The sequence below is a fragment of the Streptomyces sp. NPDC001941 genome, from assembly GCF_040296945.1.
Taxonomy (GTDB): domain Bacteria; phylum Actinomycetota; class Actinomycetes; order Streptomycetales; family Streptomycetaceae; genus Streptomyces.
The window spans coordinates 1-57671 of sequence record NZ_JBEOYE010000060.1; the positions used below are offsets into that span (position 1 = coordinate 1).

Annotated in this window: 41 protein-coding genes and 1 pseudogene; 28 read left to right on the forward strand and 14 right to left on the reverse strand. The window is 74.7% G+C overall.

Annotation, left to right across the window (positions count from 1 at the left end; genetic code table 11):
• The 6 genes from ABT160_RS31535 to ABT160_RS31560 form a co-directional block, all read left to right on the forward strand.
• Positions 1–2255, forward strand: a 2255-nt coding sequence (locus ABT160_RS31535; RefSeq protein ID WP_351651343.1) for a serine/threonine kinase C-terminal domain-containing protein, incomplete at its 5' end; no start/stop codon positions are given.
• Positions 2256–2347: 92 nt separating this feature from the next.
• Positions 2348–3985 carry a serine/threonine-protein kinase gene (locus tag ABT160_RS31540; protein WP_351651344.1) on the forward strand — a complete coding sequence of 546 codons (1638 nt, stop codon included), beginning with the start codon at positions 2348–2350 and terminating at the stop codon, positions 3983–3985.
• Between the two features lie 37 nt (positions 3986–4022).
• A complete protein-coding gene (locus ABT160_RS31545) occupies positions 4023–5900 on the forward strand; it encodes a serine/threonine-protein kinase (RefSeq protein ID WP_351651345.1) in 1878 nt (625 codons plus the stop codon).
• 94 nt (positions 5901–5994) lie between these two features.
• Positions 5995–7626, forward strand: a complete 1632-nt coding sequence (locus ABT160_RS31550; RefSeq protein ID WP_351651346.1) for a serine/threonine-protein kinase — start codon at positions 5995–5997, stop codon at positions 7624–7626.
• 166 nt (positions 7627–7792) lie between these two features.
• Positions 7793–9406, forward strand: coding sequence for a succinic semialdehyde dehydrogenase (locus ABT160_RS31555; RefSeq protein ID WP_351651347.1), 1614 nt, complete (start codon positions 7793–7795; stop codon positions 9404–9406).
• Between the two features lie 71 nt (positions 9407–9477).
• Positions 9478–11280 carry a GMC oxidoreductase gene (locus tag ABT160_RS31560; protein WP_351651348.1) on the forward strand — a complete coding sequence of 601 codons (1803 nt, stop codon included), beginning with the start codon at positions 9478–9480 and terminating at the stop codon, positions 11278–11280.
• Between the two features lie 91 nt (positions 11281–11371).
• Here the strand turns inward: ABT160_RS31560 and ABT160_RS31565 are convergent, their stop codons facing one another.
• Positions 11372–12418 (reverse strand): LPXTG cell wall anchor domain-containing protein, encoded by a 1047-nt coding sequence (locus ABT160_RS31565; RefSeq protein WP_351651349.1) that lies wholly within the window; start codon positions 12416–12418, stop codon positions 11372–11374.
• Between the two features lie 350 nt (positions 12419–12768).
• Between ABT160_RS31565 and ABT160_RS31570 the strand changes: the two genes are divergently transcribed.
• Positions 12769–14301: a peptidase gene (locus ABT160_RS31570; protein ID WP_351651350.1), complete on the forward strand. Its 1533-nt coding sequence runs from the start codon at positions 12769–12771 to the stop codon at positions 14299–14301.
• Between the two features lie 20 nt (positions 14302–14321).
• On the forward strand, positions 14322–15440 hold the full coding sequence (locus tag ABT160_RS31575) for a hypothetical protein (RefSeq protein WP_351651351.1): 1119 nt from the start codon (positions 14322–14324) through the stop codon (positions 15438–15440).
• Between the two features lie 574 nt (positions 15441–16014).
• On the opposite strand, the gene ABT160_RS31580 is transcribed toward ABT160_RS31575, so the two are convergent.
• Positions 16015–16341: a chorismate mutase gene (locus ABT160_RS31580; RefSeq protein WP_351651352.1), complete on the reverse strand. Its 327-nt coding sequence runs from the start codon at positions 16339–16341 to the stop codon at positions 16015–16017.
• A 528-nt stretch (positions 16342–16869) separates the two neighbouring features.
• On the opposite strand from ABT160_RS31580, the gene guaA reads away from it, so the two are divergent.
• From guaA to ABT160_RS31600, 4 genes and pseudogenes are all read left to right on the forward strand, one after another.
• A complete protein-coding gene (gene guaA / locus ABT160_RS31585; protein WP_351651353.1) occupies positions 16870–18447 on the forward strand; it encodes a glutamine-hydrolyzing GMP synthase in 1578 nt (525 codons plus the stop codon).
• 163 nt (positions 18448–18610) lie between these two features.
• Complete coding sequence (locus tag ABT160_RS31590) at positions 18611–19429, forward strand: class II aldolase/adducin family protein (protein WP_351651354.1); 819 nt, start codon at positions 18611–18613, stop codon at positions 19427–19429.
• A 251-nt stretch (positions 19430–19680) separates the two neighbouring features.
• Positions 19681–20881: pseudogene (locus tag ABT160_RS31595) on the forward strand (hypothetical protein).
• 197 nt (positions 20882–21078) lie between these two features.
• Complete coding sequence (locus ABT160_RS31600) at positions 21079–21603, forward strand: DoxX family membrane protein (RefSeq protein ID WP_351651356.1); 525 nt, start codon at positions 21079–21081, stop codon at positions 21601–21603.
• Here ABT160_RS31600 and ABT160_RS31605 read toward each other — a convergent pair.
• Positions 21510–21773, reverse strand: a complete 264-nt coding sequence (locus ABT160_RS31605) for a hypothetical protein (protein WP_351651357.1) — start codon at positions 21771–21773, stop codon at positions 21510–21512. The genes ABT160_RS31600 and ABT160_RS31605 overlap by 94 nt on opposite strands.
• Positions 21760–23073 carry a PspC domain-containing protein gene (locus ABT160_RS31610; protein ID WP_351651358.1) on the reverse strand — a complete coding sequence of 438 codons (1314 nt, stop codon included), beginning with the start codon at positions 23071–23073 and terminating at the stop codon, positions 21760–21762. The genes ABT160_RS31605 and ABT160_RS31610 overlap by 14 nt, the downstream gene beginning before the upstream one ends.
• A 131-nt stretch (positions 23074–23204) precedes the next feature.
• Here ABT160_RS31610 and ABT160_RS31615 point away from each other — a divergent pair, with 131 nt between their 5' ends.
• From ABT160_RS31615 to ABT160_RS31625, 3 genes are all read left to right on the forward strand, one after another.
• Positions 23205–24476 (forward strand): PspC domain-containing protein, encoded by a 1272-nt coding sequence (locus tag ABT160_RS31615; protein WP_351651359.1) that lies wholly within the window; start codon positions 23205–23207, stop codon positions 24474–24476.
• Positions 24473–25171 carry a LuxR C-terminal-related transcriptional regulator gene (locus tag ABT160_RS31620; protein WP_351651360.1) on the forward strand — a complete coding sequence of 233 codons (699 nt, stop codon included), beginning with the start codon at positions 24473–24475 and terminating at the stop codon, positions 25169–25171. Before ABT160_RS31615 ends, ABT160_RS31620 begins: the two co-directional genes overlap by 4 nt.
• Before the next feature lie 162 nt (positions 25172–25333).
• On the forward strand, positions 25334–26689 hold the full coding sequence (locus tag ABT160_RS31625) for an alpha/beta hydrolase (RefSeq protein WP_351651361.1): 1356 nt from the start codon (positions 25334–25336) through the stop codon (positions 26687–26689).
• Here the strand turns inward: ABT160_RS31625 and ABT160_RS31630 are convergent.
• A complete protein-coding gene (locus ABT160_RS31630) occupies positions 26647–27414 on the reverse strand; it encodes a GNAT family N-acetyltransferase (protein WP_351651362.1) in 768 nt (255 codons plus the stop codon). The two genes, ABT160_RS31625 and ABT160_RS31630, sit on opposite strands and share 43 nt — an antisense overlap.
• Before the next feature lie 88 nt (positions 27415–27502).
• Positions 27503–28549, reverse strand: a complete 1047-nt coding sequence (locus ABT160_RS31635; protein WP_351651363.1) for a C40 family peptidase — start codon at positions 28547–28549, stop codon at positions 27503–27505.
• Positions 28550–28892: 343 nt separating this feature from the next.
• Between ABT160_RS31635 and ABT160_RS31640 the strand changes: the two genes are divergently transcribed.
• Positions 28893–29246, forward strand: coding sequence for a hypothetical protein (locus ABT160_RS31640; protein WP_351651364.1), 354 nt, complete (start codon positions 28893–28895; stop codon positions 29244–29246).
• Between the two features lie 41 nt (positions 29247–29287).
• On the opposite strand, the gene ABT160_RS31645 is transcribed toward ABT160_RS31640, so the two are convergent.
• Positions 29288–30415 (reverse strand): C40 family peptidase, encoded by a 1128-nt coding sequence (locus ABT160_RS31645; RefSeq protein WP_351651365.1) that lies wholly within the window; start codon positions 30413–30415, stop codon positions 29288–29290.
• A 241-nt stretch (positions 30416–30656) separates the two neighbouring features.
• On the opposite strand from ABT160_RS31645, the gene pcrA reads away from it, so the two are divergent.
• Positions 30657–33110, forward strand: coding sequence for a DNA helicase PcrA (pcrA, locus tag ABT160_RS31650; protein WP_351651366.1), 2454 nt, complete (start codon positions 30657–30659; stop codon positions 33108–33110).
• A gap of 117 nt (positions 33111–33227) precedes the next feature.
• Here the strand turns inward: pcrA and ABT160_RS31655 are convergent, their stop codons facing one another.
• Together ABT160_RS31655 and ABT160_RS31660 are read right to left on the reverse strand one after the other, a co-directional pair.
• Positions 33228–34925, reverse strand: a complete 1698-nt coding sequence (locus ABT160_RS31655; protein ID WP_351651367.1) for a M23 family metallopeptidase — start codon at positions 34923–34925, stop codon at positions 33228–33230.
• Positions 34926–35134: 209 nt separating this feature from the next.
• Positions 35135–35932 (reverse strand): esterase/lipase family protein, encoded by a 798-nt coding sequence (locus ABT160_RS31660; RefSeq protein ID WP_351651381.1) that lies wholly within the window; start codon positions 35930–35932, stop codon positions 35135–35137.
• 449 nt (positions 35933–36381) lie between these two features.
• Here ABT160_RS31660 and icmB point away from each other — a divergent pair, with 449 nt between their 5' ends.
• Positions 36382–36795, forward strand: coding sequence for a coenzyme B12-dependent isobutyryl CoA mutase small subunit (icmB, locus tag ABT160_RS31665; RefSeq protein WP_351651368.1), 414 nt, complete (start codon positions 36382–36384; stop codon positions 36793–36795).
• Between the two features lie 544 nt (positions 36796–37339).
• Here icmB and ABT160_RS31670 read toward each other — a convergent pair.
• Together ABT160_RS31670 and ABT160_RS31675 are read right to left on the reverse strand one after the other, a co-directional pair.
• On the reverse strand, positions 37340–39031 hold the full coding sequence (locus ABT160_RS31670) for a DUF5691 domain-containing protein (protein ID WP_351651369.1): 1692 nt from the start codon (positions 39029–39031) through the stop codon (positions 37340–37342).
• 66 nt (positions 39032–39097) lie between these two features.
• A complete protein-coding gene (locus tag ABT160_RS31675; RefSeq protein WP_502984336.1) occupies positions 39098–40240 on the reverse strand; it encodes an SWIM zinc finger family protein in 1143 nt (380 codons plus the stop codon).
• Positions 40241–40382: 142 nt separating this feature from the next.
• On the opposite strand from ABT160_RS31675, the gene ABT160_RS31680 reads away from it, so the two are divergent.
• From ABT160_RS31680 to sucD, 5 genes are all read left to right on the forward strand, one after another.
• Complete coding sequence (locus ABT160_RS31680) at positions 40383–41609, forward strand: ATP-binding protein (protein WP_351651371.1); 1227 nt, start codon at positions 40383–40385, stop codon at positions 41607–41609.
• Positions 41610–41839: 230 nt separating this feature from the next.
• The gene (locus ABT160_RS31685) at positions 41840–44224 is read left to right on the forward strand and encodes a DUF5682 family protein (protein WP_502984334.1); all 2385 of its coding nucleotides are present in this window, start codon (positions 41840–41842) and stop codon (positions 44222–44224) included.
• A complete protein-coding gene (locus ABT160_RS31690; RefSeq protein ID WP_351651383.1) occupies positions 44224–45426 on the forward strand; it encodes a VWA domain-containing protein in 1203 nt (400 codons plus the stop codon). Before ABT160_RS31685 ends, ABT160_RS31690 begins: the two co-directional genes overlap by 1 nt.
• A gap of 410 nt (positions 45427–45836) precedes the next feature.
• Positions 45837–47015: an ADP-forming succinate--CoA ligase subunit beta gene (gene sucC, locus ABT160_RS31695; RefSeq protein ID WP_351651372.1), complete on the forward strand. Its 1179-nt coding sequence runs from the start codon at positions 45837–45839 to the stop codon at positions 47013–47015.
• Positions 47016–47037: 22 nt separating this feature from the next.
• Entirely contained in the window at positions 47038–47922 is an 885-nt protein-coding gene (sucD, locus tag ABT160_RS31700; protein WP_351651373.1) for a succinate--CoA ligase subunit alpha, read from the forward strand.
• A 71-nt stretch (positions 47923–47993) separates the two neighbouring features.
• Here the strand turns inward: sucD and ABT160_RS31705 are convergent, their stop codons facing one another.
• On the reverse strand, positions 47994–49538 hold the full coding sequence (locus tag ABT160_RS31705) for a sigma factor-like helix-turn-helix DNA-binding protein (protein ID WP_351651374.1): 1545 nt from the start codon (positions 49536–49538) through the stop codon (positions 47994–47996).
• 137 nt (positions 49539–49675) lie between these two features.
• Between ABT160_RS31705 and ABT160_RS31710 the strand changes: the two genes are divergently transcribed.
• The gene (locus tag ABT160_RS31710; protein WP_351651375.1) at positions 49676–51532 is read left to right on the forward strand and encodes a cell division protein PerM; all 1857 of its coding nucleotides are present in this window, start codon (positions 49676–49678) and stop codon (positions 51530–51532) included.
• A 60-nt stretch (positions 51533–51592) separates the two neighbouring features.
• Here the strand turns inward: ABT160_RS31710 and ABT160_RS31715 are convergent, their stop codons facing one another.
• Positions 51593–52339, reverse strand: a complete 747-nt coding sequence (locus tag ABT160_RS31715) for a hypothetical protein (RefSeq protein WP_351651376.1) — start codon at positions 52337–52339, stop codon at positions 51593–51595.
• A gap of 260 nt (positions 52340–52599) precedes the next feature.
• Between ABT160_RS31715 and purN the strand changes: the two genes are divergently transcribed.
• Positions 52600–53220, forward strand: a complete 621-nt coding sequence (gene purN / locus ABT160_RS31720) for a phosphoribosylglycinamide formyltransferase (protein ID WP_351651377.1) — start codon at positions 52600–52602, stop codon at positions 53218–53220.
• Positions 53213–54769: a bifunctional phosphoribosylaminoimidazolecarboxamide formyltransferase/IMP cyclohydrolase gene (purH, locus tag ABT160_RS31725; protein WP_502984335.1), complete on the forward strand. Its 1557-nt coding sequence runs from the start codon at positions 53213–53215 to the stop codon at positions 54767–54769. The genes purN and purH overlap by 8 nt, the downstream gene beginning before the upstream one ends.
• 87 nt (positions 54770–54856) lie before the next feature.
• Here purH and ABT160_RS31730 read toward each other — a convergent pair whose 3' ends face one another.
• Entirely contained in the window at positions 54857–55570 is a 714-nt protein-coding gene (locus ABT160_RS31730) for an RDD family protein (protein WP_351651378.1), read from the reverse strand.
• A 268-nt stretch (positions 55571–55838) separates the two neighbouring features.
• Between ABT160_RS31730 and ABT160_RS31735 the strand changes: the two genes are divergently transcribed.
• A complete protein-coding gene (locus ABT160_RS31735) occupies positions 55839–56699 on the forward strand; it encodes a bifunctional methylenetetrahydrofolate dehydrogenase/methenyltetrahydrofolate cyclohydrolase (protein ID WP_351651379.1) in 861 nt (286 codons plus the stop codon).
• Positions 56600–57175 (forward strand): DUF3017 domain-containing protein, encoded by a 576-nt coding sequence (locus ABT160_RS31740; protein ID WP_351651385.1) that lies wholly within the window; start codon positions 56600–56602, stop codon positions 57173–57175. Before ABT160_RS31735 ends, ABT160_RS31740 begins: the two co-directional genes overlap by 100 nt.
• Positions 57176–57671: the final 496 nt, after the last annotated feature.

A 57671-nucleotide genomic window follows, 5' to 3' on the forward strand; every position in this document is an offset into this window, starting at 1 on the left:
CCGCCTACCGGGCCGGGGCCCGCGCGGCCGCGGCCCGCGCCGCCGCGAGCGAGCCGGGCGCGGCGCCGGACGCCGGGGACCCGTACCAGCCGGGCGTCCCGGTCCCGTACGCGCGCGAGCCGTACGGACAGGAGGAGCAGTACGGGCAGGGGGAGCCGTACCCGGAGGGGGAGCAGCCGTACGGGTCGGAACAGCCGTACGGACAGCAGGAGCCGGAGCAGCCGTACGGACAGCAGGAGCCGGAGGGCCAGGAGGGCACGCACGCCCGGGACCCGTACGCCGAGGACCCCTACGCCCCTGACCCCTACGGGCCGGAGTCGTACGCCCCGGATCCGTACGCCCAAGAGCCGTACCCCCGGGACCCGTACGCCCCCGGTGGCGTTCCCGGCGACGAGGACGAGAGCACCACGCGCCTCCACCGCGGGCCCGCCGCTCCCGGCGCGTCCGTGCCCCGGCCGCCCGCCGCCGGTTCCTACGGCAGCGGTGCCATCAACCCGTACGAGAAGACGCCGTACGAGAAGACGCCGTACGACGAGATGCCGTACGACGAGACGCATGACGACGAGCCGCGGTACGAGAAAGAGGCGCCGCCCTCCCCGGCCGCCGGCTCCGGCGCCCCCGAGCCCGCCTGGTGGTCGCAGGCGCCCGACCGGGCGCCCGGGCCCGACGGCGCGTACGACGAGCACGAGGCGTACGGCGACGAGCACGAGGAGCACGACGAGCGGGGCGACGACGGCGAGGCGCCCCGCAGCGTCCACCTGACCGGCTCCTGGAGCGACGGACCCGGCGGACCCGAGGGCGCCGGCCCCGTCCCCGCCGGCGGCACCGGGGGCTTCCGCACGGACGCCCTGCGCGCCGACGCCCAGCGCCGCCTGCCCGCCCCCGCGCAGCCGCTGCCCGCCCAGGTCCCGGCCACCGGGCGCTGGGACGAGGTCGTGGGCGCGGGCGGTGCCCCGGCCTTCCGCGGCCCGGCCACCCCGCGCGAGGCCGAACGGGCCAGGCTCGCCCGGATCGCCGTGGTCGGCGCGGTCACCGAGCGCTGGGCGCCCGAACAGGCCGGACCGGTGCACGACACCTGGCAGCTGGCCCCGCCGATCGGCCCGGCCACCGACCTGTGGGCGCTGGGTGCGCTGCTCTACCGCGCCGTCCAGGGCCACGCCCCCTACCCGGAGGAGAACGCGGCGGAGCTGGTCCAGCTGGTGTGCGCGGAACCGCCCGCGTTCGCCGAGGACTGCGGCCCGCTGCGCCCGGTCGTGGAGTCGCTGCTGCGCCAGGACCCCACCGAGCGGCCCGACTTCGAGGAGCTGCGCGGCTGGCTGCGCTCGCTGATCCGCTCGGCGCCGGAGCCGGACGCGGGCATCGGGGTCGTACCGCTGCCGTCCGCGCCGACCGACGGCAGCAAGCTGCCGATCGTGCGGCGCCGGGGCGAACTGGTGCGCAAGCGGCGGGCCGGAGCGTCCGACGCGCACGGACGGCACCGGCACAAGAAGGTCAAGGAGCGCTCCCGGCGGGCCGAGCGTGAGGTCAGGGAGGTCAGGGAGGTCGCCGAGCGGCCGCCGAACCGCAAGCCGCGCTCGCTGGGCCGGATGCTGCTCCTGTTGATACTGCTGCTCCTGGCGGCGGCCGTGGCGTACGCGATGCTGTTCCTGCCCAGGAACGAGGGGACCAGTGGCGCGGGGAGCGAGCAGCCGGACCGGCCCGGGCAGTCGCAGCAACCCCAGCCGCAGCCGCAGGAGTCGACGCGCTCGCCGCAGCCGGAGCAGCCGCCCGCGGCGACCCCGCAGGGGCCCTCGCCGACGGTGGCCGCCGGTTACGTGCTGCGCAAGGACCCCGAGGGCTTCCAGCTGGCCGTGGACAAGAACTGGCGGCGCAGCCCGATCAACGACGCCGGGCAAGTGCGCTACACCAACGGCGACTTCACGCTGATCGTGGTGCCCGGCCGGGACACCGTGCAGAGCGGTGGCAGCGACCCGATGGCCTACCAGCGCACCAAGGAGCGCGAGCTGCAGCCCTGGCGCGACTCGGCCTGGGCCAGCGCCAGCGGGCTGCGCACCATCGACGTGGGCCAGCAGCACATGGCTGAGGGGCAGTTCACCTGGCAGGACGCGAGCGGGCGTGAAGTTTTCGTGCGCAATCTGGCGATGTTGGTCGGAGGGCGTTACCACGTGGTGCAGGTGATCGGTCCGGACGCGCAACGGGACAAGGTGTCGGAGGCGTATGCGCAGGCCACGAACTCGTACAAGGCGACCCGCTGACGCATCACAGTGAGGTTTCCTTGGCCGCCCCGATGTTCCGCCCCGCGCCCTGTCCTCCGTAACCTGGCAGTCGAAGGAACGGGCGGGGGCAAGTGGAACAGTCATCGACACCTCAGGGCGCGGGTCACGGCCTGGTGCTCGCCGGGCGCTACCGGCTCAGCGAGTCCATCGGCAGCGGTGGCATGGGCAAGGTCTGGCGGGCGCACGACGAGGTCCTGCACCGGATCGTCGCCGTCAAGGAACTGACGGCCGGTCGGTACGCGTCGGAGGCCGACCGGGTCGTCCTGGTCGAGCGCACGCGCAAGGAGGCCCGCGCCGCCGCCCGCATCACGCACCCCAGCGTGGTCACCGTCCACGACGTCCTTGAGCACGACGACCGGCCGTGGATCGTGATGCAGTACGTGGACGGGCCCTCGCTCGCCGAGGCGGCCAAGGAGCGCGGCAGCCTGGACCCGCGCGAGGCCGCCCGGGTCGGGCTGCACGTGCTCGGCGCGCTGCGCGCGGCGCACGGCGCGGGCGTGCTGCACCGCGACGTGAAGCCGGCCAACGTGCTGCTGGCGCGCGACGGCCGGGTGCTGATCACGGACTTCGGGATCGCCGCCATCGAGGGCGACTCCACCATCACCCGCACCGGCGAGATCGTCGGCTCCATCGACTACCTGGCGCCCGAGCGGGTGCGCGGCGGCGCCCCGGGACCGGCCTCGGACCTGTGGTCGCTGGGCGCGACGCTGTACGCGGCGGTGCAGGGCGAGTCGCCGTTCCGGCGGACCTCGCCGATCGAGACCATGCAGGCCGTGGTGACCGAGGAGCCGCCGGTCGCGCCGCGGGCGGGCGCGCTCGGCCCGGTCATCTCCGCGCTGCTGCGCAAGGAGCCCGACGAGCGGCCCGGCGCGGCCGAGGTCGAGCGGATGCTGCTGGACGCGATGGAGGGCCGGGCGCCGGCGGCCGCGCAGGCGTACGTGCCCACCCAGCGCCTCTCCGACCTGGACGCGCGCGCCGCGCTGCCCACCGGACGGCTGCCCGGCCCGCCCACCACGTCCGCCCCCGCTCCCGCCGCCGGGCGCCCGGGGCGCCGCTGGCGCACCGCCGTGCTCGTGGTGCTGCTCGCCGCGGTGGTCGGCACCGGCGCGGGCCTCGCGGGCATGTACTACGCCGACCGCGACCGGGAGCGCGGTTCGGCCTCGTCCGGCGGCGCGACGACCGGCGGCGGCGAGACCAGCCCGGCGCCGCGGAAGTCGTCCGGGAACACCGCGGACACCGCGGGCGGCGACGAGGTGCCGGCCGGCTGGCACCGGGTGCGCGACCCGGAGGGCTTCAGCCTGCTGGTGCCCAAGGGCTGGAAGCGGCAGCTGGACGGCAACCAGATCGACTACACCCCGGACAACGGCCGCCACCGCATCCGGATCAGCGTGGACGGCTCGCCGGACTTCGAGAACCCCTACGTGCACATGCTGGACGTGGAGAAGAGCCTGCGGAAGCGGCTGCCGCAGTACCAGCGGATGACCTTGCACTCCAACACCTTCCGCGACCAGGTCAAGTCCTGTCTGTGGGAGTTCACCTGGTCCGAGGAGAAGGACCATCCGGGCCCGCGGCGCGCGATCGACCAGGTCTACTACGCGGACGACGGAACCGAGTACGCGCTCTACATGTCCGGTCCTCAGGAGGACTGGGACACCACGCGCCAGCAGTTCGACGTGATGCTGCGCAGCTGGCGGCCCAAGGGCGCCTGACGCGGCCCGGGGACGGGCCCGACGAGGGGGAGTGGCAGTGTCCGAGCACACGGGGGACGGCGGGGCGCGCCTGATCGCGGGGCGGTACCGCGTCGAGGACCCCTTGGGGCGCGGCGGCATGGGCACGGTCCGCCGCGCGTACGACGAACTGCTCGGCCGGAGCGTCGCGGTCAAGGAACTGCACGTGGAGCGGGCGGGCGCCGACGCGACCGACACGATCCTGCGCGAGGCCCGCGCGGTGGCCCGGGTGCGCCACCCGCACGTGGTGGTGGTGCACGACGTGGTGGCCGAGGCGGGGCGGCCGTACCTGGTGATGGAGCTGGTCGAGGGCGCCACCCTGGGCGAACTGCTGGCCTCGCGTGGCCCGTTGCCGGTGGCGGAGGCGGCCGGGACCGGGCTCGCGCTGGCCGGTGCGCTGCGGGCGGCGCACGCGCTGGGCGTCTTCCACCGCGACCTGAAGCCCGCCAACGTGCTGGTGGAGGCGGCGACCGGGCGGGTGGTGCTCACCGACTTCGGCATCGCGCGGTTCGCCGGGGCGGCCACCCTGACCGAGACCGGCGCGTTCGTCGGCACGCCCGAGTACACGGCGCCGGAGCGGATGCAGGGGGCCCCGGCCGACGCGTCCGCCGACCTGTGGTCGCTCGGCGTGCTGCTGTGCGAGCTGGTGAGCGGGGAGTCGCCGTTCCGCAGGGACTCGCTGGGCGGGGTGGTGCACGCGGTGGTGGAGGGCGAGATCCGGCCGCCCGAGGCCGCGGGACCGCTGCTGCCCGTGGTACGGGGTCTGCTGGAGCGGGACCCGGGGGCCAGGTGGGACGGGGAGCGGGCGGAACGGCTGCTGCGGGAGGTGGCGCAGGGGCGGTCCGGGGAGCCGGTGCCGCACCCGCCGACGCTGTACGTACCGCCCGGCGGCGGGCGGCACGCGCCGGAACCGCACACCCCTGCGGCGCACACCCCGCCGCCGCCCCCCTCGCAACCGTCCACTCCACATCCGTACGTCCCCCAACCGCCCACCCCTCGACCACCTGCCCCTCAGCCGTCCAACCCGCATCCCTCCGGGTCACAGCCGTCCGTGTCACAACCGTCCGTGTCACTGCCGTACGCGCCGACGAGTTCCACCCCGGTCGCCTCGACGGCCCCGACCTCGCCGACCGTCCCGGGCGACGGCTCCGGCGGCCCGGAGCGCCGCCCCCCGCGCCGCCTCGCGCTGGTGGCCGGGGCGCTGGCGCTGGTGCTCGCCGGGGCGGGCGCGTCGGCCGCGGTGCTGCTGCACGACGGCGGCGGCGGACGCACTCCCGCCGCGCCGGGGACGAGCACGGGCACGGGCACGGACGCCAAGCCCGGCGGTACGCCGTCCCGGGCGTCCTCCTCCGCGCCCGCCCGCTCCGTACCCCCGTCCTCCGCGCCTCCCTCCTCCGCACCCCCTTCGCGCGCGCCGGAGCCGTCCGCCGGCACGGACGCGCCCGCCGACGCCCCCGACGGCTACCGCGCGGTGCGCGAGGAGCAGGGCTACTCGCTGGCCGTGCCCGAGGAGTTCGGGCGCTCCACCGACAAGGACGGCCGGGTCTTCTACATGTCGGCGGGCAAGACCTTCCGCATCGGCATCCGCCTGCACCCGAAGGTCTCCAGCGGGCCGCTCGGCGCGATGCGGATCTCCGATGCCAACGGGGCGGACACGAACCCCGGTTACCGCAACGGATCGGTCACGCCCACCACGCACAACGGACGGACCGCCGCCCTCTGGGAGTTCACCTGGAACGGCTACGACAAGGCCGAGGGGGCTCGGCACACCATGGACATCGCCTGGGACGAGGGAGGGTGGATGTACGACGTGTGGGTGTCCGCGCCGACCGGCCGACTGCCCGAGGCGCGGCGGTACTTCGACACCGTCCTCGACTCCTTCCGGGTCGGGTCCTGAGCCGGGGCGCGGGTGGCGGAGGGGGCGCGAGTGGCCGCTGCCACACCCGTCGCAACCGGTGGCGGGTGCACCCGTGCTTCGCGAGGATGTGCACATGACGAATGACGGGGGACGAGTGAACGAGCCGACCAGCTACGGACTCCAGCCGCCGGTCCCGCCGCAGCCGGGCGCCCACGAGCCCGCCCGGCACACCCCGGTCCACCAGGCGTCCCCCGTGCCGGAGGCGGGACCGGGGCGGACCATCGGGGGCCGCTACCGGCTGGTGTCGCGGCTCGGGCACGGCGGCATGGGCACGGTCTGGCGGGCCCACGACGAGGTCGTCGACCGTGACGTGGCCGTCAAGGAGCCGCGCGTGCCGGACCACCTGGGCGAGCGCGAGCGCACCAACGTCCACCTGCGCATGCAGCGCGAGGCGCGGGCCGCGGCCCGCATCGAGCACCCCTCCGTCGTCACCATGCACGACGTCGTCGTGGAGGACGGCAAGCCCTGGGTGGTCATGGAGCTGGTGCGCGGCCAGTCGCTCGGCGACCGCCTCCAGGAGGGCACCCTGGACCCGCGCGAGGCCGCCCGCATCGGCCTGGCGGTGCTCGGCGCGCTGGCCGCCGCCCACGAGGCGGGCGTGCTGCACCGGGACGTCAAGCCCGACAACGTACTGCTGGGCCGGGGCGACCGGGTCGTCCTCACCGACTTCGGCATCGCCCAGGTGGAGGGCGAGCAGGGGCTCACCGAGACCGGGGCGTTCGTCGGCTCGCCCGAGTACATCGCGCCCGAGCGGGTGCTGGGGCAGCGGCCGGGCCCCGAGTCGGACCTGTGGTCGCTGGGCGTGGTGCTGTACGCGGCCGTGGAGGGCGTCTCCCCCTACCGCCGCTCGCACACGCCGGCTACGCTCCAGGCGGTGCTCTCCGCCGAGCCCCAGGTCCCGTCCCGGGCCGTCGGCGCGCTGGGCACGCTGGTGATGCGGCTGCTGCGCAAGGACCCGGCGGCGCGGCCGACGGCGGCCGAGGCCCGCGAGGTCCTGGAGTCGGTGGCGCACCCTGCCCCGTCGGCCGCCGCCACCCGGCTGCTGCAGGGCGCCACCACGGGCGCCGGGGGCAGCCGCTGGGTACCGCCGGTCCTGGCTGGTCACCGGGGGCGGCAGTACGGGCTGCTCGCCGGGGTGGTGGCGGTGGCGGTCGCGCTGGTGCTGCTGCTGGCGAACCCGTTCGCGGGCCACCAGCTCCCCGACGGCTGGCAGGTGCGGCCGGAGAGCGAGGTGCTCCAGGCGGACGTGGCGGTGCCGAAGGACTACAAGCGCGCGCAGAGCGCCGACGACGGGGCGGTCTGGTTCAGGGACCCCAGCGGCGTCTTCGAGATCGACTTCTGGCGCACCGACACCAGGGCCGGGAACCGCAAGGACGACCCGGGCCCCGAGGGCGAGGCGTGGAAGGCCCGTTACGAGCGGGGCGGGCGCAACGAGCTGGAGATGAAGGACGCCAAGGTGACCCTGACGGCCACCGAGCATCAGGGCAGGAAGGCCGGCGAACTGGTCACCGACTTCCTCCCGTACAACACCAGCAGCAGCGACGAGGACCCGGTGCGCTACCGCTACCACGAGCTGCTGATCCCGGGGAAGAACGGCGTCTACTGGCAGATGCGGGTCAAGTCGCCCGCGGCGGGCACGGCGGCCGAGGACGGTCGGAAGCTGTTCGACGAGGTGCGCGCGGGGCTGTCGATCCAGGGTCCCTGACCCGGCCGGCCGCTTCCCGGCCACGCCGCCGGAATTCGGGTGCGACCGGGAACGAGCCCCTGATCAGCGGTTATGGAGCCAGCGATCGCTGGCGCGGTCGGCGGGTCGGCGAAAACTCGTTACCGACGGGTACCCAAGGCCCTCCGAGGGGCATACGCTCGCCCCCATGACGGACTCGCAGGCTGCCGCCACGCCCGGTACGAACCCGATAGCCCCCGCCCCGGCCGGTGCCCGCACCGCCGCCGACGTGGTCACGCCGGAGGTGGTCGCCCGGCTCGCGGGCGGCGTCACCGGCTCCGGGCGCACCGCCAACCACACCCCCTTCACCGGGGAGAAGCTGGCCGACCTGCCCGAGTCCACGCCCGAGGACGTCGCGGAGGCCTTCGAGCGGGCCCGCGCCGCCCAGCCCGTCTGGGCCGCCCTGCCCGTGCGCGAGCGCGCCGCCGTCCTGCTGCGCTTCCACGACCTGGTCCTCCAGCGCCAGTCCGAGGTCCTCGACCTGATCCAGCTGGAGACCGGCAAGGCCCGGCTGCACGCGCACGAGGAGGTCCAGGCCGTCGCCGTGGCCGCCCGCCACTACGGCCGCCGCGCCGCCGCCTACCTGAAGCCGAAGCGGCACACCGGGGTCGTACCGACCCTGACCAAGGTCACCGAACTGCGCCAGCCGCGCGGGGTGGTGGGCCAGATCGCGCCCTGGAACTACCCGCTGGAGCTCTCCGTCGGCGACGCCCTGCCCGCCTTCGTCTCGGGCAACGCGGTCGTCATGAAGCCCGACACCGAGACCGCGCTCACCGCCCTGTGGGCCCGCGACCTGCTGGTCGAGGCGGGCCTGCCCGCCGAGGTCTTCCAGGTCGTCCTGGGCGAGGGCCCGGTGGTCGGCCCCGAGGTCGTCCGGCACGCCGACTACGTCTCCTTCACCGGCTCCACCCGCACCGGCCGCGAGGTCGCCCAGGGCGCCGCCGCCCGCCTGGTCGGCGTCTCCCTCGAACTCGGCGGCAAGAACGCGATGCTGGTGCTGGCCGACGCGGACGTGGAGAAGGCCGCAGCGGGCGCGGTGCGGGCCTGCTTCTCCTCCGCCGGGCAGCTGTGCATCTCCATCGAGCGGCTGTACGTGCACGAGTCGGTCGCCGACGCGTTCGTGGAGCGGTTCGCCGCCCGGACCAGGGCCATGCGGCTGGGCAAGTCCCTGGCGTACGGCGCCGACATGGGCTCGCTGGTCGGCGAGCGCCAGCTGGAGACCGTCACCCGGCACGTCGAGGAGGCCGTCGCCAAGGGCGCCCGGCTGGTCGCGGGCGGCGTGGCGCGGCCCGACATCGGCCCGCTGTTCTACGAGCCGACCATCCTGGAGGACGTCGAGGCGCCGATGGCGGTGTGCGGCGAGGAGACCTTCGGACCGGTCGTCTCGATCTACCGCTTCAGCGACGAGGACGAGGTCGTCGAGGCCGCCAACGCCACCGCGTACGGCCTCAACTCCTCGGTGTGGACCAAGGACTCCCGGCGCGGGCACGCGGTCGCCGCCCGGCTGCGCACCGGCACCGTCAACATCAACGAGGGGTACGCGCCCGCCTACGGCAGCGTGCAGTCGCCGATGGGCGGCATGAAGGACTCCGGCCTCGGCCGCCGGCACGGCTCCGAGGGCATCCTCAAGTACACCGAGGCGCAGACCGTCGCCCAGCAGCGGCTGATCCCGCTCGCCCCGTCGTTCGGCATGGACGACGAGAAGTACGCGGCGTTCATGACCCGCTCGCTGAAGGCGATGAAGGCCCTGCGGCTGCGCTGAGGCCCCGCCGCACCCGCGGCGGCCCGTCGTGCCCGTACCCGTACACGTACGCGCTTCGTTCAAGGAGAGCCATGACGCAGGTACCCCCTGCCCAGAATGCGGACGACCCCTCGTACGACTACGACGTCCTCGTCGTCGGATCGGGCTTCGGCGGCTCGGTCTCGGCCCTGCGGCTGACCGAGAAGGGCTACCGCGTCGGCGTCCTGGAGGCGGGCCGCCGCTTCACCCGCGCCACGCTGCCCCGCAACTCCTGGGACGTGAAGAACTACCTGTGGGCGCCCGCGCTCGGCCTGTACGGCATCCAGCGCGTCCACCTGCTGGGCAACGTGATGGTGCTCGCGGGCGCGGGGGTGGGCGGCGGTTCGCTCAACTACGCCAACACCCTCTACGTACCGCCGAAGGCGTTCTTCGAGGATCCGCAGTGGGCCGGCGTCACCGACTGGCAGGAGGAGCTGGCCCCGTACTACGACCAGGCCAAGCGGATGCTCGGGGTGCGGCTCAACCCGACCATGACGCCCTCCGACGTCCACCTGAAGGCCACCGCCCAGGCGATGGGCGTGGGGGACACCTTCCACCTGGCCCCGGTCGGCGTCTTCTTCGGCGACGGCGAGGACGCCGACGGCACGTCGAGGACCCGCCCCGGCAAGGAGGTCGCCGACCCCTACTTCGGCGGCGCGGGCCCCTCCCGGCGGGCCTGCACCGAGTGCGGCGAGTGCATGACCGGCTGCCGCCACGGCGCCAAGAACACCCTCAACGAGAACTACCTCTACCTCGCCGAGAAGGCCGGGGCCGTGGTCCACCCGATGACCACGGTCACCTCGGTGCGCGACACCGGCGCGGGCTTCGAGGTCGTGACCGTCCCCACCGACCGGCGCAAGGCCGCGCCGCGCGTGCTGCGGGCCCGCAACGTGGTCGTCGCCGCCGGCACGTACGGCACCCAGACCCTGCTGCACCGGATGCGCGACGAGGGCGTGCTGCCCCGGCTCTCGGACCGGCTCGGCCACCTCACCCGCACCAACTCCGAGGCCCTGGTCGGCTCGCAGACCACCGACCGCCGCTACCGGCACAAGCACGGCGCGGCGAAGGCGGAGTTCTGGAAGGGCGTGGCCATCACGTCCTCCATCCACCCCGACGCCAGCACCCACATCGAGCCGGTGCGCTACGGCAAGGGCTCCAACGCGATGGGCGCCCTCTCCGTCCTCCAGGTCCCCTACGGCGTCAACCGGGTGCGCTCCTGGCTCGGCAACGTCGCCCGGCACCCCACCCTCGCGGTGCGCTCGCTCTCCAACTACCGCTGGTCGGAGCGGACCATCATCGGCCTGGTGATGCAGTCCCTGGACAACTCGCTGACCACCTACCGCAAGCAGGACGGCATCGGCAAGGGCCTGTTGACGGCCCGTCAGGGCCATGGCGCGCCCAACCCCAAGCAGATCGAGGCGGGCACCCGGGCGGCCTCGCTGCTCGCCGCCGAGATCAACGGCTTCGCCGGGTCCAACGTCGGCGAGCTGATGGGCACCCCGCTCACTGCGCACTTCCTGGGCGGCTGCGTGATCGGCGACTCCGCGGAGACCGGGGTCATCGACCCGTACCACCGCGCGTACGGACACCCCGGCCTGTCCGTCGTCGACGGCTCGGCGGTCTCCGCGAACCTCGGCGTGAACCCGTCCCTCACGATCACCGCGCAGGCCGAGCGGGCCATGTCCTTCTGGCCCAACAAGGGCGAGCCGGACCAGCGCCCGGAGCAGGGCGGGGCGTACGTGCGCCTGGCGGCGGTCGAGCCGAAGTCCCCGGCGGTCCCGGCGGACGCCTTCGGCGCCCTGCGGCTGCCGTTCCTGGGGATGCCGCAGGTGCGGCGGGCGGAGGCGGGGGAGTAGTAGGAGCGCCGGACGTGCGAAAGGGCGCCGGACGTGCGGAAGGGGCGCTGCACCCCCCTCCGAGTGCAGCGCCCCTTCCGGTCTGTGGGGGTTACGCGGTCGCGTCACCCTTGCGGCGCTTCAGCGCGAAGACGACCCCGGCGCCCGCCAGGACCGCCACGCCACCGGTGATGCCGATGGCGGGGAGGGCGGAGGAGGAGCCGGTCTCGGCGAGGTTGCCGGTCATGTTGCTGTTGGTGCCGGGCGCGGGCTTCTTGTTCGGAATGGGCGTCTTGCCGCCCTCCTGGGGCTTGGTGCCCTCGGTGTCCGTGCCGGACTTCACGATCTTGAAGCGGTACGCGGTCTGGCCGCCGGCCGTGACGCAGCCCGTCTCCTCATCCAGGGCGAAGCCCGCGCCGAGCGTGAAGCCGTCGCCCACCGGGGCGTTCGCCTTGACGTTGACGCGCAGCGGGATGTCGACCTCGTAGCCGGGCTTGAGCGCGTCGCTCTCGCCGACGTAGCCGACGGCCTGGCCGTCCTCGTCGAGGCGCTCCCACTTCTTCGCGTCCGGGTTGTACGCCTGGAGCTCGACCTTCTTGGTCTTGAAGAGCTCGACGCCGTCCTTGTCGGCCGAGGCGCCGGCGAAGTACGCGATGTTCTTGACCGTCGTGGTCTTCGACGGGTTGAAGACGTTCACCTTGAACTTGTGCCAGCCGCTGCCCGCGGCGATCTTGCCGGGCAGGCCGGTGATCGAGAGCTTCAGCTCGACCGGCTCGGTCTCGCAGACGGGCTCGTCGTCGCCCTCTTCGTCCTCGTCCCCGGGCTTCGGCTCGGGCTTCGGCTTCGTCTCGTCGGCGGGCTTGCCGGGCTTGTCGCCGGGCTTCTCCGCACCCGGCTTCTCACCGGGCTTCTCCGTACCGGGCTTCCCCGCGTCCTCGCCCGGCTTGTCGCCCGGCTTCTCGCCCTCGGAGGGCTTGTCCGCGGGCTTGTCGGCGGGCTTGTCGGTCTCCGGGTTCTCCGGGGTCCCCTCCGACCCGGAGGTGGAGACCGTGGCGGCGCCCGCGCCCTCGGTGGCGAACGCGGCCGGGGCGGCGAGCAGAGCGGCGGGGGCGATGGCGGCGGTCGCGGCGGCGACCGCTATCGCGCGGCGGAGCTTCATCAAGACCTCGGGAGAGTTCTGGCGGGCCGTTGGGTGCACGGCACGGTTCCGGAGGCCCTCCCCGGGGTGGGGGCGTCACGGGTGGGGCCGGTGTTTCGCATTGCATGACCCGTGACCTGCGCAATTGGTTGTACATCAACTCACACAGAATTTATGTGGCCTGCGTCACTCGGTGCTTTTGGGCGCATCCGCGCCTTCCGTGCCCGGCGCGGGTCCGTCTCCGGGGTCGGCCGCCCCGCCCCGCCCCGACCGTTCCCGCATCGTGATCTTCCGCCGTACAACCTCCGCCCGCCCGGCGCGGTCGAACACCCGGCCCCCCGCACCTGCCCACACGCCCGAGGTCCCGCCCCATGACCCGCCCCGCCCTCGCCCTCGCCGCCGGCGCGCTGTTCGCCTTCGCGGCCACGGCCGCCACCGCCCCCGCGCACGCCGCCGACCCGGCCCCCGCCCTCACCGGCCCCGCCGAGGTCGTCCTGCAGCCGCGCCCCGCGAGCGGCGAGCCCGTGCGCGCCGCGCTCGACGTGGCCCTCGACGCCCCCGACGCGCCGGGCGACGGCGCGTACACCGTCACCTTCGACCTGCGCGGACTCGCGGGCGTCGCCGAGGCGCGCTTCGCCCCGGGCGTGGGCCACTGCGTCCTGACGGGGACCGAGGGCGTGTGCACGGGCAGCGGTACGGGGCCGGTGGCGCGGCTCGAACTCGCCACGGCCCGAGGCGCGTTGCCCGGAGCGACCGGAACCGTCCGGGCCACCGGCGCGATCGGCGGGAGCGCCGTCGCCCCGCTCTCGACCCGGGTCGCGGTGGGCGCCCCCGACCTGGTGATGGAGCCGCTGCGGCTGAAGCGCGACGTGAAGCCCGGCGAGTCCCAGCCCGCGGCGCTGACCTTCGCCAACGAGGGCGCGGCCGACGCCCGGGGGGTGCTCCTCACGCTGCGCTGGTCGCACGGCCTGGACGTCCCGCAGCGCTACGACAACTGCGCGTACGACGAGGACGCGACGGGGACCACGGTGCGCTGCGCGGTGGAGGGGGTGTTCGAGGCGGGCGCCGCCTACCAGCTGGCCGAGCCGCTGACCGTACGTGCCCAACGGCACGCGTACCACGAGGAGTTCGTCTATCGGATCGAGGAACTGGCGCTCGGGCCCGGCGCCCGGTCCCGCTCCGCGCTCGGCTTCACCGGCGGCGGGGGTGCGGGAACCCTCACCCTCGAGAAGCAGGCGGCGCGGGTGACGTCACGCGAGTCGGCGGGACGCGGGGAGCAGCGCGACGAGCTGCGGGCGGCCAACACGGCGGACTTCGCGGCGTACGGCGCGCGGGCCGAACTGCCGGGGGAGGGCGGGACGGTGCGCATCGCCGTGGGCGTGCGCAACCGCGGCCCGGCCTGGATCGCGGACCTGCGCGGCGCCACCGTCGACGTACGCCTGCCGCAGGGCACGCGGGCGGTGGCGAGCCCCGCCAACTGCCGCGCGGTACAGGGCAATCGCTACACCTGTACGCTCCCCGGCGCCGTCCATGAGGACGCGGACCTCCGCCTCCCCTTCACGCTGAAGGCCGACCGGGTGGTGCCCGGCGCGCGCGGCACGGTCACCGTGACCGGCCCACTGCCCTTCGACCGCCGCCCCGCCAACGACACGGCGTACATCCTCCTCAACGCCACCGCACAGGGCGGGACTTCTGGAGGCGACTCTGGTACGACCGGCGGCACGGCCACTCCCGTGGCCACCGCCACCCCGTCGCCCGGCAGCACGCCGGGCGGCGCCGCACCGCGTTCCGGGGCCCTCGCGGCCACCGGCACGGACAGTCTGCTCGCCACGGGGGCGGGCCTGGCCGCGCTCGGCGCGGGCGCCGCGGTCCTCGCGACCGCGCGCCGCCGCGCCCGGGCGTAGGGAAGGAACGGAGTACGACCATGCCCGAGCAGCACGCGCGCGGATCCGGATCCGGGGAGGAGCCGGTCCCGGACGACGTCTGGCAGCGGTTCCTGGAGGACAGCGAGCGGGACATCCGCGCGTCGGCGCCCAAGGAGCCGTCGGCCCGCGCCCGTATGGTCACCGAACGGCTCCGCCAGGAGGCCGAGCAGCCCGCGCCGTGGCGCGGCCCGACCGCCCGCCCGCGCCGCCGGCGCCGCTGGCTCGCGGTCGTCGGGGTGCTGCTCGCCGCGCTGGCGGCGCTGATCGCGATGAAGCCGTCGCTGGTCACGGACCTGGTGTCGGCCGACGGGCCCTCCGCCGGGCCGTCCGCGCTGCCGCCCGAGACGGCCGCGCCCTCGGCGCCGCCACCGTCGGACGACCCGGAGGAGCCCACGCTCAAGGAGCCGTTCCGCGGCTCGCCCGCCGAGCGGTACGCGGACGGGGCGGCCGGCATCGAACTGCCCGCAGCCCGCGCGGTCGGCGCCCTGTCCGCGGGCGAGGTCGCCAAGGCCCTGGCCCGCGCCAAGGACTTCCTGGTCGACGCGAACCTGGACCCGGAGACGCTGCGCGGCGGCAGCCCGGAGACGGCGCTGGCACTGGTGGACCCGAAGCAGCGGGGTCAGCTGGACGGGATGAACCGCGCGCTGCGCACCCCGACCACGGACAACGACCCGCTCTCCTACTTCAGCCGCTTCGACCCGCAGGTGACCCTGGCGGGCCCGGTGGTGAAGACGCGCGGCCGGATGACGTACGCCCCCGACGGCAAGGGCGGCCTGACGATCCACACCGACTTCACCTTCGTCTACCCGCTGGTGAAGTCGACCCCGGGCGCCACGGAGGTGGCCCGCACGATCGTGCGCAGGGTCATCGACTTCGAGGCGCTGAACCCGGCGAAGTACCAGGCGACGCCCGGCAGGCTGGCGCTGGGCAAGGTCAGCCAGGACACGGGCAACTCCGAATGCGGCACGCACGACGGCTTCCTGCACCCGCGCTTCCCCTCGGACGCCCCCACCGGTCCGACCCCGTCGGGCACCCCGGTCGACCCCTACGACCGCAGCAAGCCGCTCCCGACGACGACCGGCTCCCCCGACGCGTGCGGGACGCTGACGAGGACCTGAGGGCCGGTACGCAGCCGGAGGCCCCGGTCTTCCGTGACCGGTGCCGGGAGCACGTGCGAGGGCCCCGCCGACATCCCGTCCGCGGGGCCCTGGCCGTCAGCACCGGCGTCAGGGCTGCGCCGGTGCCGGAGGCGGCGCCGGGGGGGTAGCGCCGCTCTGTGGTGCTGGTTCCGAGGGTGCGCACGGGACCCCGCCGGGCGGTGTTCCGTACGGTCAACTGGCTTGTGCTGGGAGGGACTCGGGCTTTTCTCGCATCGTGCTGGACGGCTGCGTACCGCGCAACCGTCCGGACCGGATGCGGTCGGCCCCGGGCGTCCCCGGAACCGACCGCCCTTATGGGGTGACCGGGCTGCTGTCCCCTGCCGTCCGGTCACGCGCGCTGGGGCGAGGTCCCACGACGCACCAGGGGTGCGTCACACGCTCCAGCGGAGCCACGCGTGGTTTTTTCGGGCCCGCCCCTGGATGGCACGGACAACCTCACCAACGAAGCCGCGCACGGCCGGGTCACGCGCCGTACGGGTGACGGCGTCCGAACGTCCGTCCCCCGCACACGCCGCCAGCCCCCTCGGAGACGTCAGACCCGGCCCCGCGACAGCTCCAGGAGCGTCATCGCCAGGGCGGTGCCCGGCTTGCCCAGGGCCTGGCGGTAGCGGGTGAGGACCTCCGTCTCGCGCGCCAGGTTCACGCGCCGCCCGCCCGAGGTGATGCGGGCCTCCTGGATGACGGCCGAGACGGCCATCCGTTCCTGGATCAGGCCGATGATCCGGTCGTCCAGCGTGTCGATGTGCTCCCGGGCGCCGGTGATCAGCTCGGCGGCCGACTCGGTGCGGGCGCCGGTCTTCTCGGCGGGGGTCGCGGCGGTGGAGGGGGCGGGGGAGGCAGAGGTGGTGGTGGCGGTCATGGTGGGCTCCTCGGTGCGATGCGGATCGGTTCGGATCGGATCGGACGGTTCGGCGGGGGAGCCCCTGGTCGGCGCGGACCGGGAAACGACAGGCGCCCCGGGCCTTGTCGGCCCGGGGCGCCTGGGAAGTCGCTTGTCAGTTGCTCAAGCAGCACGACCATGGCACCGGACGGGCCGGGTGCCATAGGTAAAGACGTAGGTCTGGTGCTTGCGCATGGGCCCAGTATGCCCCCGCCCCCGCCCGCCCGCGCAAACCCGCCCGCATGCTGGACCCGCGACGATGGGACCCGGGACGGTGGAACCGGGGACGGTGGAACCCGGGACGGACGGCGGACCCGGGCCGGACCCCCGCCCCGCCCCCCGCCCCGTCCGTCATCCCGTCCGTCGTCCCGCGCGCCCCCCTCGCGCCGTGCGCGCGGTCCCGCACCCCCGTCCCCGTACCGGCTCCGGATGATGCGACGAAGCGCGCCCCGGGCGCCCCGGTAGAATCGACAAAACCGACCCCCTCCCTCCGCCGGAAGGCCGCCAGTGTCATCAGCGTCCCCCGCTGCCGCGCCCGACGTCGTCCTCGTCGTCGACTTCGGCGCGCAGTACGCCCAGCTCATCGCCCGCCGCGTCCGCGAGGCCCGGGTCTACAGCGAGATCGTCCCGTCCACGATGCCCGTGGCCGAGATGCTGGCGAAGAACCCGAAGGCGATCATCCTCTCCGGCGGTCCCTCGTCGGTGTACGCGGAGGGCGCCCCGCGCCTGGACCGCGCGCTCTTCGAGGCCGGGGTCCCGGTCTTCGGCATGTGCTATGGCTTCCAGCTGATGGCCCAGAGCCTCGGCGGCACCGTCGACGACAACGGCGCCCGCGAGTACGGCCGCACCCAGCTGCACGTCTCCAGGGCCGGCTCCACCCTCTTCGAGGGCACCCCGGTCGAGCAGTCGGTGTGGATGTCGCACGGCGACGCCTGCTCCGCCGCCCCCGAGGGCTTCGCCGTGACCGCGTCCACCGACGTCGTCCCGGTCGCCGCCTTCGAGAACGACGAGAAGAAGCTGTACGGCGTCCAGTACCACCCCGAGGTGCTGCACTCCACGCACGGCCAGCAGATCCTGGAGCACTTCCTCTACCGCGGCGCCGGCATCGAGCCCAGCTGGACCACCGGCAACGTGATCGAGGAGCAGGTCGCCGCGATCCGTGCCCAGGTCGGCTCCAAGCGCGCCATCTGCGGCCTGTCCGGCGGCGTCGACTCCGCGGTGGCCGCGGCCCTCGTCCAGAAGGCCATCGGCGACCAGCTGACCTGCGTGTACGTCGACCACGGCCTGATGCGCAAGGGCGAGACCCAGCAGGTCGAGAAGGACTTCGTCGCCGCGACCGGCGCGCGCCTGGTCGTCGTGGACGCGGAGAAGCGCTTCCTGGACGCCCTGGCCGGCGTCTCCGACCCGGAGACCAAGCGCAAGATCATCGGCCGGGAGTTCATCCGCGTCTTCGAGCAGGCGCAGCTGGAGATCCTCCAGGAGGAGGGTCCCGAGGTCGCGTTCCTGGTCCAGGGCACCCTGTACCCGGACATCGTCGAGTCCGGCGGCGGCACCGGCACCGCCAACATCAAGTCGCACCACAACGTCGGCGGGCTGCCCGACGACATCGAGTTCGAGCTCGTCGAGCCGCTGCGCCAGCTGTTCAAGGACGAGGTCCGGATGGTCGGCCAGGAGCTCGGCCTGCCCGAGGAGATCGTCCAGCGCCAGCCGTTCCCCGGCCCCGGCCTGGGCATCCGCATCGTCGGCGAGGTCACCAAGGAGCGCCTGGACCTGCTGCGCGACGCCGACGCCATCGCCCGCGAGGAGCTGACGGCGGCCGGTCTGGACCGCGAGATCTGGCAGTGCCCGGTCGTGCTGCTCGCCGACGTCCGCTCGGTCGGCGTCCAGGGCGACGGCCGCACCTACGGCCACCCGATCGTGCTGCGCCCGGTGTCCTCCGAGGACGCCATGACGGCCGACTGGACCCGCATGCCGTACGAGGTCCTGGCCAAGATCTCGACCCGGATCACCAACGAGGTCAAGGACGTCAACCGGGTCGTCCTCGACGTGACGAGCAAGCCCCCGGGGACGATCGAGTGGGAGTAGCACGCGACCGGTAGGCCCATGCGTGTGGCCTGCCGCGTGCTGAGCGAAGCCGCCGTTCCCGTTCCGGGGCGGCGGCTTCGTCGTATCCCCGCAGCGCCCGCCTCCGTACCGAACTCCTGTGATCTCTCTGGCCAGTTCACGGACGCGCGGTTACCTTCCCGCCATGACAGCCCAGACGCCCGGGCCCCCGCCCCCTCCCGCGCCCGCCTCGCCGCCCGACCCCGTCCCCGTCGAGCGGCTGGGCTTCGCCATGCCGCCGGTGCACCGATCCGCGGCCGAGGAGCGCGCGTACCGCAAGGAGCGGCTCTCGGCCGCGCTGCGGCTCTTCGGGCGCCTGGGGTACGAGGACGGGGTGGCCGGTCACGTCACCGCGCGGGACCCGGAGTTCGCCGACTGCTACTGGGTCAACCCGTTCGGGGAGCCCTTCGGGGCGCTCGGCCCCGACGACCTGCTCCTGGTCGACGGCGACGGCCGGGTCCGGGAGGGCACCCGCCGGGTCAACCAGGCCGCGTTCGTGGTGCACGCCGAGGTGCACCGGGCCCGGCCCGACGCGGTGGCCGTGGCGCACTGCCACTCGACGTACGGGCGGGCGCTGGCCGCGCTCGGCGAGCTCCTGGAGCCGATCACCCAGGAGGCGTGCGCCTTCTACGAGGACCACGCGCTGTACGACGCGTACACCGGCGTCGCCGTCGACCCGGGCGAGGGCCGTCGCGTCGCCGCCGCGCTGGGGGAGCGCAAGGCGCTGGTGCTGCGCAACCACGGGCTGCTCACGGTGGGCGGCTCGGTGGACGCGGCGGCCTGGTGGTTCGTGGCGATGGAGCGGTGCAGCGAGGTGCAGCTGGCCGCGCGGGCGGCCGGGAAGCCGCTGCGCATCGACCACCGGGACGCGGTGGCCACCCGTGAGCAGCTGGGCAGCGACCTGGTGGCCTGGGTGAGCTACCAGCCGCTGTGGCGCCGATACTGCGGCGAGGGGCTCGGGTAGCCGGGGCGGCGGGCCGCTCCGTTGGAGCGGCTGCGGATCGAGGGCACCCGGCCGTGGCGCCCGGGTGACCCGGCGGCGGTGTCCGGGGCCCGGCACGTCCTGGAGTGCCGTGACGGCGCCGAACCGGTGCTCGTGACCGGCCTCCCGTACGACCTCCGGCTGGTCGCGCAGGTGATCGGTCAACGGGGTGGCGCGCCAACCACCCCCTAGAGGGCGCCCCGTGTGTCCCGGGAGCCCTTTCGTGCGGCACAATTCCCTGGAATGACACGGGAGTTGCCGGGTCTCGGAGGGGGCATCGTGGCGGTGTCGGATGCACGCGAGTCCGAATTCCTGGCCAAGCGCGACGAGTTGGCGGCCGGAAACGGCCTGCCCGCGAGCGTCGAGCGGTCCGCCGGGGCATCCCGGCAGTGGGTCTCCGACGAGCTGACCGAGTCCGCCCGGGCCGCCGCGCACGACCGGTCCGCCGACGCGGGCCGGCTGGAACGGGCCTGGCGCGGCTCGCTGTACGGGACCGCCGGCGCCGTCCTCGCCCTGGCCGCCGGCACCGGGGCCACCGCCTTCTGGGCGGGCTGGACCGGGGCCCGCACCGCCGCCCTCGTCACGGCGGTCCTCCTCGGTGCGCTGCTGGTCGGCGGCGCGCACCTGCACCGGGGCGCGGGCGGGCTGCTCGCCGTGGTCACCGGCGAGGACAACCGGCTCTCCACCTCCCGCGCGGTCGCCGTCGGCTGGGTGCTGTTCCTCGCGTACGCCGTGGTGTTCCTGGCCTTCCGGGCCGAGCCGGTGCTCCAGCTGCGCCGGGACGCGACCCTGCTGGCCGTGGCAGGCGCCGGCTGCGCGGTGGCGGTGCTGACGCGTCGCGTGGTGGCGGTACGGGTGCACGCCCAGCGGCTGCAGAAGGTGCGGGCCCGGCGGCCCGGGGCGGCGGACCTGCTGTGCGACGACGACGGGCGCGCGAGCTTCGGGGACGTGCAGTACGTCCTGGTCAACGCGGCGGTCCTGGTGTTCGCCTGCGCCCGGCTGGCCCGTGAGCCGGAGCGGCTGCCCGGGCTGCCGTGGGCGCTGGTGGTGCTCGCGGGCGTCTCGGCGCTGACCTACGGGGCCGGGAAGTACGCGGAGGGCGGCCGGCCGGTCATCCTCTCCGTGGTGCGGGCCCGTGAGGCGGGCGACCTGGACGGGCCGATCCGCACCGGGGACGACATCGAGATCCGGGGCACCGGCTTCGTCCCGCCCGGCGCGGGCGACCCCGACCGGCTGACCCGGCTGGTCGCCCGCATCGGCGCCGTCCACGTCCACGTGCCGCTGGTCCCGGTCGAGGGCGGCTTCACCAACCCGACCGACACCTCGCTGGTGCTGCCGGTGCCCGCGGACGTGGAGCCGGGGCGGGTGGAGGTCCAGGTGGTGACGGCGGCGGGCACCGAGTCCAACCGGGTCGCCATCGACGTCCTGGAGTAGCGGTCCTGCCGGACCCGGTCCTCCCGGGCCCGCTTCCCGTACCCCGTTCTCGTACCCCTGTTCCCCGCGTCCCGTTTCCCGTATCACTGTGCGATGAGCCGCGCGTCCGTTCCCCGCGTATCCCTCCATGGGGGGACCGGGGACAATTGAAACCCGGACGACCGGATCCCGGACGACTGCGGGAAGGCAGGACGACGATGGCACACACACCCACCACCACGGCCGTGCACGGCACGGGCACCGGGGGCGGCGAGAGCGGCTGGAAGGCCACCGCGTCCCGCTACTCCCTGCTGCCGCTGCGCCTCTTCCTCGGCGTCACCTTCGTCTACGCCGGGCTCGACAAGCTCACCGACAGCGCCTTCATGTCGGCGAGCGGCACCGGCTCCATCGGCGAGACCATGCGCTTCGCCCGCGACGGCGCGGCGCTGCCCTGGCTGGTCGACCTGGCCCTGCGGGCCCCGGTCGGCTTCGGGTACGCCATCGCGGTCGGCGAGCTGCTGGTCGGGCTCGGCACCCTCCTCGGGCTGTGGACCAGGATCGCCGCGCTCGGCGGCGCGCTGATCTCGCTGAGCCTGTGGCTGACCGTGAGCTGGCAGGTGTCGCCGTACTACTACGGCAACGACCTGGCCTACCTGATGGCCTGGCTGCCGCTGGTGCTCGCCGGTGCCTCGGTGCTCTCCCTGGACGCGGCCCGCAGGGCGCGGCGCCTGCGCATCCCGTAGGCGATCCAGGTCGCCGTGCCCGCCAGGACCAGGCCGCCGGTGAGCACGGGCACGACCACGAACCACGGGGTGTCCCACTCGCCCGCGGCGTCGCCGGCGAAGGCGGCGGCGATGCCCAGCGCGGTCAGCCCGGCGATCAGGCGCCCGGGACGGAACTCATGACGCAGCACGGGTGACCTCCACCTGTCCGAGGGTGACGTCGAGGGACAGCTCCAGCGTGCCCGCCGGTTCCGCCCCGGCGGGCGGCTTCAGCGTCCGCGTCAGGCTCTGGTCGGGGGAGACGTCGATGTCGTCCGCGGGCTCGCCCGGCAGCCGCAGGTCGCCCAGCCCCACGTCGGCCCGCACCCGCACCGTCGCGTCCCTGGGCACGACCACCCGCAGCCGTCCGGCGCCCACGTCGGCCCGGGTGCGCAGCGTCGAGCCCGGCGGTACGGCGACGGCCGACAGGTCGAGCGTGGCGTCACCGCTGCCCAGCTCGTACTTCTGCTGGACCGAGGCGACGGTGGTCGGCCGCCAGGCGCGGTGCTCCCAGTCGGTGCCGATCCGGTCGGGCACCGCGGACGCGCCCGCCAGCAGGGCCGCCGTCAGGACCGTCAGCACGATCGTGCCGAACCCGATCCGGCCCAGGAACGCGCCCACGACCAGGCCGAGGCCGAAGACCGCCAGCGCCACCGCGAGGCCGATCTGCAGGCTGGTGCCCAGCGGCTGGTGGCCCCAGGCGCCCGCGGTCGCCAGCGCGCCGCCGACCACCGCCAGCAGGAACGTCACGCCACCGATGCCGCGCGGGCCGCGGGGCGCGCGGGCAGCCACCGCGCCACCCGCCCGCCACGGGTGGTCCGGGTCGCTGACCGGCCGCGCGGGGTCGGCGACGGCCACCGAGTCCGCCGGGCCCCAGAGATAACCGGAGGTCACCGGCCCCGTGGTGCCGTCCTTCACGATCGGGTCCCGCCACCAGGACGGGCTGCCGGGCGGCGGCGGGGCCATCGTCTCGGGCGGGGCGTCGGCGACCGCCCCGGCCGTCGCCGCGTCCAGCGGCCCCGGGCCCTCCGGGTCCACCGCGAGGCGGCGGCGCTGCGACCACACGGAGGCGCCCGCCACCGCCAGGCCGAGCAGCACCGAGAAGGCCAGCGTCCCGCCGTTGCGCAGCATGGACAGGAACAGGCCGCAGCCGACCAGCGCCATCAGCACGGCCACCAGGGCCGCGCCGTCGACCCGGCCGGTCAGCAGCCGGCGGGCCTCGTTCTCCTCCTCGCCGTCCGCGGGCAGCACCAGCCAGGCGAACCCGTAGAAGATCAGGCCGAGTCCGCCGGTCACCGAGAGCACGCCGACCACGATCCGGAATATGACGGGGTCCAGGTCGAAGTGGCGTCCCAGGCCGCCGCACACGCCGGCGACCACCTTCTGCCGGGGGGCACGGCGCAGGGGCGGGGCCGGCGAGGGAGCCTGGGAGGGGGGCGGGCTGCTCGTCATGCCTCCATGGTGACGGGCCCGCCGCGCCCGGGACATCCGGCGCCACCCTGGCCGGACCCTGATATTCACCAGGGTCGGATTCGGTGGGGACCCTGATGCCCGGGCGGGCCCGGCCGTGTGACGATCGGGGCATGCCAGTCGCCGCCCGAGTCCCCGAGACCGACGAGACGCCCGTGCGCAAGCTGTACCGCAGCGCCGACGGGCGGATGCTCGGCGGTGTCGCCCGGGGCCTCGCCGGCCACCTCGGGCTGCCCGTGGTGTGGGTGCGCCTGGTCTTCCTCGGGCTGTTCCTGGCCGACGGCCTGGGCGCCCTGCTGTACGCGGTGTTCTGGATCGTCGTCCCGCTGGGCGTCGGCGGCACCACCGCCGCGTCCCGCTCGGTGTTCGAGACCACCGCCGAGGGCCGCCGCCGGCTGCGCAAGCCCGACAAGGGCCAGGTCTTCGCGCTGATCGCGCTGGGCGTCGGCGCCGCGGTCTTCGTGGTCAACGTGGACATGGGCTCCTCGGCCAACCGCTACATCTGGCCGACCCTGCTGATCGGCGTGGGCCTGATCCTCTTCTGGCGCCAGGTGGACAACTCCCGCCGGGCCCGCTGGAGCCAGGACGCCCGCCGCAGGCGCACCCTGGAGCTGGCCCGCGCGGTCGGCGGCATCGCCCTGGTCGGCACCGGCCTGACGGTGTTCATGGTGGTGCGCGGCTCGGCCGCCCAGCTGGGCACGGCGCTGACCGCCTCGGTCGCGGTGCTGGCCGGCATAGCGCTGCTCGCCGGGCCCTGGCTGGTGCGGATGTCGCAGGACCTGAGCGAGGAGCGCACCATGCGCATCCGCGCCCAGGAGCGGGCCGAGGTCGCGGCGCACGTGCACGACTCGGTGCTGCACACGCTCACGCTGATCCAGCGGAACGCGGACGATCCTGGCGAGGTGCGCAGGCTGGCCCGCGCCCAGGAGCGCGAGCTGCGCAACTGGCTGTACAAGCCGGAGGGCACCGGCAAGGAGGAGTCCGACGAGCCGGAGACGCTGGCCGAGGCCGTGAAGCGGTCCGCCGCCGAGGTGGAGGACAAGCACGGCGTCCCGCTGGAGGTCGTGGTGGTGGGCGACTGCCCGCTCGACGAGCGGCTGTCCGCGCAGATGCAGGCCGCGCGCGAGGCCATGGTCAACGCCGCCAAGTACGGTGGCGAGGGCGGGGCCGTGCAGGTGTTCGCTGAGGTCGAGGGGCGTACGGTCTTCGTGTCGGTGCGGGACCGGGGGCCGGGCTTCGACCTGGACGCGGTGCCGGACGACCGGATGGGCGTACGAGAATCGATCATCGGGCGGATGCAGCGCAACGGCGGCACCGCCCGGCTGCGGACGGTGCCCGGCGGGGGGACCGAAGTGGAGCTTGAGATGGAGAGGGCGGACGCATGACGGAGCAGGCCACGGAGCGCACGGACGCGGTGGACCGGCGGGTCCGGGTCGTGCTCGTCGACGACCACCGGATGTTCCGCACGGGCGTGCAGGCGGAGATCGGCCGGACCGACGAGACCGGGGTCGAGGTGGTCGGCGAGGCCGCCGATGTCGACCAGGCGGTCACGGTGATCACGGCCACCCGGCCCGAGGTGGTGCTGCTCGACGTGCACCTGCCCGGGGGCGGCGGCGTCGAGGTGCTGCGCCGGTGCGCGAACCTGATGGCGGCGGCCCAGGACCCGGTCCGCTTCCTGGCCCTCTCGGTGTCCGACGCGGCCGAGGACGTGATCGGCGTGATCCGCGGCGGTGCCCGGGGGTACGTGACGAAGACGATCACCGGCACCGACCTGGTGGACTCGATCTTCCGGGTGCAGGAGGGCGACGCGGTGTTCTCGCCGCGGCTCGCGGGCTTCGTGCTCGACGCGTTCGCCTCCACCGACGCGCCGCCGGTCGACGAGGACCTGGACCGGCTCACCCAGCGTGAGCGCGAGGTGCTGCGGCTGATCGCCCGGGGGTACGCGTACAAGGAGATCGCCAAGCAGCTCTTCATCTCGGTGAAGACGGTCGAGTCGCACGTCTCCGCGGTGCTCAGGAAGCTCCAGCTGTCCAACCGGCACGAGCTGACCCGCTGGGCCACCGCCCGCCGCCTGGTCTGACGCCGTCACAGCGGCCCGCCCCGGCTGCCCCGGTCCCGCCCCGGCGCCCGGCCGGGACGGGCCGCGGCCGGGTCGCCGAGACGATCCGTAAGGCCAACTGTGATGTGACTGGTACACAAGAACGACAACCCGGACAGGCCGGATCCCCTCTTACGGTCCGTGATGAGCCTGACCGGAACCCCGTTCTTCGTGACCGCGATCGTGCTGGCCGTGTTCGCGGTGCTGCTGCCCCTGGCGCTGTGGAGCCGGGTGCGCGGCCCCGCGCTGGTGCGCGGCTTCGCGCGGCTGCTGATGGTCGGGTTCGTCCAGGTCACCGCGGTGACCGTGGTGTTCGTCGCGGTCAACAACTCCAACAGCCTGTACGACAGCTGGGGCGACCTGCTCGGCACCAGTGACAACGTCGGCCAGGCCAAGGACCTCGGCCCCGACGGCACCGGCGGCAAGAAGCTCGACCAGCTGCCCCGGATGAAGCAGGCCTTCGACCCGGCCGGTGACGGCGACCTGGGCCCGGGCGTCCTGAAGACCACGCTCGACGGCAAGGTCTCCGGGATCAAGGCCGAGGTGTACGTGTGGCTGCCCCCGCAGTACGACGACCCGGCGTACAAGGACAAGAAGTTCCCGGTCGTCCAGGTGCTCTCGGGCTACCCCGGCTCCCCGAAGGCCTGGTTCGGCAGCCTGCACGCCAACGAGAAGCTCGCCCCGCTGATGAAGCGGGGCAAGGTCGCCCCGTTCATCCTCGTCGCCCCGCGCACCACGCTGCTGCCCGGCGCCGACACCGGCTGCGCCAACATACCGGGCAAGGCCAACGCCGACTCCTGGCTCAGCGTCGACGTGCGCAAGATGGTCACCGACACCTTCCGCGCCTCCGACAAGGCCTCCGACTGGGCCGTCGCCGGCTACTCGGCCGGTGCGCACTGCGCCGCCAAGCTGGCGATAGCCCACCCCGACCGGTACGCCGCGGCCGTCTCCATGTCCGGCTACAACGACCCCGCCGCCGAGCGCGACTCGCTGACCGCCAAGACGCCCGAGCTGCGCCGCGAGAACAACCCGCTCAACATGCTGAAGGCCGCCGCCGCCCCGCCGCGCATCTCGCTGCTCTTCACCGGCAAGGGCCGCGACGGCTACCAGCAGGGCCTCGACCTGCGGCGGGCGGCCAAGCCGCCGACGCGCGTCGACGCCCGCCAGGTGGACGGCAGCCACACCACGCTGACCTGGAAGCGCCAGGTGGAGTCGGTCTTCGAGTGGCTGACCGCCCGGATCGCCCCCGAGTTCCGGCACGGCGGCCAGGACGGTGGTGGCCTGGACGGTGCCGGCCGGGAGGGTGGCGGCCAGGACGGCGGCCGTCACCACGGGGGCGGCGGCGCCTGGCAGGGCGGCCCCGAGCAGCAGCAGACGGGCTCGCACGGCCAGGGCACCCGGGTCCCCGGCTCCGGTACCCCCGGCGGCCAGGACCCGGCGGGCCAGGACCCCGCCGCTCAGGACAGGGACATATCCAGCTTGTCGCCGACCCGCCGGTAGCCGATCTTCGCGTAGATCCGCTCGACGTCCGCGTCCCCCGGCTCCAGCCAGACCACCCGGCAGCCCCGCTCGAAGGCCCGGGCCGTCAGGTACGCGGAGACCGCCGCGCCGATGCCCCGCCGCCGGTGGCCGGCCGCGACCGCCAGGCCCGCCAGCTCGGTCAGCCCGTCGACCGGCGCCGAGCAGCCGCCCGCGGCGACCGGCGTGCCGTCCGCGACGCGGGCCAGCGCGGCCACGCCGCCGTTCTCCCGCGCGCCCCGCAGCCACGCGACCTCGCCCTCGGTGGGCTCCCCGGTCTGCCCGTAGCCCAGGTGCTGCACCCCGGCGGCGGCGTAGTAGTCCGCGTCCCGCTCCGGCTCGCTGACGACCAGGCCCGCCACCGGCTCCGGCTGGAGGAGACCGCCGGGCTCCACGGCCAGCAGCGGCGCCCGGTTCTCCACCGCGAACCCGGCCGCGAGCAGCGCCGGTTCGACCGCGGGCGCGCACACCGGCAGGAACTCCAGGCGCGGCACCCGCTCCAGCTCCCGGAACGCCCCGACCAGCTCCGCCACCTCCGCGGCGGTGGGCTCCGCGTCCCGGTCGGGGATCGCGTAGTTGGCCGGCGGGATCGGCCAGCCGGGGTTGTAGCGCAGGGTGAAGGGCCCCACGCGCCGGTGGTCGGGCGAGCGCCGGGCGAGCGTGCGGACGGAGTCCTGCAGGGCGTGGGGTACCGCGAGCTGGTCCATGCGCCGGATCGTAGGCACAACCCGTCCGCCGGGGTGCGGGATTCGGCCGCCGGGACGTGCGTCCGAGGCGTCCGGAGGGGGGCACCCGTCAGGCCACCCGGGTCGCCCCCGCGAACGGCATCTGGTCGATCGGCGCGATCCGCACGGGCGCGCCCGGGTGCGGGGCGTGGATCATCTGGCCGTTGCCGATGTACAGGCCCACGTGGCTGATCCCGGAGTAGAAGAACACCAGGTCGCCCGGGGCCAGTTGGGACCGGGAGATCCGCTGTCCCGCGTTGATCTGCGTGTACGTGGTGCGCGGCAGCGACACCCCGGCCGCGCTCCAGGCGGCCTGGGTCAGCCCGGAGCAGTCGTACGACCCCGGGCCGGTCGCCCCCCACACGTACGGCTTGCCGAGCGCCCCGTAGGCGTACGCGACGGCCTCCGCGGCACGGGAGTTCGGGGCCCGCAGCGCCCCGCGCTCCATCGAGCGGTCCGCGTGCGCCTGCCCGTCGCCGGTGCCCTGCGCCTCGTAGGACGCGCGCTGTTCGGCGGTCAGCCGGTCGAGCAGCGCCCGCGCGTCGGACAACTTGCCCTGGATCGTGGCCTTGTGGCGGCTCAGCTCGTCCTGCCGGGCCTTGAGGTCGCTCAGCCGCTGGTCGGACTCGGAGCGCAGCTGCCCGATCTCCACCAGGCGCCCGCGCACGGCCGAGATCTGCTGGGCCTGCCGCTCGCCCACCCGGTCGGCGAGCGCGGCCTCCTCCAGGTAGTGCTCGGGGTCGGCGGTCAGCGCGATCTGGAGCGCCGGGTCGAGTCCGCCGGAGCGGTACTGGGCGGCGGCGATCGAGCCGAGCGCGGCGCGGGCGGTGCCCAGTTCGCGCTCCTTGCGGGCGGTCTCGCCGCGCAGTGCGTCGTAGGACGCGCGGGCCTCGTCGGCCTTCTCCCTGGCGCCGTTGTACGCCTCGGTGGCCTCCTCGGCCTCCTGGTACAGCCGGTCGACCTTCGCCTTGACCTGGGCCGGGGTCAGCCGGGGCTCGGCGTACCCGGAGCCCTCGAAGGCGGTCGCGGTCGCCGCTCCGGCGAGCGCGAGCGTGGCGGCGGTGCGGGCGGCGGGCCCGGTGAGCGGACGCTGCCTGGGTTTGCGGTGCGCTGCCACGAGGGCGGGTCACATCCTTCCGTACGTCCGGGACCCGCCCCGTCCGGCGGCGGCCGCACAGGGGAGCGGGCCGCCGCCGGACCTTCCTCCGGCGGGGGTGGCCGACGGCCACCGGTCGCCCGGCGGCGGTGGGGAGTCGGCCACCTGGGGGAGGACGCTAAACCTGGGGGTCACGGGGGAGGGCCGTACTGATCGCTATTGGCCGCCGACGACCGGCATCGACCGTTCGGTGCCCGGGCGCCCGGCCGGATCCCCGAGGGAAGGCGGCGCACCCTGACCGAAGGGCCCGAGGCGCCCACCCTGACCGGACCCGGGTGGTACGGCCCCGGCTAGGCTCCGCCCCATGGACGTACTCATCAACGTGCTCGTCGCCCTGCACATCATCGGCATCGCCTGCCTGCTGGGCGGGTTCCTGACCCAGATGAAGGCCATGGGCGCGGGCACGGCGCGCTTCGTGCCCGCGATGCTGCACGGTGCGCTGACCATGCTGGTCACGGGCGTGGCGCTGGTGGGCGTGCACCAGGCCGAGGGCCACACGGTCAACAACGTCAAGATCGGCGTGAAGCTGGCCGTCCTGATCGTGATCCTCGCCCTGGTCTACGTGAAGCGCGACGAGGAGAAGGTGGAGAAGGCCGTCTTCGGCGCGGTCGGCGGGCTCACCCTGGCCAACATCTTCATCGCCACGCTCTGGACCTGATCCGCGCCTGATCCGGGGCCCGGGCGGGGCCGTCCGCGCGCTCAGGCCGGCCGGACCGACCCGTACACCGGCATCGTGTAGATCGACTCCTCCCGCACGTACGCCCCCGGCTTCGGCGCGTGGATCATCCTCCCGCCGCCGATGTAGAGCCCCACGTGGCTGATGTCGTCGTAGAAGAACACCAGGTCGCCCGGGCGCAGGTCCGCCGTGGCGACCCGGGTGCCCACCTCCACCTGGTCCCAGGTGGTGCGCGGCAGGTCCACCCCGGCCGCCCGCCAGGCCGCCTGGGTCAGCCCCGAGCAGTCGTACGACCCCGGGCCCGTCGCCCCCCACACGTACGGCTTGCCGATCTGGGCGCGCGCGAACGCCAGCGCCTTCTCCGCCTTCGTCCCGTACGCGCCGTCGTCCCGCGCCGGCGGCGGGGTGCCCGCCTCCTCGCGCGCGGCCTCCTCGCGCCGGGCGCGCTCCGCCTCCGCGCGGGCCTTCGCCTCCGCCTCGCGGCGGGCCTGCGCCTGGCGCTCGCGCTCCAGCTCCGCCAGCCGGGCCTTCTCCTTCGCGGTCAGCCTCGCCAGGAGCTGCCGGGCCTCGCCGAGCCGGTCCTGCACCTCCCGCTTGCTGTCGCGCAGCGCCGCCTGCGAGGCGGTCAGCCGCTCCAGCGCCGCGGTGGCCTTCGCCCGCCGGGCCGCGGCGTCCTTCTGCTGCTCCTCGAACTCGCCCAGCACCGACCGCTGGCGCGCGGTGAGCCGGTCCATCAGCTGCGTCTGGTCGAAGTACGCGCCCGGGCTGTCCGCGAAGATCAGCGCGGCCGTCGGGGAGACCGCCCCCTCGCGGTACTGGGCCGCGGCGAAGCCGCCCAGGGCGCGGCGGGTGGCGTTCATCGACTCGGTGCGCCGGGCCACGTCGTCCAGGATCCGGCCGACCTCGTCGCGCTGGGCCCCGGCGGCCTCCTTGGCCCGGTCGTAGCGCTGGGTCGCGGTCCCGGCCTGCCGGTACAGCTCGTCGACCTTGCGCTGCACCTCCTCGACCGAGGGGGCGGGGGCCGCCTGCGCGGACGGCGCGAGCACGGCCTGCCCGGAGAGCAGGGTCACGGAGGCGATGGCCGCCGTCGTGACGCCGACGGCGGGGCCGTGCGGGCGCAGCGGCGTGCGCGGTTTCCGGTGGGTCGGCACCGCCGACACCTCCTTGACGACGGGGGGCGTTCTCCGGCTGGTCGGGCACGCTAGCCAACTGCCGGGACCGCTGGGAAGGTTGATGTCCGACAGGCCCGATACATTCCCGTGACCTTCACCGTGCGTAGTCGCGTGGGGGGCGCTGCGTACCGTGTCGCGCGGGGTGCGCCGCGTACCGTACGGAGGCTGTCTCGGCGGACGGCCCCGGGCTGTCAGAGGAGCGGCCTAGACTCGGATGACGATGAGCAGCCTCTTTGACGACAGCTTCCTGGCGGGCCTCAAGAACAGCGCTCCGGAGGAGCCCCCGCCGCCGCCCGAGGACTCCGAGCCCGGCGACCCGGGTCCGGAGGAGGTCCCGCACGACCTCTTCGGGGGCGCCTTCGACGCGCCCGCGCCCCACGAGGCGTACTACCGCGACGGCGCTCCCCGGCCCGTCGTGGACGCCGCCGCGCTCCTGGACGGGCTGAACGAGCAGCAGCGCGCCGCCGTCGTCCACACCGGCTCGCCCCTGCTCATCGTCGCGGGCGCCGGCTCCGGCAAGACCCGGGTGCTCACCCACCGCATCGCGCACCTGCTGGCGACGAAGAACGTGCACCCCGGCCAGATACTGGCCATCACGTTCACCAACAAGGCCGCGGGCGAGATGAAGGAGCGCGTCGAGCAGCTCGTCGGCCCCCGGGCCAACGCGATGTGGGTCTCCACCTTCCACAGCGCGTGCGTGCGCATCCTGCGCCGCGAGTCCAAGAAGCTCGGCTTCACCTCGTCGTTCTCGATCTACGACGCCGCCGACTCCAAGCGCCTGATGGCGCTGGTCTGCCGCGACCTGGACCTCGACCCCAAGAAGTTCCCGCCGAAGTCCTTCAACGCCAAGATCTCCAACCTGAAGAACGAGCTGGTCGACGAGGAGACCTTCGCCGACCAGGCCACCGACGGCTTCGAGAAGACCCTCGCCGAGGCCTACCGGATGTACCAGGGGCGGCTGCGCGAGGCCAACGCGCTGGACTTCGACGACATCATCATGACGACGGTCCACCTGCTCCAGGCGTTCCCCGACGTCGCCGAGCACTACCGCCGCCGCTTCCGGCACGTCCTGGTCGACGAGTACCAGGACACCAACCACGCCCAGTACACGCTGGTGCGCGAGCTGGTCGGCACCGGGTACGAGGACCTCGGCCCGTCCGAGCTGTGCGTCGTCGGCGACGCCGACCAGTCGATCTACGCCTTCCGCGGCGCCACCATCCGCAACATCCTCCAGTTCGAGGAGGACTACCCGGACGCCACCACGATCCTGCTGGAGCAGAACTACCGCTCCACGCAGACGATCCTGTCCGCCGCCAACGCGGTCATCGAGCGCAACGAGTCCCGCCGCCCCAAGAACCTGTGGACCAACGCGGGCGCGGGCGCCCAGATCACCGGGTACGTCGCGGACACCGAGCACGACGAGGCCCAGTTCGTCGCCGACGAGATCGACCGGCTCACCGACGCGGGCGACGCCAAGGCCGGCGACGTCGCGGTCTTCTACCGGACGAACGCGCAGTCCCGCGTCTTCGAGGAGATCTTCATCCGCGTCGGCCTGCCCTACAAGGTCGTCGGCGGCGTCCGCTTCTACGAGCGCAAGGAGGTCAGGGACGTCCTGGCCTACCTGCGCGTCCTCGCCAACCCCGAGGACAACGTCCCGCTGCGCCGCATCCTCAACGTGCCCAAGCGCGGCATCGGCGACCGCGCCGAGGCGATGATCGACGCCCTGGCCCTGCGCGAGAAGATCACCTTCCCGCAGGCGCTGCGCCGCGTCGACGAGGCGTACGGCATGGCGGCCCGCTCGGCCAACGCCGTCAAGCGCTTCAACACCCTCATGGAGGAGCTGCGCACCGTCGTCGACTCCGGCGCCGGACCCGCCGTCGTCCTGGAAGCGGTCCTGGAGCGCACCGGCTACCTCGCCGAGCTCCAGGCCTCCACCGACCCACAGGACGAGACCCGCATCGAGAACCTCCAGGAACTGGCCGCCGTGGCCCTGGAGTTCGAGCAGGACCGGGGCGAGGAGGAGGGTGCGGGCACCCTCGCGGAGTTCCTGGAGAAGGTCGCGCTCGTCGCCGACTCCGACCAGATCCCCGACGAGGAGGAGGACGGCTCCGGCGTCATCACGCTGATGACGCTGCACACGGCCAAGGGCCTGGAGTTCCCGGTGGTGTTCCTCACCGGCATGGAGGACGGCGTCTTCCCGCACATGCGCGCGCTCGGCCAGACCAAGGAGCTGGAGGAGGAGCGCCGCCTGGCGTACGTGGGGATCACCCGCGCCCGCGAGCGGCTCTACCTGACCCGCTCCACCCTGCGCAGCGCCTGGGGCCAGCCCTCGTACAACCCCGCCTCGCGCTTCCTGGAGGAGATCCCGGCCACCCACCTGGAGTGGAAGCGCACCGGCCCGGTCGCCAAGCCCGCCGGGCCGACGTCGGGGATCACCTCGTCGCTGTCGTCCTCGCGCTCCCGCTCGGGCCCCTCGGGCTTCGCCACCCGGCGCACCAGCGACAAGCCGGTGATCGCGCTCCAGGTCGGCGACCGCGTCACGCACGACCAGTTCGGCCTGGGCACGGTGATGGCCGTGACGGGCACGGGCTCGGACGCGCAGGCGACGATCGACTTCGGCGAGCCCAAGCCCAAGCGGCTGCTGCTGCGGTATGCGCCGGTGGAGAAGCTGTAGGGCGCGCGGCGACGTAGCGCCGGGCCCGTAGCGCCGGGGCGTCGGACGGTCGGGGCCACTCGGGACCGAGGGTGGTCCCGACCGGGACGGTCCCGACCGGGTGGCCGGGACCGGGGGTCAGGACGTCGGGTCGAGGCCGTGGCTGCGCAGCCACGGCAGCGGGTCGATGGCCGAGCCGCCGCCGGGGCGCACCTCGAAGTGCAGGTGCGGGCCGGTGGAGTTGCCGGAGTCGCCGGAGTACGCGATGACGTCACCGGCCTTGACCTCGCCCGACCGGATCTTGGTGCTGCTCAGGTGGCAGTACCAGGTCTCGGTGCCGTCGGGGGCCGTCACTATGGCCATGTTCCCGTACGCGCTGTTCCACTGCGTCCGTACGGTGCCGTCGGTCGCGGACATCACCGGCGTACCGGTCTGCACCGGGAAGTCGATGCCGGTGTGCACGGACAGCCAGTTGACGCCCGCCTGGCCGTAGTACGCACTGAGCTGGTGCAGCTTCACCGGCAGCGCGAACTTGGGGCGCAGGGCCTCCTTGCGCGCGGCCTCGGCTTCACGTTTCTTCTTGTCGGCCTCCTGGCGCGCCTTGAGGTCGAGGCGCTCCTGGGTGCGGCTGGCGCGGTCGCCGAAGTCACGGGCGTCGGCGCTGAGCGCGGCGAGCTGGGTGTCCAGCTGGTTGTTGGCGGCGACCGGCTTCACCGACGACGGGTCGGCGGCGGCCATCGTCGTCGTGTCGTCCTTCTTCTCGGCGCCCCCGGTGACGGAGGCGGCGGCGATCCCGGCCGCGCCCAGCACGCACACGGAGGGGACGGCGACGGTGAGGAGCGCGGAGCGCTTGGCGGGGGAGCGGCGGCGGGTGCCCGCGCGGCGGCTGACGGGGCGGCCGGGGGCGGGGGTGCGACCGGCGTGCGGCGCGTCATCGCCCTCGCCGTCGTCCTCGCCGTCCTCGCCGCCCTCGTACTGCTCGGACCCGGCGTGCCCGGCGAGGTCGTCGGGGACCTGGAAGGTCTGGGTGGCCTGCTCGTGCAGGGAGAGGTCCTCGTGGCCGTGGTCCGGCGCGTACTGCTCGGGGACGACCGGGCCGGCCGGGCCGGGCTCGGCGTGGTTCCACTGGGTGGCGTCGTAGGCGCCGGTCTCACCGGCGAAGCCGGGGGTGGTCCACTGGCCGGTGTCGTACGCCCCGGTGTCCCACTGCGCGGTGGCGGCGGGGAACTGGCCGGTCGTGTCGAACTGGCCGGTCGCGTCGAACTGCCCGGTCGTGTCGAACTGACCGGTCCGCACGTCGTGGAACTGCTGGAGGTCCTGGAACTCCTGGAGCTGCTGGAACTCCTGGGTCTGTCCGGCCTGCTGGAACTGCGCGCCGTCGAACTGACCGGTCGTATCGAAGTGACCAGCCGTGTCGAACTGCCCGGTCGTGTCGAACCGGCCCGTCGCGTCGAACTGCCCGTCGGTGAACTGCGGGAACTGCGTGGTGTGCGTCGCCTGCGTGGGCTGGGCGAACTGCGCGAACTGCCCGGGCTGGAACTGCTGGGTCTGGAGGGGGCTGCTCCCGGTCTGGTCGACCTGGCTCCACGCTCCGGAGTCCCACTGCGCGGTGGCCTCGTACGGGGGAGCGGCGGCGAAGGCCCCGGTGGTGTCGTACCCCCCGGTGTCCCACTGCGCGGTCGCGGTGTCCGACCACGGGGAGGATTCGTACTGCCCGCTCTGGTCCGCGGGGAACCCGTTCGGTGCGCTACCGAAGAGCGGGTCGGTGGCGAAGCTTCCAGTCGAGTAGCCGTCGTTTCCGGCGGTGTACCCGGCGCGGGGTGGCTGGTCGTTCACCCACTTCTCTCTCGCCTCGGGAGCAAGGACAGTGGCGCGACTGTACCCGGCGGTACGCGACGGCGACAATCTTCCGAAGGTTTCGGGTCCGGGGGAAACGGGCATTCGGCCGCCTTTCGGCGGAGGCCCGGCCCAGCTTTGGCCCTACGTTCGACGGGTGTTCGACGTTTCGAGGCGTATGGACGCCACGTAACCCTTTCCGGTGGCGCTCAGGCGACCGAGAACGCCGCACGCGCGCCGTGCGCCGCCGTCTCGTCCGCCTCCAGCGCCTCACGGATCCCGCCGGCGATCGCCGGGTGGACCGGCAGGGCGAGGTGCCCGATGCCGCTCACGCGCACGGTGTGCACCTCCAGGTCCGGGTGGTCGAGCCGGGCCGTCTCGACCGGGACCATGATCTGGTCCAGGTCGCTCCAGAAGCTGACGAAGCGGGTGCGGCAGCCGGGCGCGGGCTCCGCCAGCTCCCTGAGCACCGGCGAGCCGGGCCGCATCTGCCGCACCAGCGGGTGCGCGCTGGCCAGCGGGACCACGGCGGTGCCCGCGTGCGGGGTGCCGAGCGTGACCAGGGTGCGGACGTACGCGTCGCCGCCCAGGCGCTGCACGTAGTAGCGGGCGATCAGCCCGCCCAGGCTGTGCCCGACGATGTCGACCCGGTCCTGGCCGGTGCGCTCCCGGACGTCCTGCACGTGGCGGCCGAGCAGTTCGGCGGCGGTGCGCAGGTCGCAGGTGAGGGGCGAGTAGTTGAGGGACTCGACGTGCCGCCACCCGTTGCGGGTCAGCGAGCGGCGCAGCATGACGAACACCGAGCGGTTGTCGATGAAGCCGTGCAGCAGCAGGACGGGCCGGCGCTGCGGCGCGGCGTCCCGGGGCGGCCCCGAGGGGCGGCGCTCGGGCAGCACGCCCGAGGGGTAGAGCAGCAGGTGCCCGGCGAGGATCGCGGCCTCCAGCGCGGTGGCCTTGAGCAGCGCGGCGGAGAGCCAGGGGCGCAGGGCGGGCGGGGGCCCGGGCAGGTACTGCTGGAACCGGCACAGGGCCCTGAAGGCTCCCGCTGCCCCGGCTCCCCGCGCGGCCGCCACCAGCGACCCCACCGGACCCGTCAACCCCACCGATGCCACCGACACCGTCGACCTCCCCAACGGCGCGCGGAAGGACGACTCTGTCCCCCGTGCGCCCTCACAGGGAGCCGCGCGCACGCGATCGAGCGATGGCCGAAGGGCCGCACCTCCGCGCCGCGCGGCTGGCGGCACGGGAATGCGGCGACCTCGTAGCGGCTCCCCTTGCGACTGAGTCCCGCCGCGACCGCTGGGCCGCCTGGTGCGGGTACGCCGCAGAGCGAACATGTCCCACGTGTGATTTCCCCCTCGGTGTCCACCGCGAAACGGCGGCGTGCGGGATGCTGTGGATAACGTTCGTTCACCTCCCCGGCACTCAAGTACGGGGGACGCATGTGGAGGCAGTGATGGGTGTGACTGGTCCGATCCGCGTCGTGGTGGCCAAGCCCGGTCTCGACGGCCACGACCGCGGCGCCAAGGTGATCGCCCGCGCACTGCGCGACGCCGGCATGGAGGTCATCTACACCGGTCTGCACCAGACGCCCGAGCAGATCGTCGACACCGCCATCCAGGAAGACGCGGACGCGATCGGCCTGTCCATCCTCTCGGGCGCCCACAACACCCTGTTCGCCAAGGTGATCGAGCTCCTGAAGGAACGCGACGCGGAGGACATCAAGGTCTTCGGCGGCGGCATCATCCCGGAGGACGACATCGCCCCGCTGAAGGAACTGGGCGTTGCGGCGATCTTCACGCCGGGGGCGACGACGGGCGCGATCGTGGAGTGGGTCAACACCAACATCCGTACGGCTACGGGGGCTTAGTCCGGGGACGCGCGGTCCCATGAGCCTGGTGTGGAGCCCTTGGCCCCGCACCGGGCGGTGTCGGGCGTCCTCCTGTTCGAGTGCGGCCGACTCGCCTGCGAAGCCCTGCCGGGTCGAGGGCGGAGCGCTCCGCCGAGATGAGGCCGGGCCACCTACCGGGGTGCAGGGGCGGAGCCCCGTGTTGGGTTCGGGGCGGAGCCCCGGGCTCCCTTCTTCGCGACCCGCACCCAACGGTGCCGCACCCAACGGTGCCGCCCCCAGCCGCCGGAGGCTTTCGGGAAGGGGCGGGTCGGGGACGGCCCGGCCCGGCGCCACGAGGGCCCGGCCCCTCACCGGTGCGGGCACCGGAGCGCAGGGCCCCGTGCCCCGGGCCTCGTGCCCCGGGCCTCGTGCCCCGGGCCTCGTGCCCCGGGCCTGTGGGCCTCGCCAACCCCTGCCCCGGTCCGCCCACGGCTGCTGCGGCGCACCGGGGTGCGTGCGGGGCCCCCGGCACCGACGGGCCCGTCCGGGCTCGGGCCCCCCGGTACCGACGGTCCGTCCGGGCTCAGGCCCCCAGCTCCGCCGCCATCTCCCCCCGCAACCGCAACGTCGACACCAGCCGCTGGAACGCCTCCGCCCAGTACCCCCCAGCTCCCGGCGCCGCCTCCGCCCCCTCGTCCGGTACCGCCGTCAGGAACTCCAGGCGGCCCGCCTCCACCGGGTCCAGGCAGCGCTCCGCCAGCCCCATCACCCCGCTGAAGCTCCACGGATAGCTCCCCGCGTCCCGCGCGATCTCCAGCGCGTCCACCACCGCCCGCCCCAGTTCCCCGGCCCACGGCACCGCGCACACCCCGAGCAGCTGGAACGCCTCCGACAGCCCGTGCGCCGCGATGAACCCGGCCACCCAGCAGGCCCGTTCGTCCGCCGGGAGGATCCCCAGCAGCTTGGCCCGCTCGGCCAGGGACGACGTGCCCGGCCCGGTCGCGGGCGGGGTCGCCGGCGCCCCCAGCAGCGCCCGGGCCCAGGGCGCGTCCCGCTGCCGCACCGCCGCCCGGCACCATGCCGCGTGCAGCTCGTCCGCCCAGTCGTCGCGCACGGGCAGCCGCACGATCGCCTCCGGCGCCCGCCCGCCGAGCCTCCCGGGCCAGGTGCCCAGCGGCGCGGCCTCCACCAACTGGCCGAGCCACCAAGACCGTTCACCCCGGCCCGCGGGCGCGTTCGGGATCACCCCGTCGCGCTGCATCGACGCGTCGCACTCGTGCGGCGCCTCCACGACCACCGCCGGCCCGTCCCCCGACCGGTCCAGCGCGATGCACGACGCGGCCCGCGCCGCCATCCGCCCCGCCAGCGCCGACCGGGGCAGCGCGGAAAGCAGCTCGGCGGCCGTCGCCCGCACGTTGCGGCTGCGGTCGGCGAGCGCCGCTTCCAGGAACGGCTCGTCCGCGTCGTCCAGTCCGGTGCGCAGCGAGTCCAGGAACATCAGCCGGTCCTCGGCCCGCTCGCTCGCCCAGGTCGACCCGAGCAGCCCCAGCGCCGCCGCGGGATCGTGCTCCCGTACGGAGGACAGCAGCGCCACCCGCTCGGCGAAAAGGCCCTCCTCCCACAGCCGCCCGACCGCCTCCGCCTCGTCCGGCCCGGGCAGCGCGGCCCCGCCGGGCAGCCCGCGCAGCGCGAACCTCCAGTCCGGGTTGAGCCGGGCCAGCCACAGCCCCCGCGCCCCCGCGAACACCATCGCCTGCGGCCGCAGATCGGTACGGGCCCGGGCTGCGTCCAGCAGCGCGGGCAGGGCCGCGGCGGGCGCCCGGTAGCCGTGCGCGTTGGCCGCCGCCAGCCACTGCGGCAGCAGCTCGGTGAGGTCCGGCGCGCTGCCCCGCCGCCCGCCGCCCGAGTGCGCCGGAGAGGTGCGGTCCGCGAGCAGCAGCGACAGCCGGCGTCGCGCGGGCCCGGGCAGCGGCCGCCGCTCGTCGCCCGGGGCGGGCGCGGGCGGCTCGGCCGCCACGGCCGGGAGCAGGCCCGCCCTTCGCCGTACGGTCCGGGCGGCGGCGGCGTCGAGCAGCGCCGACGGAGCGTCCCGGCCGGGCGCGGCGACGCCCGGGGGCGGCGGCCGCCGGTCGGTGCCGAGCAGCGCCGAGGCCACGAGGTCCTCCCAGGAGGTGGTGTCCACGGTCACTCCCTTCCTCTCCCCTTCTATTTGGTGTCCATTGGCTATGGGGCGAGCAGCGCGATTCCTCTTACTCGTATTACTCGTACGAGTCATGCGACTCGTGCGACTCGTGTGAATCCGCTTGCTCGTACCGGCCGTTGCCGTGCTCTCGGGTCGCGGTCACGTCAGCGCGACCGGCTCGCCGCCGTCCGGGTCCCAGGCGGCCAGCGGGGTGAACCCCCGGTGGCCGCACTCGCCGAAGACGGTGACGGGACCGCCGCCCGAGAGCGCGGCCAGGCGCCACAGGGACGGCCGCCCCAGCGCGGAGGGCGAGACCAGAAGCGCCGACCCGCCTTTCGCGTCGGCCAGTTGCCAGCCCTCCGCGCCCGGTATGGGGACCACGTCGGCCAGCGTCGCCGGCCACGCGTCGAGCCAGGGGTCCTCGGCCAGGGCCCGCCCGTACCCCGCCAGCGCGTCGGCGACCGGGCCGCCCGGGGGTGGCGCCCCGGACGGTTCGAGGACCTCGAACTCCTCGCTCAGCTCGGCCCGCAGCTGCCCCGCCCCCCGGTGCGGGGTGAGCTCGGCGTCGACCACCCGGCCCACCGGCAGGGCCAGTTGGGGGGCCCGGCCCGCCGCTCCGTAGGAGAGCAGCAGCGCCGGGCGGCCCGACTCCCGGCCGTGCAGCCAGGCGCGCCGCGTGGTCAGGCGGCCGTCGGCGGCGTCGTACTGCGCGAGGACCAGCCAGTGGTCCCGGACCGGCGCGCCCCCGGCGGGCGAGGTCAGCCCGACCCGGGTGCGCACCGTCGCGGCCAGCGGCCCCGGCAGCTCGTCCACCGAGAGCCAGGCCCGGACCAGCAGGTGGAGCAGCGCGCACTCCTCCAGGAGCCGCACCGGCCAGCCCGGCCCCGAGCCTGGTATCGCGCCCAACTCCCTCGTGCGCGCGGCGAGTCCGGGTGCCTGGGCGTCGACCATCCGGGCCGCCGTCTCCTCCCAGGCCCCGTGCCCCGCCTGCTCCGCGGCGGCGAGACCGCCGCGGAGCAGGTCGGCGAGGCGCTGCTCCAGCTCCACGGCCCCCGCCGTGATCCGCGCCGCCCGCCGCTCGGCGCGGCGGCGGGCGGCCTCCGGGTCGGCGGTCCGCCCGGCCGCCTCCCCCGTGAAATCCCAGTCCTTCTGGTCTTCGCCGGACCGCTCGCGCCCCGTCATCGCCCGTCCCCCGTTCCCCGTCCCGAATTCCGTCCTCGTCCCCGGTCCCGTCCCTTTTCCCGTCTTGCGTGACACGTCGTCAGGAGCCGGTGCGAGCACCTGACCGGACGTCCAGCGCACCCCCTGCTGAGTCATGGAACGAACGTACGCCGCACCACTGACAATCGGCTCTGACCTGCAATTTCCCCTCGCCCGGGGCCGATTGTCAGTGGCATGGTGCACGGTGGAACCACATCCGGTCGACCGATCTGGAGGGGGATCCATGACCGTGTCAGAAACCGCCGAGACGACCACCGAGACGACCGCCGCGGCAGCGGCACGAGCCGGCGCCGGAACGACCACCGGCGCCGGAGCGACCACGGAAGCCGGAGCGGCCCCGGGGCCCGGAGCGACCACCGGCGCCACCGCCTCCCAGCCTCTGCGCCCGCACGCCGAGGTCGCGTTCGCGGAGGAGCTCGCGGCGCTCGCGGCCGCCGACGACCGGTCACGACCGGCCCGCTGGCGCCTCTCGCCCTGGGCCGTCGCCACCTACCTGCTCGGCGGCACGCTGCCCGACGGGACCGTGATCACGCCGAAGTACGTGGGGCCGCGCCGGATCGTCGAGGTCGCCGTCACCACGCTCGCCACCGACCGGGCGCTGCTCCTGCTCGGCGTGCCCGGCACCGCCAAGACCTGGGTCTCCGAGCACCTCGCCGCCGCGGTGAGCGGTGACTCGACGCTGCTGGTACAGGGGACGGCGGGGACGCCGGAGGAGGCGATCAGATACGGGTGGAACTACGCCCAGCTGCTGGCGCACGGGCCCAGCCGCGACGCCCTCGTGCCCAGCCCCGTGATGCGGGCCATGGCCCAGGGCTCGACCGCCCGCGTCGAGGAACTCACCCGCATCCCCGCCGACGTACAGGACTCGCTGATCACGGTCCTGTCCGAGAAGACCCTGCCGATACCGGAGCTCGGGCAGGAGGTCCAGGCGGTACGGGGCTTCAACCTGATCGCCACGGCCAACGACCGCGACCGGGGGATCAACGACCTCTCCAGCGCGCTGCGCCGCCGCTTCAACACCGTCGTGCTGCCGCTGCCCGCGACCGCCGAGGCGGAGGTCGACATCGTGGCGCGGCGCGTGGACCAGATCGGGCGCTCGCTCGAACTGCCCGCCGCCCCCGACGGGATCGGCGAGATCCGCCGCGTCGTCACCGTCTTCCGCGAGCTGCGCGGCGGGGTGACCGCCGACGGGCGCACCCGGCTCAAGTCCCCCTCGGGGACGCTGTCCACGGCCGAGGCGATCTCCGTCGTCACCGGGGGCCTCGCCCTCGCGGCGCACTTCGGCGACGGGGTCCTGCGTGCGGGCGACGTCGTCGCCGGGATCCTCGGCGCGGTGGTCCGGGACCCGGCGTCCGACCGGGTCGTCTGGCAGGAGTACCTGGAGACCGTAGTCCGCGAGCGCGACGACTGGAAGGACTTCTACCGGGCCTGCCGCGAGGTGGACGCGTGAGGGCCGCGACGGCGGGGGCCGCCGACGTGGTCACGGGGGAAGAAGCCACTGCCGTACCTGACTCACCCCGCTCGCCCCGCACCCCCGCCGTATCCGCCGCACCCGACTCACCCCGCACCCCCGCTGTACCTGCCGCATCCGCCGCGCCCGAGCCCCGCTCACCCAGCACACCGGACGCGGCAGGCGCCCCCTTAGCGGAAGTCGCCGCCCCCTGGCCCCTGTTGCTCGGCGTGCGGCACCACGGGCCCGGGTCGGCGCGGGCCGTGCGGGGGGCGCTGGAGGCCGCCGGGCCCGCGGTCGTGCTGATCGAGGGGCCGCCCGAGGGTGACGCGCTGGTCGCCTTGGCCGGGGACCCGGACATGCGGCCCCCGGTGGCGCTGCTGGCGCACGCGGTGGACGACCCGGGGCGGGCCGCGTTCTGGCCGATGGCGGAGTTCTCGCCGGAGTGGGTGGCGCTGCGCTGGGCGCTGGACCGGGGTGTTCCGGTGCGCTTCGTCGACCTGCCGGCCGCGCATTCGCTGGCCATGGCCGCCGACCCGACCTGGGGGGACGGGGAGGGCGACGAGGATGAGCCGGAGATGCGGGTCGACCCGATCGCGGTGCTGGCCGGGACCGCGGGGTACGACGACCCGGAGCGCTGGTGGGAGGACGTGGTGGAGCACCGCGGCGACGGCGGTGACCCGCGTGCCGCGTTCGCCGCGCTCGGCGGTGCCATGGCGGTGCTGCGCGAGGAGTACGGGGACGGGGGGAACCGCGGGGACCCGGTCCGCGAGGCGTACATGCGTCTTCAACTGCGGGCGGCCGTGAAGGAGTTCGACGGACGGGTCGCCGTGGTGTGCGGCGCCTGGCACGTCCCCGCGCTGGCCGCCCGCGTCACGCTCGCCGCGGACCGCGCGCTGCTCAAGGGGCTGCCCAAGGCGCGGACCGAGGCCACCTGGGTGCCCTGGACGCACCGCAGGCTCGCCCGCCGCAGCGGATACGGGGCGGGCGTCGACTCGCCGGGCTGGTACGGGCACCTGTTCACCGCGCCCGACCGTCCCGTGGAGCGCTGGATGACCCGGGTGGCGGGACTGCTCAGGGAGGAGGGGCGGCTCGTGTCGCCCGCCCACGTCATCGAGGCGGTGCGGCTCGCGGAGACCCTGGCGGCGCTGCGCGGCCGGCCGCTCGCCGGGCTCGGCGAGACCACCGACGCGGTGCGGGCCGTGTTCTGCGACGGCTCCGACGTGCCGCTCGACCTGGTGCGTGACCGGCTCGTGGTGGGGGACGTGCTGGGCCGGGTGCCGGACGCCGCCCCCGCCGTACCGCTCCAGCGCGACCTCGCCCGGCTCCAGCGCTCGCTGCGGCTCAAGCCCGAGGCGGCCGAGCGGGAGCTCGCCCTGGACCTGCGCAAGGAGACCGACGCCGCGCGCAGCCGCCTGTTGCACCGGCTGCGGCTGCTCGGCGTCGGCTGGGGCGCGCCCGCCGCCGGGCGCGGCTCGACCGGCACCTTCCGGGAGACCTGGCGGCTGCGCTGGCGGCCCGAACTGCACGTGCGGGTCGCCGAGGCGGGCGTGTGGGGCACCACCGTGCTCTCCGCCGCCACCGCGAGGGCCGAGGCGCGGGCGGTGGCGGCGGACACCCTGGCCGAGGTCACCGGGCTCGCCGAGGACTGCCTGCTCGCCGGGCTCACCGAGGCCCTGCCGGTGGTGATGCGGGCCCTCGCCGACCGGGCCGCGCTCGACGCCGACGTCGGCCACCTGGCGCAGGCGCTGCCCGCGCTGGCCCGTTCCCTGCGGTACGGGGACGTGCGCGGCACCGACACCGCCGCGCTCGGCGGGGTCGCGGCCGGGCTCGCCGAGCGGATCTGCGTGGGCCTGCCGCCCGCCTGCGTCCGGCTGGACGCCGACGGGGCCGCCGAGATGCGGACCCACCTGGACGGCGTGCACACCGCGATCGGACTGCTGCCCGGCGGTGCGGTGCCGGCCGGGCGCTGGGGCGGGGTGCTGCGCGCGCTCGCCGTCCGGGACGCGGTGGCGGCGGGGATCCGGGGCCGGGCCGCGCGCCTGCTCCTGGACGACGGCAGGCTCGGCGAGGACGAGGCCGCCCGGCTGATGGGCCTGGCCCTGTCGCCGGCCGTCCCGCCCGCCGAGGCGGCCGAATGGATCGACGGGTTCGTGGGCGGCGCCTCCGGCGGAGGGATGCTCCTGGTCCACGACGAGCGGCTGCTTGGGCTGCTGGACGGCTGGCTCGCGGGGGTTCCGGCGGACGCATTCGCGGGGGTGCTGCCGCTGCTGCGCCGCACCTTCTCCGCGTACGAACCAGGGGTGCGCCGCACCCTGGGCGAGCTGGTGCGGCGCGGTCCGGCAGGGGCGGGCGGCCGTCCGGCCGGGCGGGAGCCGGGCGCGCCCGGCTTCGGCCCGGGGCTGGACCGGGAGCGCGCGGACGCGGTGCTCCCGGTGCTGCGGCTGCTCCTGGGCGACATGGCTGGTCCGCCCGGCCCGGGCGACCGGGGCGATCCGCCCGGCCCGGGCGACCGGGGCGATCCGGCCGGCCCGGGCGACCGGGGCGATCCGGCCGGCCCGGGTGACCGGGCGGGCCTGGGACACGAGGACGAGCCCGAGGAGGTGGGGGCGTGATGCACCGCGGTGTGACGGAACGTCAGCGAGAGGGCGGGCTGTCCGGGGACGAGCGGCTGCGCCGCTGGCGCCTGGTGCTCGGCGGGGGTGACGCCGACGGCACCGGCCGCGCCCTGGGCGGCACCGACGCGGCGATGGACGCGGCGCTGGGCGCGCTGTACGGGAAGGCGCACGGGGACGGCGGCGGGGCCGCGCCGGGCGCCGGGGGAGGGGAGCGCACCGCAGGCCTCGGGGCCTCCGCGCCGTCGGTGGCGCGCTGGCTCGGCGACATCCGGCGCTACTTCCCGGCCCCCGTCGTCCAGGTCATGCAGCGCGACGCCATCGACCGGCTCGGCCTGGCCGCGCTGCTGCTGGAGCCGGAGATGCTGGAGGCGGTGGAGCCCGACGTGCACCTGGTCGGCACGCTGCTCTCGCTCGGCCAGGCGATGCCCGAGGAGACCCGGGAGACGGCCCGCGCGGTGGTGCGCACGGTGGTGCGCGGTCTGGAGGAGCGGCTGGCCGCCCGCACCCGCGCCACGCTCGGCGGCGCCCTGGACCGCGGCGCCCGCACCCGGCGCCCGCGCCACCGGGACATCGACTGGGACCGCACCGTCCGGGCGAACCTGCGCCACTACCTGCCGGAGCACCGCACGGTGGTGCCGCAGCGCCTGGTCGGGTTCGCGCGGGCCGCGCAGGGGCTGCGCAAGGAGGTGGTGCTGTGCGTGGACCAGTCGGGTTCGATGGCGGCGTCGGTGGTGTACGCGTCGGTGTTCGGCGCCGTCCTCGCCTCGATGCGGTCCCTGGACACCCGGCTGGTGGTCTTCGACACGGCGGTCGTGGACCTGACCGACCAGCTGGACGACCCGGTGGACGTGCTGTTCGGGACCCGGCTGGGCGGCGGGACGGACATCAACCGGGCGCTGGCGTACTGCCAGGAGCGGATCGGCCGTCCGGCGGACACGGTGGTGGTGCTGATCAGTGACCTGTACGAGGGAGGGATACGCGACGAGCTGCTGAAGCGGGTCGCGGCGATGAAGGCGGCGGGGGTGGAGTTCGTGGTGCTGCTCGCGCTGTCCGACGAGGGCGCCCCGTCCTACGACCGGGAGCACGCGGCGGCGCTCGCTGCCCTGGGCGTCCGGGCCTTCGCCTGCACCCCGGAGCTGTTCCCCGAGGTGATGGCCGCAGCCCTGGAGGGCCGCCCGCTCCCGGTGCCGGGGCCGTGACAGGGGCCGTCCGCTCCCGGTCCCGGAGCGTGCCGCCGGGAGACCTCCGAGGCAGACCCGCCCCTGGCCTGAGGGAGACCCGCCCCTGGCCCGAGGGAGACCCGCCCCCAGCCCGAGGGGCGCCCGCTCCCAGCCCGGGGCGCGTCGCCAGCACGCCCTCCGAGGACTCCCGCCCCCGACACCGGCACGCGGTCCGCGGCACCGCGTGGTCGCGATCTGTGACCGGTATCACCGCTCAGGTGTGATCTGCGATTTAGGGACCTACGTCCCACGGGGATAACCTGCGAGGCGGACATGCCGCGTCCACGGTCACCGTGTACGCCTCCCTTGTGACAGCGCAGTCACGTTGCCCTTCGCGGCACGCCCACGCAGACAACGAACCGCGATCACCAGAAAAGGGACGGACGCGCGTGGACCTGTTCGAGTACCAGGCGAGGGACCTCTTCGCCAAGCACGGTGTACCGGTGCTGGCCGGTGAAGTCATCGACACGCCTGAGGCGGCGCGCGCCGCTACCGAGCGCCTCGGCGGCAAGTCCGTCGTCAAGGCCCAGGTCAAGGTCGGCGGCCGTGGCAAGGCCGGTGGCGTCAAGCTGGCCGCCACCCCCGACGAGGCCGTCGCCCGCGCGACGGACATCCTCGGCATGGACATCAAGGGCCACACGGTCCACAAGGTGATGATCGCCGAGACCGCTCCCGAGATCCTCGAGGAGTACTACGTCTCGTACCTCCTCGACCGCACCAACCGCACCTTCCTGGCCATGGCCTCGGTGGCGGGCGGCATGGACATCGAGGAGGTCGCCGCGACGACCCCCGAGAAGCTCGCGAAGGTCCCGGTCGACGCCAACGAGGGCGTGACGATCGAGAAGGCCCGCGCGATCGTGGCCCAGGCGAAGTTCCCGGCCGAGGTGGCCGAGCAGGTCGCCGAGGTCATGGTGACGCTGTGGAAGACCTTCGTCGCCGAGGACGCGCTCCTCGTCGAGGTCAACCCGCTCGCCAAGGTCGCCTCCGGCGACGTCATCGCCCTCGACGGCAAGGTGTCCCTGGACGCCAACGCCGACTTCCGCCAGCCGGAGCACGAGGCGCTCGAGGACAAGGCCGCAGCCAACCCCCTCGAGGCGGCGGCCAAGGCCAAGGGCCTCAACTACGTCAAGCTCGACGGCCAGGTCGGCATCATCGGCAACGGCGCGGGCCTGGTCATGTCGACGCTGGACGTCGTCGCGTACGCCGGTGAGAACCACGGCGGCGTGAAGCCGGCCAACTTCCTCGACATCGGCGGCGGCGCCTCCGCCGAGGTCATGGCGAACGGCCTGGAGATCATCCTGGGCGACGCGGACGTCAAGTCCGTGTTCGTCAACGTCTTCGGCGGCATCACCGCCTGCGACGAGGTCGCCAAGGGCATCGTCCAGGCCCTGGAGCTGCTCGAGAAGAAGGGCGAGAAGGTCGAGAAGCCGCTCGTCGTCCGTCTCGACGGCAACAACGCGGAGCTGGGTCGCAAGATCCTGAGCGACGCCAACCACCCGCTGGTCCAGCGCGTGGACACCATGGACGGTGCGGCCGACAAGGCCGCCGAGCTCGCCGCGGCGAAGTAGGGATCGAGGGAACCAGACCCCCATGGCTATCTTCCTCAACAAGGACAGCAAGGTCATCGTCCAGGGCATGACCGGCGCCACGGGCATGAAGCACACCAAGCTCATGCTCGCCGACGGCACCAACGTCGTCGGTGGCGTCAACCCCCGCAAGGCCGGCACGTCCGTCGACATCGACGGCAACGACATCCCGGTCTTCGGCTCGGTCGCCGAGGCGATCGAGAAGACGGGCGCCAACGTCTCCGTCCTCTTCGTGCCGCCGGCCTTCGCCAAGGCCGCCGTGGTCGAGGCCATCGACGCCGAGATCCCGCTCGCCGTGGTCATCACCGAGGGCATCGCCGTCCACGACTCCGCCGCCTTCTGGGCGTACGCGAAGTCCAAGGGCAACAAGACCCGCATCATCGGCCCGAACTGCCCCGGCCTGATCACGCCGGGCCAGTCCAACGCCGGCATCATCCCGGGCGACATCACCAAGCCCGGCAAGATCGGTCTGGTGTCGAAGTCCGGCACGCTGACCTACCAGATGATGTACGAGCTGCGCGACATCGGCTTCACCTCGGCCGTCGGCATCGGTGGCGACCCGGTCATCGGCACCACGCACATCGACGCCCTGGAGGCCTTCGAGGCCGACCCGGAGACCGAGCTGATCGTGATGATCGGTGAGATCGGCGGCGACGCCGAGGAGCGCGCGGCCGACTTCATCAAGGCCCACGTGACCAAGCCGGTCGTCGGCTACGTCGCGGGCTTCACCGCGCCCGAGGGCAAGACGATGGGCCACGCCGGCGCCATCGTCTCCGGCTCCTCCGGCACGGCGCAGGCCAAGAAGGAGGCCCTGGAGGCCGCGGGCGTCAAGGTCGGCAAGACCCCGACCGAGACGGCCAAGCTCGCCCGCGAGATCCTCAACGGCTGAGCGTCCGTACGCACGGCGAAGGGCCCGCACCCCCTGGGGGTGCGGGCCCTTCCGCGTACGCGCCGCCGGGTTCAGCGGCCGTCGGGGACCAGCCGTTCGGGCCCGTTCGCCGTCTCGGAGCGCAGCAGCTCGCGCAGCCGCACGTCGTCCGGGGTGAGCGGCTGGGGCCCCATCCGCGGCGGGACGCCGCCCACCGTCTCCGGGGGTGACTGCGGGGCCTCGTAGCGGGTGGGCGCGGTCGCCAGGGTGAAGGCGGTGGCCCCCAGGATGAGCGCGGTGAAGGCGATCGCCGCCCGGGTCCAGACCTTGGCGCGGCGCTCGCCGCTGCCGCGCACGGATGCGGCGCTGGGCAGCTTCACCGGGGTGACGTCGCCGACCATCGAGCCGAGCCGTTCGGACAGCTCTTCGTCCCCGCCGAGGCCGGGCACCCGCTCGGCCAGGGCGGCGCGGGCGTGCAGGATGCGGTTGGCGGCGGCGGGGGTGCTGGCCTCGGTCTCGGCGGCGGTCTCCGGCAGGTCCATGCCGAGCCCGTCGTAGAGCAGCAGCGAGCGCCGGTAGGCGGGCGGCAGGTCGAGCAGGGCGCGGCGCAGCGAGCGGGCGTCGCCGTCGCCGCCGTCGGGGTGCCGGTGGGCGCGGCGCAGCCGGTGCCAGGGGGAGAGGGCGTACTCGTACGCCGCCGCCCGCACCCAGCCCGCCGGGTCCCGGTCCACGGCGACCTCGGGCCAGCGCTGCCAGGCGAGCAGGAAGGCGTGCTCGACGGACTCCTCGGAGAGCCGCCGCCGCCCGGTCAGCAGGTAGGTCTGCCGTACGAGGGCGGGGGCGGCCCGGGAGTAGAGGGCGTCGAACGCCTCGTCGGCGGTGCCCGCGGCCCGGGCGCCCGCGTTCTCGGCGTCCCCGCGCTCCCGCACGGCCGTCGCGGTGGCCCCGGCGGTCTGCCTGCGCGGGGCCGGGGCGGCGGAGATGGCCGCCTTGCGGGGCGCGGAGGCCAGTGCGGGCGCCGCGGTCCTGGCGGGCAGGGCGCGCTGGGCGGGCCCGGTGAAGGCGATCAGGTGGGCGGCGGGGACGGGCAGGCCGACGGGGGCGGGGCCGTTCGGCGGCTTCGCGGCCTTCTTGGCGGCGGGCCGGGGCCTGCTGCCGGGCCGGTCGGCCTTGCCGTGGCCGCGCCCGCCGTGGCCGGCACCGGACCGCTCGCCACCAGCGCGCTCGGCCCCGTCCCGGGCGGACGCATCGCCCACGTCGGCCCCGGAAGCCCCGGAGGTCGCGTCGGCCCCGGGGGACTCGGAGGTCCCGGAGGTCAGGTCGGCCCCGTCGGTCCCCGAGGCCGCTGCGGTACGAGTCCGCGTACGCTCCGCGTCCGCGGGACGCGCGCGTCCGGCATGGTCTTCCGTACGGCTCCGGGCCCGGTCCGGGCCCGCGCCCAGCTCGGTGAGCAGCTTCGCGTACGCGTCGCGCTTGCGGCCCCGGGGGCTGGTGCGGCCGGTCTCCCAGGACCGTACGGTGGCGCGCGTGACGCCCACGGCCTCCGCCACCTGCTGTTCGCTCAGCCCGCCGGCCTCGCGCAGTCGGCGCCGCTCCTTGGGGGAGGGCAGCGCGTTCTCGTGCCTGGTCTCGGTCATGGACTACTCCCCGCAGGACTCCCCGCGACGCGGCGATCGGCGAACCGGGCGAAAAAGTACATAAACGTATATTGAGCGACACAGCGGCCATTCGCCTGTTACGCGAATAAAGCGCGTGTCGAAGGCAGCATGGCGGCGTGACCCAAGTGACCGAGCAGACCCCGTCGTTGCCCTCGGCGTCGTCGACCCCCCTGGTCCAGGGCGGCCGGGGCGCCGCCCTGGCGGCCTCCTTCGTGCGCGGGGCGATCGCCGCCGGGCTCGGCCTCGGCGCGCTCGCCGTGCTCGTGATGGTGATGTGGATCAGCTCGCCGTACCCGGACAGCGGACCCGGCGGGGCCCTGCACGTCGCGGCGGGCCTGTGGCTGCTGGCCCACGGCGTCGCCCTGGTGCGCGACGACACCTTCTCCGGCACGCCCGCGCCCGTCGCCGTCGTACCGCTGCTCCTCGTCACGCTGCCGCTCTGGCTGGCGCACCGGGCCGCGCGCGACGCCCTGGAGCCCGACGAGGGGCGCCCCCGGCCCTCCGCGCGCGGCGCCCTGGCCACGGTCACCGGCGGCTACCTGCTGGTCGCGGTGGCCGCGGTGGCCTACGCCGGGGGCGGCCCGCTCGCCCCCGCCCCGGTCTCCGCCGCCCTGCACCTGCCCCTGGTGGCCGCGCTCGGGGCGGCCGCCGGGGTGTGGAACGCCTCCGGCCGCCCCACGGGCCCGCTGCCCGGGTGGCTGCCCGACCGGGTGCGCGTCGAGCTGGTCCGCTCGACCACGGTCGCCTCGCTGCGGGCCGGGGGCGTCGCCGTCGTCACGCTGCTCGGCGGCGGCGCGCTGCTCGTCGGGGCCTCCCTGATGTGGCACGCGGGCGCCGCCCAGGAGTCGTTCCTGCAGCTCGCGGGCGTCTGGTCGGGCCGGGTCGCGGTGCTGCTGCTCTGCCTGGCACTGGTGCCCAACGCCGCCGTCTGGGGCGCGGCCTACGGGCTCGGCCCCGGCTTCGCCCTCGGCACGGCGGTCACGGCCACCCCGCTCGGGGTCGCCGCCGTGCCCGCGCTGCCCGCGTTCCCGCTGCTCGCCGCGGTCCCCGAGGCCGGGCGCGGCGGCTGGGCGAACTGGGCCGCGGCCGGGGTGCCGCTGCTCGCGGGCCTCGCCGTCGCCTGGTGCACGGTCCGGGCCGCCGCACCGGCCTACGGGGACCGGGCGACCGCCTGGAGCGTCCGCTCCACCGTGCGCACCGCCCTGGGCGCCGCCGGACTGTGCGCGCTCGCCACCGCCCTGCTCACCGCCGCGTCGGCCGGTCCGCTGGGCACCGGGGCCCTCGCCTCGTTCGGCCCCGTGTGGTGGCGCACCGGCCTGGCCGCGCTGCTGTGGACGGCGGCCGTCGGGGTGCCCGGCGCCCTGGGCCTGCGGGCCTGGCGGCTGCGCGAGCGGCGCCCCCGCCGCACCCTGCGCGAGCTGTGCGGCGGCCTGCGCCTGCCGACCCCGCGCCTGCCCTCGCTGCGGCGCCGCCCGGCGGACCCGCTGCCGGACGCGCCGGGCCCGTCCGCCCCGTCCGCCCCGCAGGCGCAGCCCACGACGGGGGACGGGGCCGCCGCCCCGGACGGCGAGGGCCCCCCGGCCGCGTCGGCCGCCCCGCTCCCGGCCGCCCCGCTCCCGGGCGAGCCCGCCGAGGCGCTCTTCGGCACCGCCCCCTACGACTCCGCCGCCTTCGAGTCCGCCTTCGAGCCGTACGACTTCCTGCCGCCGCCACCCCCGCCCGCCCCGGCGCCCTGGGACAGCGAGGAGGGACGCGAGGCCCGCTGGGCGGCCCTGAAGGAGGCGTCGGGCGGCCTGATGACCCCGCTCGCCGACCCGTCCCCGTCCCCGTCCCCGCTCCCGCCCCGCAACCCCGACCCGTCCCCGCTCCCGCCCCGTACCCCCGAGGTGCCGCCCGCCGGGCCCGCTGGTCCCGCCGGGTCGGCCGAGGAGTCCGGCGGCGCCCCCGGAACGCCGCCGCCCCCCGCCCCCTGACGGGGACGAGGGGCGGACGGAACGGGACGGAACGCAAGAAGGACGCGACCCCGCGCGGGGCTACTCCTGGACGCCGAAGTACGGCCGCAGCGGCTTCGGCAGCTTGTCGTTGCAGGCCAGCGCCCCGGACTGGGTCAGGGCGTCGTCCCGGCAGGTGTAGAAGTCCTTGTAGGCCATCTCGATCGTGAAGGTCGCCGCCACGATCACCAGCGCGAGCCCCGCCGTCACCAGGCCGCTCACCGCCGCCGTGCGCTGCGGGCGGCCGACCGCGGGGACCGGTGCGGGGGCGGGCCGCCCGGCGGCCTCGCCCTGCGGCGGCTGCGCCTTGGCGCGCAGGGCGCTGATCGCCCAGTAGACGCCGAGGGCGCCGAGCAGCAGCGCGATCTCCGGGAAGTTGAAGATGGAGAAGAAGAACGCCCACATGCCCGCGAGCAGCGCGTAGCGCGCCCGCCGCTGGGCCGGGTCGGTCGGGTCCCAGCGCAGCCCGGTGCCCTCGGGGCCGCCGAGGCCGTTGCCGCCGCCGCCCTGGCCCTGGCGGCCCTCGCGGTCGCCGGACTGGCCGCCGCCGAAGCCGCCCGAGGAGCGGCCGGGCTGCCGGCTGCTCCACTGGCCGCCCCAGCCCTGGCGCCCGCGGCCGCGGCCGTCGGAACCGGAGCCGGACGACCCCGATCCCTCGCCCTCCCCCTGGCTCTCCGGGCCCTCGTTCTCCGGGCGGCGCGGCTGCCAGGGCTGGTCCGGCCTGCCCTCGGGGGGAGGCGCGAACGGATTGTTGTCGTCCGTCGACTGGCGTTCCCGCTGCAAGAGCATCTGCTGAAGGTGTCCTCTGTCGTCGTTCCGTGCCGGTCGGGGGAGCCCGGCGGAAAGGCTGGTGGAGAGCTGCTGGAAGGCCGGTGGGGCGGCCCTGTCCCCAGACGCTACCTCCCGGGCGGGCCCCCGTCCCGTGGGGGCCGTCCGGTGTGCCGGTATCGTTGCTGACGGTCGGCGCCTTCGTAGGGTTCCCCGTATCCGGGGACGCGATCCGTTCGTACGACCGTACAAATCGCAGCGCATCACGGAAAGAGTCCCCTGTGGCCGCCGCCCGTCTCGTCGTCCTGGTCTCCGGCTCCGGTACCAACCTGCAGGCCCTGCTCGACGCCGTCGAGGCCGATCCCGCCGCCCTCGGCGGCGCCCGGGTCGTCGCCGTCGGCGCCGACCGCGCCGGCATCGCCGGCCTGGAGCGCGCCGAGCGCGCCGGGCTGCCCACCTTCGTGTGCTCCGTGAAGGACCACGCGTCGCGCGAGGAGTGGGACCTGGCGCTGGCCGAGGCCACCGCCGCGTACGCGCCGGACCTGGTGGTGTCCGCCGGGTTCATGAAGATCGTGGGCAAGGAGTTCCTGGCCCGCTTCGGGGGCCGGTTCGTGAACACCCACCCCGCGCTGCTGCCCAGCTTTCCCGGCGCCCACGGCGTGCGCGACGCGCTCGCGTACGGCGCGAAGGTGACCGGGTGCACCGTCCACTTCGTCGACGACGGCGTCGACACCGGCCCGATCATCGCCCAGGGCGTGGTCGAGGTGCGGGAATCGGACGATGAAGCCGCTCTGCACGAGCGCATCAAGGAAGTCGAGCGAAGGCTGCTCGTCGACGTCGTGGGGCGCCTGTCCCGTCACGGCTACCGCATTGAGGGACGAAAGGTCCATTTCGGTGAATAAGAGGCCCATCCGCCGCGCCCTGGTCAGCGTCTACGACAAGACGGGTCTGGAAGAGCTGGCCCGCGGGCTGCACGAGGCGGGCGTCGCCCTCGTCTCCACCGGCTCCACCGCCGCGAAGATCGCCGCGGCCGGTGTCCCCGTCACCAAGGTCGAGGAGCTCACCGGCTTCCCCGAGTGCCTGGACGGCCGGGTCAAGACGCTCCACCCGCGCGTGCACGCCGGCATCCTGGCCGACCTGCGCCTGGAGGACCACCAGCGCCAGCTGGCCGAGCTCGGCGTCGAGCCGTTCGACCTGGTCGTGGTGAACCTCTACCCGTTCCGCCAGACCGTGCGGTCGGGGGCGACCCCGGACGAGTGCGTCGAGCAGATCGACATCGGCGGCCCCTCGATGGTCCGCGCCGCCGCCAAGAACCACCCGTCCGTCGCGGTCGTCACCAGCCCCGAGCGGTACGCGGACGTGCTCGCCGCGGTCGCCGACGGCGGCTTCGAGCTGGGTGCCCGCAAGCGCCTGGCGGGTGAGGCGTTCCAGCACACCGCCGCGTACGACACCGCGGTGGCCTCCTGGTTCACCAACGCCTACGCCCCCGAGGACGGCTACGACGGCCTGCCCGAGTTCATCGGCGAGACCCTGGAGCGCAAGTCCACGCTGCGCTACGGCGAGAACCCGCACCAGGGCGCGGCGCTGTACCTGGACGGGCAGCCGGGCGGGCTCGCCAACGCCGAGCAGCTGCACGGCAAGGAGATGTCCTTCAACAACTACGTGGACACCGAGGCCGCCCGCCGCGCCGCCTTCGACCACGACGAGCCGTGCGTGGCGATCATCAAGCACGCCAACCCCTGCGGCATCGCGGTGGGTTCCGACGTCGCCGAGGCGCACCGCAAGGCGCACGCCTGCGACCCGCTGTCCGCGTACGGCGGCGTCATCGCGGTCAACCGCGAGGTGTCGGTGGCGATGGCCGAGCAGGTCGCCGAGATCTTCACCGAGGTCATCGCCGCCCCCTCCTACGAGGACGGCGCGGTCGAGGTGCTGGCCCGCAAGAAGGGCATCCGGGTGCTGAAGGTCGAGGGCACCCCGGCGCAGCCGGGCGACGTCAAGTTCGTCTCCGGCGGCGCGGTCGTCCAGCACACCGACGTCTTCCAGGCCGAGGGCGACGACCCGGCCAACTGGACGCTGGCCACCGGCGAGGCGCTGTCCGCCGCGGACCTCGCCGAGCTGGCCTTCGCCTGGAAGGCGTGCCGCGCGGTCAAGTCCAACGCGATCCTGCTCGCCAAGGACGGCGCCTCGGTCGGCGTCGGCATGGGCCAGGTCAACCGCGTCGACTCCGCCAAGCTCGCCGTGGAGCGCGCGGGCGAGGAGCGGGCGCGCGGCTCGTACGCCGCCTCCGACGCCTTCTTCCCGTTCCCCGACGGCCTGGAGATCCTCACGGCCGCGGGCGTCAAGGCCGTGGTGCAGCCGGGCGGTTCGGTCCGCGACGAGCTGGTCGTGGAGGCCGCCGCCAAGGCGGGCGTGACGATGTACTTCACCGGGACGCGGCACTTCTTCCACTGACGCGCTGACGCGCTGACGTCCTGACGTCCTGAACGAAGAAGGGCCCCTCCGGCAGCGCGCCGGAGGGGCCCTTCGTCACGTGGTGCGTCAGCCGCGGCCGTGGATCACGACCGTGCCCGCCACCTTGTCGTGCCAGCCCTGCTTGCGGCCGGAGCTGTCGAACAGCGGCGACAGGTAGACCAGGATCTGGCCGATGCAGACGAAGCTGCCCACGATCGGGATCAGCCAGCGCAGCAGGCTCTTGCCGAAGCCGGGCTTCTGGCCGTTCTCCAGGCGCAGCACGCGGATGCCGACGGCCAGCTTGCCGACCGTGGCGCCCACGAACGCGACCATGAGGACCTCGTAGAGGAGGGTGACGAGCCCGAAGGCGAGGGCCACCGGCAGGACGCTGGAGGCGATGCTGGAGCCCGCGTCGTTCATGCAGGTCTGGTACGTCGCCGAGTTCACGTCGCAGTCCGCGGCCGAGTTGATGCCATTCACGAACAGCGGGGCGATCAGGACGAGGTACACCACGGAGAAGATGACGCCGTCGATCAGACGGGCGGAGAGGCGGCGGCCCATGCCCGCCACCGGGGGCATCCCGGTCGGGCCCTGCGGGTAGCCGCCGGGGCCCTGCGGGTAGGACGGGTAGCCGGGCTGCTGGGGGTAGCCGTAGCCCTGCTGCGGCACGCCCTGCGGGGCCTGCTGCCCGTAGGGGGCCTGCTGGCCGTACGGGTCCTGGGGCTGCCCGTAGGGGGGCTGCTGGCCGTACGGATTCTGGGGCTGCTGCCCGTAGGGGTTCTGGGGATCGCCGAAACTCATGGCGAGGTTCCTCCGTTGCGTACAGGTACTGGGGACGGCACGGACCCGCGGAGGAAAGAACGTGTCGATGTGCCCGCCCTGGGCGGTGTGCCCCGCGCCCCCCTGCCGCTGCCCGCTGCACTGCGCGGCTCATCGTGGTCGGGCGGTCGACTTTTTGTCCAGTCGGTCACCCGATGCGTTGTGCAAGTGCAATCTTCCCCGAAGGCCCCTTCCGGCCCGGGGCCGGGCCGAATTGGAACCCGGCACCCGCATCCGGGAGGATGGGGCCATGACCGCCCAGATTCTCGATGGCAAGGCCACCGCAGCCGAGATCAAGTCCGATCTGACCGCCCGCGTGGCGGACCTGAAGGCCAAGGGCATCACCCCCGGCCTCGGGACCGTGCTGGTCGGCGAGGACGTCGGCAGCCAGAAGTACGTCGCGGGCAAGCACCGCGACTGCGCCCAGGTCGGCATCGCCTCCATCCAGCGTGAACTGCCCGCCTCCGCCACCCAGGAGGAGATCGAGGCGGTCGTCCGCGAGCTCAACGAGGACCCGGCCTGCACCGGTTACATCGTGCAGCTGCCGCTGCCCAAGGGCATCGACACCAACCGGGTCCTGGAGCTGATGGACCCGGACAAGGACGCCGACGGACTGCACCCGATGAACCTCGGCCGCCTCGTCATCGGCCAGACCGGACCGCTGCCCTGCACCCCGGCCGGCATCGTGGCGCTGCTGCGCCGGCACGGCGTGGAGATCGCCGGCGCCCACGTCGTCGTGGTCGGCCGCGGCATCACCATCGGCCGCCCGATGCCGCTGCTGCTGACCCGCAAGTCGGAGAACGCGACGGTGACGCAGTGCCACACCGGTACCCGTGACCTGTCCGCGCACCTCAAGCGCGCCGACATCATCGTGGCCGCCGCGGGCGTGCCGCACCTGATCAAGCCCGAGGACGTGAAGCCGGGCGCGGCCATCCTCGACGTGGGCGTCAGCCGGGACGAGAGCGGCAAGATCCTCGGCGACGTGCACCCCGGTGTCGCCGAGGTCGCGGGCTGGGTCGCCCCCAACCCGGGCGGCGTCGGCCCGATGACCCGCGCCCAGCTCCTGGTCAACGTCGTGGAGGCCGCCGAGCGCGCGGCCGCCGGGCGCTGATGGAGGCCCGCGCGGGGGAGGACGCCGGGGGGCGGCAGGAGCAGGACGACCACGACGGGCAGGCGCCCGCCAGGTCCGGCCGCTCGCGCCGGCCGCCGACGGTCACCCGGGACACCGCGCGCCCCGAGGGCGGCGGCCGGGCCGCGCCGGGTGACGCGCCCGCGCCCGCGCGCCAGTGGCCGCTGCTCACGGTGCTGGGCCTGGCGGCGCTGGGGCTGCTGGTGGTGGGCCTCGACCCGTTCACCGAGGCCTTCCGGATCGGCACCATCCTGATCGGCGTCGCGCTGCTCACGGGCGCGGTGATGCGTCGCACGCTGCCGTCGGTGGGCATGCTCGCGGTGCGCTCGCGCTTCACCGACATGGTGACGTACGGGCTGCTCGGCCTGCTGATCGTGCTGCTGGCGCTGACGGTGCAGCCCAAGCCGTGGCTGCACATCCCGTTCCTGGAGGACCTGGTCCGCTTCACGGTGCGCTGAGGGGTACGGACACGTACGACGGGGCCCGCACGGTGTGCGGGCCCCTCGCGCGTCCGCACGCGTGTGCGCGGGACCCCCGGTGCGAGGGGCGCCCTGGTGCCTGAAGGGGCGCGCGGGGCGGGTGCGCGCCCCCCTGAGTGCCCCCGAGTGGGGCGTGGGGCGCGCGAGGCGTACGGGGCCGCGGCCCCCGGAGGCGTACCGCCGCGGGACCGGCGCGCGGGCACGGACCGGTGGGGACCATCCCCTCCCCCGAGGAGGACGGGCCCCATCGGTCCGTGCAGGTAAGAGCGTCATGCACTCGCCAACGCCGTTCAAGGCGCGGCCCGTCCCCGTAGCACGGAGGTGACCGTTCCGGTGCCGTGTCCGGGTCGGGCAACGGCTGTGGAACGGCGGGCGCCCCGGCTCCGGGGGCGCACGGCGAGGGGCCCCGCGGCCCTCGACGCACCCGTGCGCCCCCGCCCCGGGAACTGCCATCCTGGCGGGGCGCACCCCTCCC

Bases quoted from the DNA above. Each gene is read 5' to 3' on its own strand.
- ABT160_RS31705 (WP_351651374.1), bottom strand. From the start codon at position 49,538: ATGACCGAGACCAGGCACGAGAACGCGCTGCCCTCCCCCAAGGAGCGG.
- ABT160_RS31550 (WP_351651346.1), top strand. From the start codon at position 5,995: ATGACGAATGACGGGGGACGAGTGAACGAGCCGACCAGCTACGGACTC.
- ABT160_RS31555 (WP_351651347.1), top strand. From the start codon at position 7,793: ATGACGGACTCGCAGGCTGCCGCCACGCCCGGTACGAACCCGATAGCC.
- ABT160_RS31625 (WP_351651361.1), top strand. From the start codon at position 25,334: ATGAGCCTGACCGGAACCCCGTTCTTCGTGACCGCGATCGTGCTGGCC.
- ABT160_RS31620 (WP_351651360.1), top strand. From the start codon at position 24,473: ATGACGGAGCAGGCCACGGAGCGCACGGACGCGGTGGACCGGCGGGTC.
- ABT160_RS31715 (WP_351651376.1), bottom strand. From the start codon at position 52,339: ATGCTCTTGCAGCGGGAACGCCAGTCGACGGACGACAACAATCCGTTC.
- ABT160_RS31630 (WP_351651362.1), bottom strand. From the start codon at position 27,414: ATGGACCAGCTCGCGGTACCCCACGCCCTGCAGGACTCCGTCCGCACG.
- ABT160_RS31610 (WP_351651358.1), bottom strand. From the start codon at position 23,073: ATGACGAGCAGCCCGCCCCCCTCCCAGGCTCCCTCGCCGGCCCCGCCC.
- ABT160_RS31580 (WP_351651352.1), bottom strand. From the start codon at position 16,341: ATGACCGCCACCACCACCTCTGCCTCCCCCGCCCCCTCCACCGCCGCG.
- ABT160_RS31590 (WP_351651354.1), top strand. From the start codon at position 18,611: ATGACAGCCCAGACGCCCGGGCCCCCGCCCCCTCCCGCGCCCGCCTCG.
- ABT160_RS31560 (WP_351651348.1), top strand. From the start codon at position 9,478: ATGACGCAGGTACCCCCTGCCCAGAATGCGGACGACCCCTCGTACGAC.
- ABT160_RS31565 (WP_351651349.1), bottom strand. From the start codon at position 12,418: ATGAAGCTCCGCCGCGCGATAGCGGTCGCCGCCGCGACCGCCGCCATC.
- ABT160_RS31640 (WP_351651364.1), top strand. From the start codon at position 28,893: ATGGACGTACTCATCAACGTGCTCGTCGCCCTGCACATCATCGGCATC.
- pcrA (WP_351651366.1), top strand. From the start codon at position 30,657: ATGAGCAGCCTCTTTGACGACAGCTTCCTGGCGGGCCTCAAGAACAGC.
- ABT160_RS31670 (WP_351651369.1), bottom strand. From the start codon at position 39,031: ATGACTCGTACGAGTAATACGAGTAAGAGGAATCGCGCTGCTCGCCCC.
- ABT160_RS31570 (WP_351651350.1), top strand. From the start codon at position 12,769: ATGACCCGCCCCGCCCTCGCCCTCGCCGCCGGCGCGCTGTTCGCCTTC.
- icmB (WP_351651368.1), top strand. From the start codon at position 36,382: ATGGGTGTGACTGGTCCGATCCGCGTCGTGGTGGCCAAGCCCGGTCTC.
- ABT160_RS31680 (WP_351651371.1), top strand. From the start codon at position 40,383: ATGACCGTGTCAGAAACCGCCGAGACGACCACCGAGACGACCGCCGCG.
- ABT160_RS31690 (WP_351651383.1), top strand. From the start codon at position 44,224: ATGCACCGCGGTGTGACGGAACGTCAGCGAGAGGGCGGGCTGTCCGGG.
- sucD (WP_351651373.1), top strand. From the start codon at position 47,038: ATGGCTATCTTCCTCAACAAGGACAGCAAGGTCATCGTCCAGGGCATG.
- ABT160_RS31735 (WP_351651379.1), top strand. From the start codon at position 55,839: ATGACCGCCCAGATTCTCGATGGCAAGGCCACCGCAGCCGAGATCAAG.
- ABT160_RS31730 (WP_351651378.1), bottom strand. From the start codon at position 55,570: ATGAGTTTCGGCGATCCCCAGAACCCCTACGGGCAGCAGCCCCAGAAT.
- ABT160_RS31615 (WP_351651359.1), top strand. From the start codon at position 23,205: ATGCCAGTCGCCGCCCGAGTCCCCGAGACCGACGAGACGCCCGTGCGC.
- ABT160_RS31600 (WP_351651356.1), top strand. From the start codon at position 21,079: ATGGCACACACACCCACCACCACGGCCGTGCACGGCACGGGCACCGGG.
- ABT160_RS31575 (WP_351651351.1), top strand. From the start codon at position 14,322: ATGCCCGAGCAGCACGCGCGCGGATCCGGATCCGGGGAGGAGCCGGTC.